The sequence below is a fragment of the Serratia sp. CY29653 genome, from assembly GCF_052169255.1.
GTDB lineage: Bacteria > Pseudomonadota > Gammaproteobacteria > Enterobacterales > Enterobacteriaceae > Serratia > Serratia sarumanii.
Genome location: NZ_JBJNLC010000001.1, coordinates 453571 through 509886, shown reverse-complemented (window position 1 = coordinate 509886; position 56316 = coordinate 453571). Strand labels below are relative to the sequence as shown.

The window sequence follows — 56316 nt, the reverse complement described above, 5'->3', positions numbered from 1 at the left end:
CGGTGAACGGTTATGCCCTGGGCGCCGGCTGTGAGCTGGCGCTGGCCTGCGACATCGTCATCGGCGGCGAAAGCGCCCGCTTCGGCCTGCCGGAGATCACCCTCGGCCTGATGCCGGGCGCCGGGGGCACCCAGCGCCTGATCCGCTGCGTCGGCAAGTCGCGCGCCAGCCAGATGGTGCTGACCGGCGAGCCCATCGACGCCCGCACCGCGCTGCAGGCCGGTCTTATCAGCGAAGTGTGCGTCGATGCCCTGACGCTGGAACGCACGCAGCAGATTGCCGAACGCATCAGCCGTCAGGCGCCGCTGGCGCTGCGCGCCGCCAAACAGGCGCTGAAACAGGCCGAGGAAACCTGCCTCAGCCAGGGGCTGGCGATGGAGCGTCAGCAGTTCGTCACCCTGGCCGCCACCGACGATCGCCGCGAAGGCATCGCCGCCTTTTTCGAAAAACGTACGCCAAACTATCAGGGGCGCTGATTTATGGATAACGCATTGATTCTCAGCCATCTCGACGCCGGCGTGTTGACGCTGACCCTCAACCGGCCGGATCGGCTCAACAGCTTTAACGACGAGATGCATCGCCAGCTGAGCGAAGCGCTGACGCAAGCCGAGCGCGATGACAGCGTGCGCTGCCTGCTGATCGCCGGCGCCGGGCGCGGTTTCTGCGCCGGGCAGGATCTCAACGATCGCAACGTCAGCGCCGATCAACAGACGCCGGATCTCGGCCTGTCGGTCGAACGTTTCTACAATCCCCTGATCCGTCGCCTGACCGCCCTGCCGAAGCCGGTAGTGTGCGCGGTCAACGGCGTGGCGGCCGGCGCCGGCGCCGCGCTGGCCCTGGCGTGCGATATCGTCATCGCCGCCGACAATGCCAGCTTCATTCAGTCGTTCTGCCGTCTGGGGCTGGTGCCTGACTCCGGCGGCAGCTGGTTCCTGCCGCGGCTGGCCGGCCACGCCCGCGCGATGGGCATGGCCATGCTGGGTGACAAAATCAGCGCCCAACAGGCGCTGGCGTGGGGCATGATCTGGCAGGTGGTGCCGGCGGATGAATTGGCCGACCGCACGCAAACGCTGGCGCGCCATCTGGCCACCCAGCCGACCTACGGCCTGGGGCTGATCAAGAAAGCCCTCTACAGCTCGGCCACCAACAGCCTCGATCAGCAGCTCGATCTGGAGCGCGATCTGCAACGCCTGGGCGGCCGCAGCGACGACTATCGCGAAGGCGTCAGCGCGTTCTTTGCCAAACGCACGCCCAACTTCAGCGGGAAATAGCCATGAATGCGCCCCTTCTTAACGGCCAGGTGGCGGTGATCGGCGCCGGCACCATGGGCATCGGCATCGCCCAGGTGGCCGCCGCCGCCGGCCACCCGGTGCGGCTGTTCGATATCGCGCCCGCCGCCGCCCAGCGCGCGATCGACGATCTCGCTCGCCGCCTGCGCCAGCGGGTAGACGGCGGCAAGGCCGACGCCGCGCCCACCGAAGCGCTGCTGGCGCGCCTCGAACGCGCCGACTCGCTCGAGCAGCTGGCCGACTGCACGCTGGTGATTGAAGCGGTGGCGGAAAATTTGGCGATTAAGCAGAGCCTGTTTCGCGATCTGGAGGCGATCTGCTCGCCCACGACGCTGTTCGTAAGCAATACCTCTTCGCTGTCGATCACCGCCATCGCCGGCGCACTGCAATACCCGCAGCGCATGGCCGGGCTGCACTTCTTCAACCCGGCGCCGCTGATGAAACTGGTGGAGATCGTCAGCGGTCTGGAGACCGGTACCGATACCCTCGCCGCGCTGCAGGCTCTGGCGCAGCGCTGGGGTAAGCAAAGCGTCGTGTGCCGCTCGACGCCCGGATTTATCGTCAACCGCGTGGCGCGGCCGTTCTATGCCGAAACCCTGCGCGCGCTGGAAGAACGGGTGGCCGACGCCGCCACGCTGGACGCGGTATTGCGCGACGCCGGCGGTTTCGCCATGGGCCCGCTGCAGTTGACCGATCTGATCGGCCAGGACGTCAATTACGCCGTGACCGAATCGGTGTATCAGGCCTTCTATCAGGATCCGCGCTTCACGCCCTCACTGGTGCAGCAGGAGCTGGTGGCCGCCGGGCACCTCGGCCGTAAATCCGGCCGCGGTTTCTACCGCTACGACACGCAAATCCCCACCGCCGAGATCGCTTTTGCTCCACCGGCGCAGGCCGCATTGCCGCAACGCGTTACGCTGCACGGCGACTGGTCTTCGCTGGCCGATTTGGCGGAACTGTTGATCGAAAATGCGGGGGCGATCAAACAACCCGGCCAGACCAGCCCACACGTCACGATCGACGACGTTACACTGATGTTAACCAATGGTAAAACCGCCGGCCAGCTGGCCGACGAACGTGGAACGCCCGTGGTGCTGTTCGATCTCTGTGCCGACTATGCGCACGCCTCCGCCATCGCCATCAGTTGCGCGGCGCAAAACGATGCGCAACACAATGCCAAAGCGATTCGCCTGTTGCAGTCCCTCGGCAAGCAGGTCATTCAACTGCCGGATTACCCCGGCCTGCTGACGATGCGCACCCTGGCCATGCTGGCCAACGAAGCGCTCGACGTGGTGAACAAAGGCGTCGCCAGCGCCGAAGATACCGATCTGGCGATGCTGCGCGGCGTCAACTATCCGCGCGGCCCGCTGGCCTGGGGCGCCGCGCTCGGCTGGTGCCACATTCTGGCGACGCTGGAAAACCTGCAACGCTATTACGGCGAAGCGCGCTATCGCCCAATGCCGCTGCTGCGCCGCTACGCTTCCCCCGCCTCTTTCCCAGGAGCCGAACGATGAACGCCAATACGCCGCGCGCGCTGGCTCAGCGCTGCGCCGAACAGATGTTCCAGCAAGATACCTGCGCTCAGGCGATGGGAATGCACATCGACGCCGTCGACGCCGGATACGCTCAGGTCAGCATGACCGTCGGCCCGCAGATGCTCAACGGCCACCAGACCTGCCACGGCGGCCAGCTGTTCAGCCTGGCGGACACCGCCTTCGCCTACGCCTGCAACAGCCAGGGGTTGGCGGCGGTGGCCTCCGGCTGCAGCATCGACTTCGTCCGCCCGGCGCTGGCCGGCGACCGCCTCACCGCCAGCGCGGCGGTGCGCCATCAGGGCAAAGCCACCGGGCTGTATGACGTCGAGATCGTTAACCAACGGGGCAAAACCGTCGCCTGGTTCCGCGGCCGCGCGCACCGCCTCGGCCACAGCATTTTAGGAGATCAGGCATGAATCAGGCATTTATCTGCGACGGCGTGCGCACCCCGATTGGTCGCTATGGCGGCGCGCTGGCCCAGGTGCGCGCCGACGACCTGGCCGCCCTGCCGCTGCGCGTGCTGTTGGAACGCCATCCGCAGGTGGATTGGGCGCAGTTGGACGACGTGATCCTCGGCTGCGCCAACCAGGCCGGGGAAGATAACCGCAACCTGGCGCGCATGGCGCTGCTGCTGGCCGGATTGCCGGTCAGCGTTTCCGGCACCACGGTAAACCGCCTGTGCGGATCGGGTCTGGATGCGCTGGCGATGGTGGCGCGCAGCATCAAGGCCGGCGACGCCGGGCTGCTGCTGGCGGGCGGCGCGGAATCGATGACCCGTGCGCCGCTGGTGATGGGCAAGGCCGACAGCGCCTTCAGCCGCCAGGCGCAGCTGTACGACACCACCCTCGGCTGGCGCTTCGTCAATCCGCGGATGCAGGCCGAGTTCGGCACCGATTCAATGCCGGAGACCGCCGAAAACGTCGCGGCGCAGTTCAACATCAGCCGCGCCGATCAGGACGCCTTTGCGCTGCGCAGCCAGCAGCGCACCGCCCGGGCGCAGGCGCTGGGCCACCTGGCGCAGGAGATAGCCCCGGTCAGCCTCAGCGGCAAAAAAGGCGCGGTGACGCTGTTTAGCCAGGATGAACACCCGCGCCCCGACACCACCTTCGAGCAGTTGCAGGCGCTGAAAACCCCGTTCCGTCAGCCCGGCAGCGTCACCGCCGGCAACGCCTCGGGCCTGAACGACGGTGCGGCGGCGCTGATCGTCGCCTCCGAAGCGATGGCGGCGCGCCAGGGGCTGACGCCGCGCGCGCGCATCGTTGCCACCGCCACCTGCGGCGTGGAGCCGCGGCTGATGGGCATCGGCCCGCTGCCCGCCACCCGCAAGGTGCTGGAAATCGCCGGGCTGAGCCTGGCGCAGATGGACGTTATCGAACTGAACGAAGCGTTCGCCGCCCAGGCGCTGGCGGTGATGCGCCAGCTTGGCCTGCCGGACGATGCCCCGCAGGTCAACCCCAACGGCGGCGCGATCGCTCTGGGACATCCGCTGGGCATGAGCGGCGCGCGCTTGGCGCTGTCCGCCCTGTTTGAACTGGAACGGCGAGCCGGCCGCTACGCGCTTTGCACCATGTGCATCGGCGTCGGCCAGGGCATCGCCATGATCATTGAGCGTGTCTGACCCCTGAGGCTAACCATGACAATAAATCCACAGCCCCTCGAAACGATCGAATTCGCCTCGCGCGATGAGATTGAAGCGTTGCAGTTGGCGCGTCTGAAGTGGACGCTGCACCACGCCTACGACAATGTGCCGATGTACAAGCGCAAATTCGACCAGGCCGGCGTACACCCCGACGATCTCAAACAGCTGAGCGATCTGGCGCGCTTCCCCTACACCACCAAGCAGGATCTGCGCGACAACTACCCGTTCGACACCTTCGCGGTGCCGATGGAACAGGTGGTGCGCATCCACGCCTCCTCGGGCACCACCGGCCGGCCGACGGTGGTGGGTTACACCCAGCGCGACATCGATAACTGGGCCGATATCGTCGCTCGCTGTCTGCGCGCCGGCGGCGCCACCGCCAAAGACAAGGTGCACGTCGCCTACGGTTACGGCCTGTTCACCGGCGGCCTTGGCGCGCACTACGGCGCGGAGCGGCTCGGCGCGACGGTGATCCCGATGTCCGGCGGCCAGACGGAACGCCAGGCGCAGCTGATCCTCGATTTCAAACCCGACATCATCATGGTGACGCCGTCCTATTGCCTGACGCTGATCGACGAGCTGGAACGCAAGATGGGCGGCGACGCGCGCGGCTGCTCGCTGCGGCTCGGCGTGTTCGGCGCCGAACCCTGGACCGAAGCCCTGCGCCACGAAATCGAAACCCGCATGGGCATCAAGGCGCTGGACATTTACGGCCTGTCGGAAGTGATGGGGCCGGGCGTGGCGATGGAGTGCCTGGAAAGCGGCGGCGGCCCGACCATTTGGGAAGACCACTTCCTGCCGGAGATCATCTGCCCGGAAACCGGCGTCGCCCTGCCGGACGGCGAGCACGGCGAACTGGTGTTCACCACCCTGACCAAAGAGGCGCTGCCGGTGATCCGCTACCGCACCCGCGATCTCACCCGGCTGCTGCCGGGCGACGCACGCCAGATGCGCCGCATGGGCAAAATCACCGGCCGCTCCGACGACATGCTGATCATCCGCGGCGTCAACGTCTTCCCGTCGCAGGTGGAAGAGCAGATCATGCAGTTCGAGCAACTGTCGCCGCACTATCAGCTGCAGGTCAGCCGCAGCGGGCACCTGGACACGCTGGCGGTGCGCGTCGAGCTGAAAGAATCGGCGCTCAGCCTCAGCCACCAGCAGCGTTGCGACATCTGCCACCAGCTGCGCCACCACATCAAATCGATCGTGGGCGTCAGCACCGACGTCAGCATCGCCAACTGCGGCGATATTCCGCGCTCGGAAGGCAAAGCGCAGCGCGTGGTCGATCTGCGGCCGCGCTGAGGCGCACGGCGTCACGGATGACGCCGCCCCAAATTAGGCGTAATGTTATGGCTCATCGAATGCTAACCCATGGAAAAATATGGAACATAAACTGGATGAGTTCATTCGCCATGCCGTCGACGCGCAGCCGATCAGCGGCACCTCGCTGATCATTTCGCTGTACGGCGACGCGCTCAGCCACCGCGGCGGCGAAGTGTGGCTCGGCAGCCTGAGCGCGCTGCTGGAGGCCTTCGGCTTCGGCGATCGCTTCGTGCGCACCTCGGTGTTCCGCCTGCAAAAAGAAGGGTGGCTGGCGGTGGAGAAAATAGGCCGCCGCAGCTTCTACCGCGTGACCGAGCAGGGAATGCGCCAGTTCCGCCACGCCGAATCGAAAATCTATTTGCGCGAGCAGCCCGCCTGGGACGGCAAATGGGAGCTTTTGCTGCTGGAAAGCGCCGAAAAAAACGCGCGCGCGCGGCTGAAAAAAGAGCTGGGCTGGCTCGGGTTCGGGCAAATCGCCAGCAACCTGATGGCCGCTCCTACCCATGCGCAAACCGACGTAACGGCGCTGCTCGGCGAGCTGAACGCCAGCGAGCAGGTGATTTATTTCCGCGCCGATTATCCCTACAACCGCTCCGAGCAAACCCTGCAGAAATTGGTGGCCGACTGCTGGTCGCTGAGCGAGGTGGCGGCCGGCTATCACGAGTTTATCGTCTCCTTCCGGCCGCTGATGGCGCTGCTGCGCGAAGTCGATCCGGCGGCGCTGACGCCGCTGCGCTGTTTCCAGATTAAGCTATTATTGATTCACTTCTTCCGTCGCGTGGTGTTGAAAGATCCGCTGCTGCCGGACGCGCTGCTGCCCGCGCAGTGGGAGGGCCAGATCGCCCGCAATCTGTGCATCAATCTCTATCAGCAGGTCGATCGCGCCGCGACGGAGTACGTCAGCGCGCTGGCGGAAACCACCATCGGCGCCCTGCCCGCGCCGGCCGCCGGCTACTATCGGCGCTTCGGCGGCCTGCCGCGCGACCCTACATACTAAGGAACTCACGCTATGCCTGTGTATCAGATTGACGGCCTGACGCCGGTCGTTGACCCCAGCAGTTACGTGCACCCGACGGCGGTGCTGATCGGCGACGTGATCGTCGGCAAACACGTGTACATCGGCCCGAACGCCAGCCTGCGCGGCGATTTTGGCCGCCTGGTGATCTGCGACGGCGCCAACATTCAGGACAACTGCGTGATGCACGGCTTCCCGCAGCAGGACACGGTGGTGGAAGAAGACGGCCATATCGGGCATGGCGCCATCCTGCACGGCTGCCGCATTCGCCGCAATGCGATGGTGGGCATGAATGCGGTGGTGATGGACGGTGCGGAGATCGGCGAGAACACCATCGTCGGCGCGATGGCGTTCGTCAAAGCCGCGGCGACTCTCGAAGCCAACAAGCTGGTGGTCGGCAGCCCGGCGCGCGTGTTGCGCGATCTGACCGAGCAAGAACTGGCCTGGAAGATCGCCGGCACCCGCGAATATCAGGATCTGGTTCAGCGCTGCAAATCCTCGCTGCGCGAAGTGGCGCCGCTGACCGAAATCGAACCGGGCCGCCAGCGCCTGAGCTTCGGCGACCACCTGATCCCGAAAAGCCAGCTGTAATCCCCGGGGCTGAGGCGCGCCTCAGCCCCTCTCCCGCATTACTCCACCTCTGGCGCCTTGAACGGCGACGGCGCCGCCGCGCGGCGGCTTTGGAAGCGGTAGGCCGCCACCAGCAGCAAGGTGAACGGAATACCGAACCACAGCGTCATGCGGAAGAATTCGGTAAACGCGGTCGAGATCATCAGCGCCGCCATCAGCCCGGCGCCCAGCAAGGTGGTATAGGGGAACCCCCACATGCGGAATTTCAGGTGGGTCTGCCGATGCCGGCGGCGGAAGAACAGGTGGGTGACGAAAATCATCAGCCAGGTAAAGCAGGCGCCATACACCGAAATAGACATCATGGCGGCGAACGAGGTTTCCGGCGCCACCAGGCTCAGCACGATAGACACCACGATGCCGATGCACGACATCGCCAGCGCATTGACCGGAATGCCGCGCCGGCTAACGCGCCCCAACGCCGCCGGCGCCTGCCCGGCGCGCGACAGCGAGAACATCATGCGGGTGGTGATATACAGCTGGCTGTTCATCGCCGACAGCGCCGCCACCAGCACGATAAAGTTGAAAATACCGGCGGCGGCGGGCAGATGGATGACGTTCATCGCCATCAGGAACGGGCTTTCACCGGTGCCGGACTGGCGCCAGGGCACGATGGCCAGCATCAGGGCGATCGACAGCATGTAGAAGATGAACAGCCGCACGAGGGTGCCCTTGAACGCCGCCTTCACCGCAATCACCGGATTTTTCGCCTCGCCGGCGGCCACCGCGATCATTTCAATGCTCAGGTAGCTGAAGATGGACACGATCGTTGCGAACCACATGCCCTTGACGCCAAACGGCATGAAGCCGCCGGCGGTCAGGTTGCGCAGGCCGTAGGCCGGGTTGCCCGAGAACGCCAGCATGCCGAGGCCGATCAGAATGAACGCCACGATCGCCGTCACTTTGACGGTGGACAGCGCGTATTCCACCTGGCCGAACGACTTCACGCCGATCACATTGACGACGATCACCGCCGCCGAGAACAGCAGCACCCACGGCCAGGTCGGCGTCGCCGGGAACCAGAACTGCATGTACATGCCGATGGCGGTAACTTCGGTGCCCACCGCCAGCACCACGCAAGACCAGTAGGAATAACGCACCAGAAAACCGAACAGCGGGCCGAGGTAGAATTCGGCATAGTCGCCGAACGAGCCGGGCGTCGGATGTTCGGAGGTCATTTCCGCCAGGCTGCCCATCAACAGCAGCGCAATAACGCCGCCGATCAGGTAGCTCAGCAATACCGCCGGCCCCGCCATCTGAATGGCGTAGGCGCTGCCGAGAAACAGCCCGGTGCCGATGGCGCCGCCGATCGCCAGCATCGACATCTGCCCGGCGGTAAGATGCTTGTTCAACCCGCCCTGACGGCGGGCGATATGCTCAAAATCATTCATCTGTGGCATGGCTGGGTTCCCGGGCGAAGTTAGACGGTACGGGTGACGTCGAGAATGGCGGCGGTCACGCAGTCGATATTGCCGGGGTTGATCCCCGGCAGGCACATGCGGCCGGGCGAAAATCATGCTGCCGGTCGTAATAGAGGCCAATGCCTAAATTCACTTTTTGCGGATTGGGATCCTGCAAATAGACTCCCATCAGCGATGGAATAGAATCGGCCGCGGAAGGTGCAATCTGTTTAAACATGACGCATCCTTAACTCGTTATTGAATTAATATGAAGACGGACTTAATGAGAAATTAAATCAGGCGATGGCGCTGACGGTAATTTCTATTTTCATTCCCGGCACCACCAATTTTTCGACAATAACCGTGGAGCGATTGGGATAAGGATAATTAAAGTATTTCCGGTAAATATCATCGAGCAATTTAACGTCATTAACGTCGGTGAGATAAACCATTACCTGCAGCACCTTATCGCTGTGGCTGCCCGCCGCCTTCAGCGTCTGGGCCAGGTTGTCGAAGGTTAACGCAATCTGTTGCTCAGGCGCGCCGGTCTCGATGCTGCCGTCCGCCCGCACCGGGCCGTGGGCGGTAAACAGCATGCCGCCGCCCCGGGTAGCCCAGGAAAAAGGCTGGCCGATCTCCGGCAGCCCGGTCGCTACGATTTCGCGCATGTCAGTGGTTCCCGTGGTGGTCAAGTTGGCGAAGCAGCGCGCCGTCGGCGGCGAACAACGCATCCAGAATGGTGAAATGATTGGCGCCGGGCACCGCGACCAGATCGGCCGGCAGCCCGCCTTGGCGCAGCGCCGCGTGATAGTGCTGCGACTGGCCGATCAGTTCCGGCAGCTCATCAGCGCCGTAATACAACGTGAGCGGCTTACTGCGCGCCGGCAACCGGCGCGCCGGGCTGAGCGTTTCAATCTGCCGCGCGGTCAGCTGCAGCGCCCGGTTGACATAGCTCTCTTGCAGCGGCGCCAGTTCGAACAGGCCGCTGACGGGAAAGACCGCATCCACCAACGCATGCCGCTGCCAAAACGCCGCCAGATGCCCGCCGGCGGAATGGCCGCACAGATGCACCGGATGGGCATAGTGCGGCGGCAGACGACGCTGAATGGCATCAAGCGCCGCCCCCACCTGGCGGCAAATGGCGTCAAGATTAACCGCCGGCGCCAGCGCATATTCCACCAGCACCACGTCAAAACCCAACGCCAACGGCCCGGCGGCGATAAAGGCGAAATCCGCCTTATCGCAGCATTGCCAATAGCCGCCGTGAATAAAAATTAACGTGCCCTGGTGCTGCTTTGCAGAATAAAGCCAATCAAACGTCTCGCGTTCGCTTTCGCCATACGCAATATTCTTTTCATGCTTAGCCTGATGATAAATAGCCGCGCTGCGAGTTTGAAATGAAGTCAAAATAGCGTCTTCATTATCCACCGTGGCGCCGTTGTCATAGCTCCCCGCAAGTTGTTTCATATATTAAACTTCGTTTATTATTTAAGATATGAATTAACTATTAGCACCGGCAACATTATTGTCAAGATGGGCGCATCAGCAATGCGCGCCCGGTAAAATAAAATGAGACAGGCGGCGAAAAAGTTTAACCCATGAAACCTTTCGCGCTTATTTTCCCCGCCCGTCCGGCTGAATTTGCGGCAATGCGCTGAGCCGTTCAAACGCATAATCCCAAAAGGCGCGCACCTTCAGCGGCATGCGCTGCGCCTGCTGCGCCACCAGCTGTACCGGCATCGGCAACGGTTCATGGTCCGCCAGCAGCCGTACCAGCGTGCCGGCGGCCAGATCGTCCGCTACCTGATACGAGAGCAGCCGGGCGATGCCCTTGCCGGCGCGCACCGCCAGCAGCTGCGCCTCCACGTCGTTGAGCAACAGCCGGGGAGCCAAGCGCACGCGCTCGCCGTTTTCCTGCGGGCCGAAGCGCCATTCGCGCAGTGACGGCCGCTGGGTGCCAACGATGGTGGCATGCTCCGCCAGCTGCGCCGGTGAGCGCGGCTCGCCGCAGCGCGCCAGGTAAGCCGGGCTGGCGACCGTCACCCGGCTGACCTGCCCCAGCCGCCGCGCCACGCGGGAAGAGTCCTGCAGATGACCGATGCGCACCGCGATATCCAATCCTTCGTCAATCAGATCGAGATTGCGATCGTTCAACACCATTTCGATCTGCATCTGCGGGTAGTCATCGAGAAACGCCATCACCACCGGCGCCACGTAGCGGCGGCCGAACTGCACCGGCGAGGTGACGCGCAGCAAGCCGCTCAGCTGCGCTTCGGCGGTATCCTGCACCACCGCCTGATAATCCTGCAGCAGCTGTTGCGCGCGCTCCAGCAACCGCACGCCCGCTTCGGTAGGCGCCAGCCGCCGGGTGGTGCGTTCCACCAGTCGGGTGCCGAACCGCTGTTCCAGCGCGGCGATCGCCCGGGTGATCGCCGGCGCCGAGCGCCGCAGTTTGCGCCCGGCGGCCGCCAGGCTGCCCTGCTGCACCACCGCCACGAAGATGGCCAACTCGTCTAACCGATCCATAGACTCTTCCGGTAAGTGAAATTATCAATTTCCACATTGCCGGATCCCGCTCATTCGCCGCAAGAGTATGCTGAAAAAAAGCACTGAGGAGAAACGCCATGTCCACCATCACCCTCTACGGCACCCCGCTTTCCGGCCACGTTCACCGCGTGGCGTTGCTGCTACGCATGCTGGCGCAGCCCTATGAATGGGTAGAAGCCTCGGCGGAAGTACGCCAGAGCGCGGCCTTTCGCCGGCTCAACCCGTTCGGCCAGATCCCGGTCTTGCAGGACGGCGATCTGACGCTGGCCGACAGCAACGCCATTCTGGTCTATCTGGTGAAGCGCTATGCGCCGAACAGCCACTGGCTGCCGGAACAGCCGGCGGCGGCGGCGCGAGTGCAGGCCTGGCTTTCCAAAGCCGCCGGTGAAGTGCGCTACGGCCCGGCCTCCTGCCGGCTGATCGCCCAGTTCGCCGTGCCGGAGGATTATCAGGCGGCGCGGGCAATCAGCGATCGTTTTCTGCCGCAGATGGAGCAGCACCTGAGCGAGCGCGACTATCTGGCCGGCGAACAGGCGACCATCGCCGATCTGGCCTGCTACAGCTATGTGGCGGTCGCGGCCGAAGGCGGCATTTCGCTGGCGCCTTACCCCGCCATACGCCGCTGGGTGGCGAGCATCGCGGCGCTTCCCGGCTTCTTCGCCATGCCGGCTCTGCCGGCACCGGCGGCGAGCTGACGCCATGATCTCGCAGCGGTTCCACCCCGATGAGCTGCGCGCGCAAACGCTGGCCGGTTTCGATCGCGTGGGCGGCGGCATCTACCCCGCGATGCCGGATCAGCACCGCGCGTTTTTCGCCGCGTTGCCCTACCTGTTCGTCGCCACGCTGGACGAACAGGGCTGGCCCATCGCCACCCTGTTCAGCGGCCCGCCCGGGTTTTTACGCACGCCGGACGACACGCACCTGCGCATCAGCGCGCCGCGCCGCAGCGACGATCCCGCCCAGGCGCTGTTGCTGCCCGGCAAACCGGTCGGCGCGCTCGGGCTCGACTTCAGCAACCGGCGGCGCAACCGCGCCAACGGCACCGTCGGCCGCACCGACAAAAACCGGGTGGAGATCGTCGTTCACCAAAGCTTCGGCAACTGCCCGCAGTACATTCAGCGCCGCGAACTCTACCCGGTGGAGAGCCGGCCACAGCCGGTTGAGCATTTAGCTTCGCTCGATGCGGCGGCGCAGGCGCTGATCCGCACCGCGGACACCAGCTTCGTCGCCAGCGGCGCGCACCTGGAACTGGCGCAGGGCGGCGTCGATATTTCCCATCGCGGCGGGCGGCCCGGCTTTATCCATCTGGAAGGCGACACGCTGTGGATGCCGGACTTTCGCGGCAACCGCTATATGAATACGCTGGGCAACCTGCTGGCCGAACCGCGGGCGGCGCTGCTGTTCATCGATTTTGAGCGCGGCGACGTGCTGCATCTGCAGGGAAAAACGCAGATCCTCTGGCAGGCGGAAGGACATCCCGGCGTTGAAGGGGCGGAACGCTATTGGCGGTTTGACGTTCACCGCGCTTGGCGCTTTGCGGCGGCGCTGCCGTGGCGGGGACGCGATCTGGAATATTCGCCGGCGACGCTGGCGACCGGGGTGTGGCGCCGCTGAAATGAAAAGCCCCGCTGCGGCGGGGCTGAATCGGAAGATTACAGGCTGTGTTCGGCCGCCGATGCGGCCTGATAAAGCTGACGAAAATAACTCAACCGCGCAAAGAACAGGCGGCTTTGCTGTTCCGACATATTGCCGGCCACCTGCCCGGCGTCAATCTGCCGCCCTTGCCATTCCATCAGGGCGATGCTCGACGCCAAAAAATCCATTTCGCTGCCGTAGGCCGCGAGATGTCTGTCCACTGATTTCATCATTCGCACACTCCTTTTAATCACATCGAAAAGGGTCATATGCCTGCTCTTTCAGTATCGGCCCGGCGGCGGATATTTTTTGTACAGAAGGTGCGCATGAAGAAAACGCTCATCTTGTCGTCGCGGCGGCAAACGGCGGCGGCAAAGTTTGCTAGGGTAAAGGGTAGCCGTATGGGATAGACCATTCTGTTGAACTCAGCAAAGGAAGAGAACAATGAGCACCAGCATCAGCGCTACCCTCAAGGATCCCACGCTGTTCCGCGAGGCCAATTACATCGACGGGCAATGGTTGCCGGCCCAAGCAGGCCGTTCGATCGCCATTCATAATCCCGCCAACGGCGAGCTGGTCGGCCACGTGCCGGCCTTCGGCGCCGAAGAAACCGCGCGCGCCATCGCCGCCGCCAAGAAGGCGCTGCCCGCCTGGCGTGCGCTGACCGCCAAAGAACGCGCCGGCAAACTGCGGCGGCTGTTTGAACTGATGATGGAAAATCAGGACGATCTGGCACGCATCATGACGGCGGAACAGGGTAAACCGCTGGCCGAAAGCCGCGGTGAAATCGCCTACGCCGCCTCCTTTATCGAATGGTTCGCCGAGGAAGGCAAGCGGGTCTACGGCGACACCATTCCGCAGCCGCAGGCCGGTCGCCGCATTATCGTGCAGAAAGAGCCGATCGGCGTGTTCGCCGCCATCACCCCGTGGAACTTCCCGGCGGCGATGATCACCCGCAAAGCCGGCCCCGGCTGGGCCGCCGGCTGTACCGGGGTGATCCGCCCCGCCAGCCAGACGCCGTTCTCGGCGCTGGCGATCGCCGTGCTGGCGGAGCGCGCCGGGCTGCCCGCCGGGGTGTGCAACGTGATCACCGGCCCCAGCAAGGGCATCGGCGGCGAACTCACCGCCAACCCGGATGTGCGTAAACTCTCCTTCACCGGCAGCACCGAAGTCGGCGCGCAGCTGCTGGCCCAGTGCGCGCCCACCATCAAGAAAACCAGCATGGAGCTGGGCGGCAACGCGCCGTTTATCGTGTTCGACGACGCCGATCTGGACGCCGCCGTGGCCGGCGCGGTCGCCTCGAAATACCGCAACGCCGGCCAGACCTGCGTCTGCACCAATCGTTTTCTGGTGCAGGACGGCGTATACGACGCCTTCGCTGCCAAACTGAAAGCCGCCGTCGCCAAGCTGAAAGTCGGTAACGGGCTGGATGAGGGCGTCACCATCGGCCCGCTGATTAACCCGGATGCGGTGGAGAAAGTGCGCGAGCATATCGCCGACGCCGTCGAGCACGGCGCATCGGTGCTGCTGGGCGGCAAGCCTGACGCGCTGGGCGGCAATTTCTTCACCCCGACCATCCTGACCGACGTGCCGCGCACGGCGAAAATCTTCCGCGAGGAGACGTTCGGCCCGGTGGCGCCCCTGATCCGCTTCAACCACGAGGCCGACGCCGTCGAACTGGCCAACGACACGCCGTTCGGCCTGGCCGCTTACTTCTACAGCCGCGACATCGGCCGGGTGATGCGCGTGGCCGAAGCGCTGGAGTACGGCATCGTCGGCATCAACGAAGGGCTGATCTCCACCGAGGTGGCGCCGTTCGGCGGCATGAAGCACTCAGGTTTGGGCCGCGAAGGCTCAAAATACGGCATCGAAGACTATCTCGAAATCAAATACCTGTGCCTTGGCGGTTTGGGCGCCTGATGCGATGGGCTCCCGCGCCTGCGGGGGCCCTGCCTGGCGGTTTTGGAGAGTCTTTGCTACCTTTAGGCCTCTCGTTCAAACGGTTAAAAGGAATTTCCGCTATGCACCCCCTCTCGATGCAGTTGCCCGGCTTTTACGTCGCCGGCCAGACAATCAGAACCACCAATCAGGACGAAACCCGGCCCGAAACGGCTAAAATTTCTGCGCTGTGGTCAGACTTTTTCGTCACCTCGCCCGCCATGCCGGTCTACGGGGTCTACTCCAACTACGCCTCCGACGCCGGCGGGCCGTTTGACGTCACCGCCGGCAGTGCGGCAGAGAGCGGTTTGTACATCGAACCCGGCCGCTATCTGGTGTTCCAGGCCCGGGGCGCGATGCCGGCGGCGGTCATCGAAGGCTGGCAAGCCATCTGGGCCTACTTCGAGCAACACCCGGAAATCGAACGCCGCTTCCTGACTGACTTCGAAGCCTATACCGGCCCCGACGCGGTCGATATCCATATCGGCTGCCGCTAACGTAACAGTGAGATCGACGATGACCACCTTCTCCCCCGCCATTCCGATCCTGCGCATCTTTTCGGTCGACAAGGCCAAAGAGTTTTATCTGGATTTTCTCGGTTTCACGCTGGCGTGGGAGCATCGTTTCAGCGAGGATCTGCCGCTGTACATGCAGGTGAGCCGCGCCGGATTGACGCTGCACCTGAGCGAACACTACGGGGACGGCACGCCCGGCGCCGCCCTTTTCATCCCGGTGCACGATATCGACGCGCTGCACCGGGAGCTCACGGCCAAAAACTACCGCTATGCCCGGCCGGGAGTGGAGGTTGTCGACTGGGGCAAGGAGCTGAATCTCACCGATCCGTTCGGCAACCGCCTGCGGTTTTGCGAGCAGAGCCACGAGGCCTGAGCGGCCTTATTGGCGGTACTCCGCCTCGCTGACCGGCTCCAGCCAGGTCACCGGGCTGCCGCCCACCGCTTCGGCGATGGCGATATGGCTCATGGCGGTGTCCGGCGTCGCGCCGTGCCAGTGTTTGACGCCTGCCGGGATCCAGACGATATCGCCGGGGTGCATTTCCTGCGTGGTCTCGCCCCACATCTGGATCCAACCGCGCCCCTGAGTGACAATCAGCGTCTGGCCGAGCGGATGCGTATGCCAGGCCGTGCGGGCGCCGGGTTCGAAGGTGACGGTCGCGCCGCCCACCCTGGCCGGCGCGTCACCGGCGAACGGCGCGTCGATGCGTACCTGCCCGGTAAAATAATCCGCTGAACCGCGCTGTGATGGGATCGAACCGCTGCGTTGTATTTTCATCTGTCGTGTCCTCCGCGCCGGCTCTCACCGCCGGCGCTGATCGTCATGAGTGCGTAATGCCAAGATAGCGCCATGCTTTTCCGGCGACTAGCGGGTAAAATGCGCAAGGAGCTATGAGCTAAATTCATAAATCTGCGCGACAGTGCGCTCACCTTCCTCTTCGGTGCCGATATGTTGAAAGAAAACTTTAACGATCTGATCGCTTTCCTGATGGTGGCCAGGGAGCGCAGCTTCACCAAAGCGGCGGCGCAGCTTGGGGTTTCCCAATCGGCGCTCAGCCACGCTATTCGCGGGCTGGAAGAACGCCTGGCGCTGCGCTTGCTCACCCGCACCACCCGCAGCGTCGCCCCCACCGAGGCCGGTGAACGGCTGCTCAACAGCATCGGCCCGCGCTTTGCGGAGATTGAAAGCGAGCTGAACGCGCTGGGTGAAATGCGCGATCGGCCCGCCGGCAACATCCGCATCACCGCCGGCGAACACGCGGTGGATGCGGTGCTGTGGCCGGTGCTGCGCACTTTTCTCGTCGATTACCCGGATATCAACGTGGAAATCACCGTCGACAACAGCCTGACCGACATCGTCGCCGGGCGATTCGACGCCGGCATTCGGCTGGGGGAACAGGTGGCGAAGGATATGGTGGCGGTGCGCGTCGGGCCGGACATGCGCATGGTGCCCGTCGCCTCCCCCGCCTATTTCGCCCGTTACGGCCGCCCCGCCACGCCGCAAGCGCTGCAAAACCATCGCTGCATCAACATGCGCCTTCCCACCCTCGGCGGGCTGTACGCCTGGGAATTTGCCCGCGATGGCCGGGAGATCAAAGTGCGGGTGGAGGGGCAACTGACCTTCAACAGCCTGCGCCAGCGGATCGACGCCGCGCAGCTCGGCCTCGGCATCGCCTTTGTGCCGGAAGATACCGTCGCCGAGCCGCTGGCCGACGGCCGGCTGCAGATGGCGCTGGACGACTGGTGCCCGCCGTTTCCCGGCTATTACCTCTATTATCCGAGCCGCAGGCAGCACACCACCGCCTTTGCGCTGCTGATTGAGGCGCTGCGGCGCGGGGCTTAACGCCCGACGTTTTTCTGCAGATGCGCCGGGTAGCGATCGCCGATCACGTCGATAGCGGAAAGCGCGCGCTCAATCTCGCCCAGCTCGTCCGCCGCCAACGCGACCGCCGCCGCCGCGAGGTTTTCTTGCAGACGATGGCGCTTGGTGGTTCCCGGGATCGGCACGATCCACGGCTGCTGCGCCAGCAGCCAGGCCAGAGCGATCTGCGCCGGCGTCGCGCCCTTGCGCTCCGCTATCTGCCCCAGCACATCCACCAGCGCCTGGTTGGCTCGGCGCGCCTCGGCGCTGAAGCGTGGCACCTGGTTGCGAAAATCGCCGCTGTCAAAGGTGGTGTCCTCGGTGATGGCGCCGGTGAGAAAGCCCTTGCCGAGCGGGCTGAACGGCACCAGACCGATGCCCAGTTCCGCCAGCGTCGGCAAGATTTCACGCTCCGGCTCGCGCCACCACAGCGAATATTCGCTTTGCAGCGCCGTGACCGGCTGCACTGCGTGGGCACGCCGAATGGTTTGCGCTCCGGCTTCCGACAGGCCGAAGTACTTCACTTTCCCTTCGCGAATCAGTTGCTGCACCGCCCCGGCCACCTCCTCGATAGGCACCTCGGGATCGACGCGATGTTGATACAGCAGATCGATGGCCTCTACCCGCAGGCGCTTCAGCGAACCGTCCACCGCCCGGCGAATATGCTCCGGACGGCTGTTCAACACCTGTTGCCCCGCCGGCTGCGACAGATCGAAACCAAACTTGGTGGCGATAACGACCCGATCGCGCACCGGCGCCAGCGCTTCGCCCAACAATTCCTCGTTCGTGAAAGGACCATAAATCTCGGCGGTATCGAAGAACGTCACGCCTTCGTCGACCGCGGCACGGATCAGCTCGATCGCCTGTCGTTTGTCGGTGGCCGGGCCATAGCCAAAACTCAGCCCCATGCAGCCCAACCCCAACGCCGAGACTTCCAGCCCTTCGCGCCCCAATTTGCGTGTTTGCATCTTCACTCTCCCGCTGATTGATACCGGCGCCGCCTGACGCGGCACCGCTCCGGTGTGATGACTGTAAAACACGGTTGGCACCATGACTATGGGGCGAAATACGCTTGGGCTTATGAGCCAGGCTCATGAATCAAACGTCATCGTTGAGCGCTTGGCCGATCGCCTCCTCACACAGCAGGATGTTATGGTGATGACAAGCCAGCGGGATGACCCTCAGCCGCTCACAGACCGCGCCTAGCCCATTATCCGCCACCGCCAGCAGCGGCACCGTAACCGCCTCCGGCAACTGCGGGTTCCTCTCCGTCGCCTTAAACAGCGTCACCTTGGTGGTCTGCAGCCTGCGGCTCAGCCGCCCTTCTGACAGCCGCCGCTCCGCCTGCCCCGCGGCCATGGCGCGTGTCGCCGCCTCGCCTTCGATGCCCAGCACCGGCAGCAGCTGATCCAAGGGCAACTCCGCCGTAGCCTGCCGGTAGAAGCTGTCCAGCAGATACAGTTGCACGTTACGGCAGCCACGCGCTTCCAGGCGGGCGGCAATCTCCAACGCGATAATGCCCCCCAGCGACCAACCGAGAATGCGCACCGGCCCGGCGCCTTGCAGCAGACCGGCGGCGATCATCTCGTTCAGATACCGTTCGGCCAGATCGCCGAGCGAGTCGATGGCGGGTTGATGGTAAAGGTTATGGTTATCGACGCCATAGCAGTTGAATCGCCCCTGCAGCGGCTGGGCGAAAGCGTGGAATGCCTCCGCCCCTACCAGCGCCGGATGGATCATCCATACGACGGGCGCGCCCTCTGCCCAGCGGTTAAGCGGCATGACCAGGCGGCGTTCGTTGGCGGCCAACAGGTTTTTCAGCGTGCGACTTTGCAACAGCTGCACCACCGGCACCGGCGCGGCCATCAATTCGCCCATGCCGACACACAGGGAAATGGCCTTGATCGAGGTGCCGCCCAGCAGGAAGAAATCGTCCGTCATGCCGACCTGCCCGCACTGCAGCGCCGCCTGCCACAGCGCACACAGCTGCTGTTCCAGCTCGTTCGCGGGAGCGACATAAACCTGCGGTTCGCTCGCAGCAGGCGTAGGCAACGCCTTGCGATCCAGCTTGCCGCTGGAGTTGTGCGGCAACGCTTCCAGCCGCATCAGCGCCGCAGGCAGCATGTACAACGGCAATTGCCCGCTCATAAAGGCCAACAGCGCCGATTCATCCAGCGGCGCCTCGCTGACGTAATACAGCGCCAGGCGCTGCCGATGCGCCTCCGACAGCACGACGGCGCAACAGGATTTGATCGCGCCGAACGCCAGCGCACATTGCTCGACCTCGCCCAGTTCAACGCGGTAGCCGTTGATTTTCACCTGAAAATCCATACGGCCGAGGAACTCCAGGTTGCCGTCCGGCAAATAGCGGCCGGCGTCGCCGGTGCGATAAAGCCGCTCCCCCAGCTCCGGATGGTAGATGAATTTCTCTTCGGTCAGCGACGGATTGCGGTAATAACCGCGCGCCACGCCGATCCCACCGATGTATTGCTCCCCCGGCAAGCAGGGCGGCAGCACGCGCAGATGACGATCCAGCACGTAAAAACGCTGATGGGCCATCGCCTGACCGTAAGGCACGCTGGGCGCCAGGATCGGCGTCTCCGGGATATCGTACAGGATCGACCAAATGGAGCTCTCGGTCGCGCCCCCGGCGCTGACGACTCGGCACCCCGGCCGCCATTGACGAATGCGCGCCGGCAGTTGGCGGGAGATCACCTCGCCCACCAGCACCACGTTGCGCAGCTGCGGCCACTGCGCCTGCGACGCGGCGGATTCCAACTGCTCTACCAACAGCGTCATCACCGAAGGCGCGGAGTTCCAGAAGGTCACGCCCTGAGTCATCAACAGCCGATGCCAGGCCTCAGGCTGATAGCGTTCGGTTTCGGACGGCATCACGATAGCGCCGCCCACCGACAGCAGGCCGAAAATATCGAACACCGAAATGTCGAAACTCAGCGCGCTGAGCGCCAACCCGCGATCGTCCGCGCCGATTTCCAGCTGGCGCAAGGTATCGATGATGCTGTTCACCGCGCCGCGATGTTCTATCGCCACCCCTTTCGGCGCGCCGGTAGAGCCGGAGGTGAAAATGACATAGGCCAGCGCGGAAGGCGCCGGCAAGACAAGCTCTCCCGGCGCCGCCGGCGGTAACGCCGTGACGGCCCCCTGCGGATCGATGGTCAACAGCCTGGCCTCGCCGCTGGTCGCCCACTCCCGGCTGCTGAGGATAATTCGGGTCTGCGACTGCGCGACGATATCCAGGCGGCGGCGTTCCGGCCAGGCGCCGTCCAGCGGCAAATAGGCCTTGCCGGCCATCAGAATCGCCAGCACCGCAATGATTTGCGCCCGCCCTTTGTCCACCATCACCGCGATGGTATCGGTGCGCATGTCCGCGTGCTGACGCAGCTGCAGCGACAGCGTCAGCGCGCGCCGATACAGCTCACCGTAGCTCAGTTCGCCCCATTCATCGACGATCGCCAGCCGTTGGGGATGGCGCTCGGCCTGACGGATGAAATCATGATGGATGGCACGCTCAAAATCGTAGACCGGCGGACAGGATTGATGGAAGGCGCGTTGCCGCGCCATTTCGCTCTCCGAGACCAGCGCCAACTGGCTGACGCGCTGCTCCCCGTGATTGACGATCTGCGTGAGGATGGTCAGATAATACTCGCCCAACAGCGCCAGCGTGGCCGGTGCGAACAATGCGGTGGCATAGTTGAAGATCGCCCTGCCGCCCTGCGGCGCCGGCTGTATGCTCAGCGTCAAATCGAATTTGGCCGCCTGGTAGTGCGCCAGCAGATCCTGTGGTGCCAGCCAGGCCGGCGCATCCCCCACTTCCTCCAGCGCGAACAGCGCCTGGAACAGCGGATGGCGCGACAGATCGCGCGGCACCTGCAGCAGCTCGATCAGCTGATCCAACGGCAAATTCTGATGCCGTTGCGCCTGCAGCACGCCGTCAAAGACCCGGTTTACATAGTCGTTCAGCGACGCCGCATCGTCGATCTGCGAACGCAGCGGCAGCGTATTGACGAAGAACCCGATCGCCGAGCGGGTCTCCGCCACCGGCCGGTTGGCGACCGGCGTGCCGACCAGAATGTCTTGCTGGCCGCTGAAGTAACCGAGCAGCAGGTTAAAGGCCGCGAGATACAGCGCAAACGGCGTGACGCCCTGGCGCCGGGCGAACTGCGTCGCCTGCATCGTCAGGGTCTCCGGCAGCGCGATGACGTGGTTGGCACCGCGATGATCGAAACGGGCCGGCCGCACGAAATCGAGCGGCATTTCCAGCGCCTGCCATCCATCCAGCGCTTGCCGCCAATACGCCTTCGCCTCATCCGCCTGAGCGGATTCCAGCCAGCGCCGCTGCCAGACGGCATAGTCGCCATAGTGTAACGGCAACGCCGCCAGCCCGGCCTCTTGCCCTTGCCGCTGCGCCTGATACAGCACGTCCAGCTCCTGCAACAGCACCGGCTGCGACCAGCCGTCAAACGCCAGGTGATGCACCAGAATCAGGCTGTAAGTCACCCACCCGCCATCCGGCTGCGCCACCCGGTAAACGGCTGCCCTGATCGGCAATTCTGCCCCCAGCGCGAACGGCCGGTCGATATCCTGCCGCAGCCTGTCCGGCCAGTGCGCCGCCGCCAGCGTCACGCGCTCCAGCGAAAGCGTCAGTTCACAGGCGCGGGCAACGGCGCTTTGGGATGGCATCTGGACAATCAGGCTGTGCAAGACCTGATGCCGGGCGACCACCGCCTGCAAACTGCGCTCGTAAGCCGCCAGGCACACCTCGTCGCCGAGACGGAACAGCATCGGCACGTGGTAGAGATTGCCGCCTCCGTTCAAATTCTCGATAAACCACAGCTGCAGCTGTGAAGAAGAGAGCGGATACTCGCGCTGCCGCAGCGGCGGGATCGACACCGGCGCGGCGCCCTGCTCCTGTTGCGGCAACGCGCGACACAGCGAGCGGATCGTCGGGAAGCGCCCCAGCTCGCTCAGTGTGACCTCGCGCGCCAGCCGCCGGCCGATCTGATAGCAGGCCTGGATAGCCAGAAGAGAGTTGCCCCCCAGCGAGAAGAAATTGTCCTCCACGCCGATATCCTGCCGCTGCAGCAGATCGCGCCACACCGCCAGACAAGCGTTCTCCCATTCGCTCTGCGCCGCGACGAACTCACGCGCCGCCCTTTCCGGCTGCGGCAACGCCTGTCGCGCTATCTTGCCGTTTTCGGTCAGCGGCAGCTGCGCCAGCTGCATCAGCGCCTGCGGCACCATGTAAGGAGGCAGTTGGCGGCTCAAATGCTGAGCCAGCGCCTGAGGGGCGATCGCCTCATCGGCAACGTAATACGCGGCCAGGCAGGGCTGCGGTTGCGTGACGAGCACGCAGCAACAGGCGGTCACGCCCGGATAGGCGAGCGCGGCATGTTCTATCTCCCCCAGTTCGATGCGATAGCCGTTCAGTTTGATCTGCTGATCGAGGCGCCCCATAAACTCCACGTTGCCATCCTCCAGCCATCGGCCCGCATCGCCGGTGCGATACACCCGCTCCTGCAGCTCGTCATGCCAGAAGAAACTCTCGGCGGTGCGTTGCGGATCGCCGTAATACCCGCGCGCCAGGCCTTCCCCCGCCAGATAGATTTCGCCTCGGACACCCGGCGCGGCGGGCCGCCGCCCGGCATCCAGGATATAGCAACGCTGGTGCGGCAACGGTTTGCCGTAAGGAATGCTGACCGACCGAATTTTCTGACCGCGCGGCACCTCGTACAGCATGGTGAAGATCGCCGCCTCCGTAGCGCCGCCGGCGCTGCAAAAACGGCCGTGCGGCGCCCAGGCCAGGCAGCGTTCCGGCAGTGAGGTGGCGATCCAGTCGCCCCCCACCATCACCGCCCGCAGCGCCGGTGCCGGCCCGGCCGTCAACCCCGCCCCGTTCACATAATCCAGCAACAGCTCCATCAGCGCCGGTGCGCTCAGCCATTGAGTCACCCGATGGGTCATCATCAGCTGATACCAGGCCTGCGGATTGGTCCGATCCCGCTCGGCCGGCATTACGACCGCGCCGCCGGCGCTCAACGGGCTGAAAATGTCGAAGATCGCCAGATCGAAGCTCAACGCGCTGAGGGCCAGGCTGCGATCCCGCTCGTTGAGGCCGAAATACCGCCGCACGCCCTCCAGCATATTCACCGCGCTGCGATGTTCGATCGCCACGCCTTTCGGTGTGCCGGTCGATCCCGAGGTGAAAATGATATAGGCCAGGCTGTCGGGCCCGGCATCCAGCGCCGGCAGGCGCTGTTCCGGCAGCGGCAGCTGCGCCGCCAGCCCTGCGGCATTCAGTTCGATCAGATTGATCTCGTCGCAGGCCCAGGGCGCATCGCTGAGCAGCGTATTGATGCCGGCCTGCGCCATCACGTTCAGCCGGCGCTGCGGCGGCCATGCTGCCTCCATCGGCAAAAACGCCTTGCCGCACATCAGCGCCGCCAGCAGGGCTACCGGTTGCCGGCGCCCCTTGTCGGCGATGACGGCAATGGCGTCACCGGTCATCCGCCCTTGCACGCGCAGCTGAGTGGCAAGCGTCAGCGCCGCCGCGTGCAGCTCGCCGTAAGTCATCTCGCCCTGCTCGTCGACAACCGCCACGGCCTGCGGATTGCGCCGCGCATGCTGCACGAAGTCCTGTTGCAGGCTGCGTTCAAACGCATAGCCGAAGGCGGGCGACGCCGGCAGCGCCTGACTCTGCGGTTGCAGACGGATATTTTCCAGCGGCCAGTCGTCGTGGTGCGCCATCTGCTGCAACACGGCGAGATAGTAGCCGGCCAACCGATCCATCGACGCTTTGCTGAACAGCGCCGAAGCGAAGTTGAAGCGCGCGCGCATCTGCTCCCCCTGCGGCGTCAGCGTGAGCGTAAGATCAAACTTGGCGGTGCGTTCATAAGCGCTCAGATCGACCACCGACAGCCAGTCCGGGCGCGCCAGTGCGCCGCCTTCGCTCTCCAGCGCGAACATGACCTGGAACAGCGGATGGCGCGAAAAATCGCGCGGCAGCGCCAGGTCGTCCACCAGCGCTTCCAGCGACAGCGTCTGATGCTGCTGCGCCTGCAGCGTCGTGGCCGCGACCTGCCGCACAAACTCCACGACGCGATGACGCGGGTCGATCTGCCGGCGCAAAGGCAGCGTATTGACGAAGAACCCGATCAGATTCTCCAGTTCAGGGCGGCTGCGGTTGGCCAACGGCGTGCCGACCATGACATCGTTCTGGCCGCTGTAGCGGGACAGCAGCAACATGAACCCCGCCAGCATCACCGCATGCAGCGTCACCCCCTCTCTGCGCGCCAGCGCATCCAGCGCCTTCACCAGCGCCGCCGGCAACGGCACTTCGCTGTTGTCGCCGCGCTCGTCGAAGACCGCCGGCCGCAAAAAGTCCAACGGCAGCGAGAGTTGCTGGCAACCTGCCAGCGCTTGCCGCCAAAAGGCCAATTCTTCCGCCCGGCGCTGCACATTTTCCGGCGCTTGTTGCCAGCGAGCATAGTCGAGGTATTGCAACGCCGGCTCTGTCGCCTCACGCCACGTGCCGCGATAGCGCGCGTCCAGCTCCTGCAGCAGCACCTCAAGCGACCAGCCGTCAAAGACGATGTGATGGAACACCAACAGGCAAACGGTCGTTTCCCGCTCCGCCGCATCGCGGTAACGGTAGCGCGTGGCGCGCAGCGGCAGCTCGCTCGTCAAATCCATCGGCTGGCTGCAGGCTTGCGTCAGCGCGGCGTCAAATTCATCGGCGCTCAGCGTTAGCACAGGCACCGGCAACGCGGTGTCGCTGACCCACTGGCTGGCTTCGCCCCGATCATTCTGGCGAATCAGGCTGCGCAAGATCTGGTGGCGCTCGACGATCGCCTGCAGGCACTCCGCAAAACGTTCGTCATCGATATCCGGCGACAGCCGCAGCAGCACCGGCGACAGATAATGCGTGGCGTTCACCGACAGTTGCTGAACAAACCACAGCCGCGACTGCTGAAGCGACAGCGGCGCCTCCCGCAGCCCGCCGGGGAGGATCGGCAGCTCGTCCGGCGGCGCCTGACGCTGGGCAGCGATGTGCTCGCTCAGCGCGGCCACCGTCGGGTGCTGATTCAACGTTAGCACCGAGATCTTCGCCCCCGGCAGTTTATTCACTTCGTGGCACAGCCTGATCGCCATCATGGAGTTGCCGCCGAGGCGGAAGAAGTTGTCATCCACGCCGACATCGCCCCCCAGCAGCCGATTGAACAGTGCCGACAGGCGAATCTCCAGCGGCGAACACGGCCGGCGAAACGCCGTTTGCGGCTCGATCGGCAACGGTTCCGGCAATGCCCGGTAATCGACCTTGCGGCTCACCGTCAGCGGCAGCGCCGCCAGCGCCCGCATCGCCGAGGGCAACATGTAGTGCGGCAGCTGCGCCGCCAGCCGTTGCAAGATGTCGCCGGCCTCCGGCTCCGCGCCAGGTTGCGGCACATACCAGGCCGCCAGCTGGTCCGTAGTGCCGGGACGCAGACTCACCACCGCCTCGGCCACCCCAGGCAGCGCGCGCAGCTGCATTTCTATCTCGCCCAATTCGATGCGATAGCCGTTGATCTTGATTTGCTGATCGTGCCGTCCGAGGTACTCCAGACTGCCGTCGGCCAAGCGCCGCACTCTGTCGCCGGTGCGGTACAGGCGCCGGTACGGTTCACGCAGTTCAAAAGGATTGGCGGTGAACGCGGCCTCCGTCAACGTCGGCAGGTTCAGGTATCCGCGCGCCAGGCCGACACCGGCCAGGCACAGCTCGCCTTCCGCCCCCAGCGGCAGCAAGTTATCGTGCTCGTCAACCACATAGCAACGCATGTTGGCGATGGCGTGGCCGATATTGCGCGCGCCGTTGCGGCGATAAATATTCAGGCTGGCGCTGACCGAAGCTTCGGTCGGGCCATACATGTTGGCGACCTGCATGCCGCGGGCCAGGTAATGGTCGAGCGCTTCCTGCGCGCTCGCCTCGCCGCCGGTCGCGAGATAGCGCACCGAAGCCGGCAATTCAGGGAAGGTGCCAAGCAGCGCCGGCGGCAGGAAGCAGGCCTCGATGCACCAGGCCGTCATCTGTTCGCACAACAACGCCGGATCTCGTCGCTGCGCTTCGCTCGCGATGAACAGCCGGTGGCCGTTGCCCAGGGCCATGAACACCTCAAAGACGTGCGCGTCAAAGGCCAGCGAGGCGAACTGCAGGCAGTTGAGCGCATCCGGCTCATTGCGCAACAAACGCTGCGTATGGCCAAGCACCATGTTGGCTGCACCCCGGTGTTCGCACAGCGTGCCCTTCGGCCGCCCGCTGGTGCCGGAGGTGTAAATCACGTAGGCCAACTGCCGGGCGTCCACACGCGGCAAGCTCGCGGCATCCGCATCGGCGAGCGGTTCATCCGCCGACAGGCAAAGATCGCCCGGCGCCAATCGCTGCGCCGCGGCCTGCAACGCGCTTTCGGTCAGGACGATCGGGCTGTTTACCTCTTGCAGGATATAATCCAGCCGCTGCGCCGGCGCGGCGGGATCCAGCGGCACATAGGCACCGCCCGCCTTCATGATGGCCAGCATCGCCACCACCGCCTCCACGCTGCGCTGCAGATACAGCGGGATCAGCGTCTCCGGCGGCATGGCCACGCCGCGCAGCCGTTGATACTCCGCCTGCAGCCGCAGCGCCAAACGATCGCTGCGCTGCGCCAACTGGCGGTAGCTGAGCGATCCTTTGGCGTCGGTCACGGCGATGCGTTCCGGGTGACGGCGCGCCTGGCGGGCCAAGCCGTCGAGCAGCGTCGCTTCCGCATCGGCCGTTGCAGGCCCGCTCTCCCAGGCGTCGCGGCAGCGCAAAACCTGTTGCGCCGTCAGCTGCGGCCAAGCGGCAATCGGCGCATCCGGTTCGGTTAACGCGCGCTGCAATAGCCAAAGATACTGCTCCGCCATCTCCGCCATCTGGGTCGCGTCGAACAGATCGGGGCGGTAGCGCAGGCGAAACTCAAAGGCCTGCTCGGTGGGCTGATACTCCAGCAGCAGTTCCGAACCGGCCAGATCGACATTGAACCGGTGATTGACGCCAATGCGACACCCCTCGAGCGCCAGCGGCGCATCTTTCAGGTAAGCCTGGGTAAAGTTGACGTTCATCTGACGCACCGGACTGAGGCTCAGCATGTCATAAACCGGTAATTGGCTGTGCCGCAGCTTGCCAGCCACCTTGAGCGCTTTGCTGTAGGCCAGCGTCGCGCGGTACAGCTGATTGAACGTGGCTCCCGGGGCGAGGGTCAAGGGAAACACCGCAGTGTTGACCTGTGCGCCGAAGAACAGCGCCTCGCCACCCTCCGGCGCGATGGGATAACCGATATGCACCGTTTCCTGCGCAGATTGTCGGGCGATCAGCAGCGCCCACAGCGTTTTGAAGATCAGGAAAGGATTGGCATACCTGACGCCGGATTTCAGCGCTTGCCACTCAGCGAACGGCAACGCAAAGCGCACTTCGCCGGCGCCGGGCGCTTCGGCCGCTGCGCCGGGGAGATAAGGCAACGCCACGCGCGGGGCGCATTCGGCCAGCATGTCGCCCCAGAATGACGCGGAACCGAACTCGTGTTTCAACGCCGCGATATCCGCCTCATAGCGCCGGTACAATGTGCTGATGTCCGTTTCATCCGCCTGCGGCGGCGTCACCGCCGTGCCGCGATTGTAATAGGCGGAAACGGCGCTGTAGAACTCCTGTCCGGACAGGCCGTCGATCAGGATGTGATGAACGACAATGATCAGGTTATAGCGCTGCGGAGCCAGCTCAATCAGATAGAAGCGGCACAGCGGCCCTTCCCGGAGATCGAACGGCGCATTGATTAACTTACCGACATCGCAATCGGCATCGAGCGTTTCCAGCGCAATTTTTTTCGCCGACCTTACCCAGCGTAATTGCGAGGCGCTGTCATCCAGAACGTGGTGAAACAGAATATAGTCACGGCAAACCCCGTCGATCGCCGCGCGCAGTCGGCCGACGTCCAATTCTCCCTCAATCGTCTGATCCAGCACCAGGTTGTACTCGCAGGAGTGTGGATTGAGCATGTACTCATTCCAAAATGTGTGGGTATAGGGTGAAGCGATGAGCGCGTCCATAAATCAATTCCCTTTTAATATATTCCGTAAATATATAAATAGATACTTATGCATGACATAAATACCGTAAGCGTTATACGATTGAGCTGTTAACTGAAAACCTAAAAAACATAAGAGGGAATATTATTTTATTTTTATAAAAAATAAAGCCACAAAAATACAAATAAATAAATATGATAAAAATCAATCATATATAATATGTTTTTATTTTCCACTAATGAATTAACCACATTGCATTCATTAATAAAATAAATGAGATAAACAAATTAAAAAAACGAATAGGATTATGTTTAATATAAGCCTGGGTAATTTAAAAACGCCCGGCACATCGCTATTGAATAGAGAATTTTCTTAATTGAAAACACGCCTCTTTCGGCTGCGCTATTCCAAAGCATACGATATCGGAATATCCTATACTCTTTGCAGGATGCAGTTTCCTTCCCCTTGAATGCCGGTACAGGGAGTCAAAAATGGCTATTTTCGCCCCCTTGCGGGCAACTCTTTCAGCATTATTGGCAGAATTATCTGATGAATAAAAAACGTCCCGCCTTGACCCCGGCAACCCTGTTATTGCTGCAGCCGATCTGTATCGGCTCGGCCCTGGCGGCGGAGCAAAAAGACAGCGACACCCTGGTGGTGATGGCGCAACCCACCGGATTGACGGAGCTGGGGTCGCCGGTCTCCGTCAGCGTGATCGACGGCGAAGACCTGCGCAACGCCGCGCCGCAGATTAACCTGTCGGAAAACCTCGGCAGCGTGCCGGGCCTGCAGATCCAAAACCGGCAAAACTATGCGCAGGATCTGCAGCTGTCGATACGCGGGTTCGGTAGCCGCTCGATGTTCGGCGTGCGCGGGGTGCGCATGTACGTCGACGGCATTCCCGCCACCATGCCCGACGGCCAGGGGCAAACCTCCAATATCGACATCAATTCCGTCGAACGCATCGAGGTGCTGCGCGGCCCCTATTCCGCGCTGTACGGCAACGCCTCGGGCGGGGTCATCAATGTTGACACTATTACCGGCACCCAGCCGCCGACGCTGGAAGCCGGCGGCTATTTCGGCAGCGACAACACCTGGCGCTACGGGGTGAAAGCGACCGGCGCCACCGGCGACGGCACCCAGGCCGGCGACGTCAACTACACCATCTCCGGCACCCGCTTTACCACCCAGGGCTACCGCGATCACAGCGCCGCGCGGAAAAACCTCGGCAACGGCAAGCTCGGCGTGCGGCTGGACGACGTCAGCACCCTGACGCTGATGTTCAACAGCGTCTCGATTGACGCCGGCGATCCGGGCGGCCTGACCGAAGCGGAATGGAAGGAAAACCCGCGCCAGGCGCCGCGCGCGGATCAATACAACACCCGCAAATCGCTCGACCAGACCCAGGCCGGCCTGCGCTATCAACGCCAGATGAGCGAACGCGACGAACTGACCCTGACCGCCTACCACGGCGAGCGCCACACCACGCAGTACCAATCGATCCCGATGGGGCCGCAGCTCAACCCCACCCACGCCGGCGGGGTGATCGTGCTGGAAAGAAAATATCAGGGCATTGACACTCGCTGGAAGCATGAGGATACTCTCGCATCGTTACCGGTAACACTGATCGGCGGTCTGGATTATGAAACCATGACCGAACGCCGGCAGGGGTTCGAAAACTTTATTCTGCGAGACGGCACAGTGGACTACGGCGAGAAAGGCGACCAGCGGCGCAACGAGAAGAACCGCATCTGGAACCTGGATCCTTACCTGCAAACCTCCTGGCAACTGACGCCGCACTGGACGCTGGATGCCGGCCTGCGCTACAGCACGGTCAGCTTCGACTCGACCGACTATTACATCACGCCGCGCAACGGCGACGACAGCGGCAGCAAGCGCTACCACCAGTGGCTGCCGATGGGCTCGCTCAACTACAAGATCAATCCGGCGTGGAACCTTTATCTCTCCGCCGGCCGCGGCTTTGAAACCCCCACCATCAACGAGCTCTCATACCGCCCCGACGGCCAGGCGGGCCTCAACATTGGCCTGCAGCCGTCTACCAGCGACACCGTCGAGCTGGGCAGCAAGCTGCGCCTCGGCAACGGCCTGGTGAGCGCCGCCCTGTTCCAGACCGAGACCGACAACGAACTGGTGGTGGCGGAAAGCAGCGGCGGGCGCACCAGCTATGCCAACGCCGGTAAAACCCGGCGGCGCGGCCTCGAGCTGGCGCTGGATCAGGAGTTTGCGCTGGACTGGCGCCTGAATATGGCCTGGACGCTGCTGGACGCCACCTACCGCAGCGATATGTGCGGTAAATCCGGCTGTACCCCCGCCGGCAATCGCCTGCCGGGCATCGCACGCAATATGGGCTACGCCTCGCTGGCCTGGGCACCGCCGGAAGGCTGGCACGCCGGCGCGGAGCTGCGCTACATGAGCGACATTCAGGCCAACGACGCCAACAGCGCGCAGGCGCCCTCTTACACCGTGGCCGGCGTAAACGCCGGTTATCGCTTTACCTGGAACCGCTGGGCGCTGGACGTGTTCAGCCGGGTAGACAATGTGTTCGATCGCCGTTACGTCGGTTCGGTGATCGTCAACGAAGGCAACGGCCGCTATTTCGAGCCGGCGCCGGGTCGCAACTGGGGTGGCGGCGCCACCTTGTCTTACCGCTTTGAATAAGGCAAAGCACCTTAAGGTTAAAAGACGGGATGGGTTTTACGTCACCCTAGCGGCTTCCCGCTGAAATATTAGGGAGAAACCGCGTGTTTTTTCCGATTTGGCTTAATCTCTAAATCGGGGACTTTCATTTTTGGTAAGGGTATTGCTATGCAAAATAAAGCGTCACTATCGCCGCTTATCGTCATAACGGCGCTATTTGCCGCGCTGAGCGGGCTTTATCTGCTCGGCGGCGGCATTTGGCTGGCCAAGTTGGGCGGTTCGCTGTATTACATCATCGCCGGGCTGGTGCTGCTGGCGACCTCTTGGCTGCTGTTCCGCCGCCGCGCCACCGCGCTGCTGCTGTACGCGGTGTTCCTGCTGGGCACCACCGTTTGGGCCCTGTGGGAAGTCGGCCCGGACTTCTGGGCGCTGACGCCGCGCCTGGACGTCACCTTCTTCTTCGGCCTGTGGCTGGTGCTGCCGTTTATCTACCGTAAGCTGGTCGCCAACGGCAAGTTCGCCTATGGTGCGCTGAGCGCGGCGCTGGTCATCACCGTCATCGCGCTGGCCTATGCCGTATTCAACGATCCGCAAGAGATCAACGGCACTCTCGACGCCGCGCAGGTGCAGCCGAAAGACGCCACCGGCGCCGACTGGCCGGCCTATGGCCGCACCCAGGAAGGCACCCGTTACTCGCCGCTGAGCCAGATCAACGACAAAAACGTTGGCCAGCTGCAAGAGGTTTGGCGTTTCCAGACCGGCGATCTGAAGACCGCCAACGATCCGGGTGAGATCACCAACGAAGTCACGCCGATCAAGATCCGCGATACCCTTTACATGTGTACGCCGCACCAGAAGCTGTTCGCGCTGGATGCCGCCACCGGTAAAGAAAAGTGGAAATTTGATCCGCAGCTGAAGTACAACCCGACCTTCCAGCACATCACCTGCCGCGGCGTGTCTTACCACGAAACCGCTGCAGCCGCGGGCGCCGCCGGCGATGCCGCACCGGCGATGTGCTCGCGCCGCATCATTCTGCCGGTCAACGACGGCCGCCTGTTCGCGCTGGACGCCGACACCGGCAAACCGTGCCCGGACTTCGCCAACAACGGCGAGTTGAACCTGCAGAGCAACATGCCGTATGCGACGCCGGGCCACTACGAGCCGACTTCGCCGCCGGTGATCACCGATAAAGTGATCGTCATCGCCGGCGCCGTGACCGACAACTACTCCAACCGCGAGCCTTCCGGCGTCATTCGCGGCTTCGACGTCAACAGCGGCAAGCTGCTGTGGGCCTTCGATCCGGGCGCGAAAGATCCGAACGCCATCCCGGCGGACGAGCATCACTTCGTGCCGAACTCGCCGAACTCCTGGGCGCCGGCCGCCTATGACGCCAAGCTGGATATCGTCTATCTGCCGATGGGCGTTTCCACGCCGGACATCTGGGGCGGCGATCGCACCCCGGAAATGGAGCGCTACGCCAGCGGCCTGTTGGCGCTGAACGCCTCCACCGGCAAGCTGGCCTGGTTCTATCAGACGGTACACCACGACCTGTGGGATATGGACGTGCCGGCGCAGCCGACCCTGGCGGACATTACCGACAAGAGCGGTAAAAAAGTGCCGGTCATCTACGTGCCGACCAAAACCGGCAACATCTTCGTGCTGAACCGCACCAACGGCGAGCTGGTGGTGCCGGCGCCGGAGAAACCGGTACCGCAGGGCCCGGCCAAAGGCGACCGCCTGTCGCCGACCCAGCCGTTCTCCGAGCTGACCTTCCGTCCTGAGAAGAAACTGACCGGTGCGGACATGTGGGGCGCGACAATCTATGACCAGCTGGTCTGCCGCGTGATGTTCCACAGCCTGCGTTATGAAGGCACCTTCACCCCGCCATCCGAGCAGGGCACGCTGGTGTTCCCGGGTAACCTCGGCATGTTCGAGTGGGGCGGCCTGGCCGTCGATACCGATCGCGAAATCGCCATCGCCAACCCGATCGCGCTGCCGTTCGTGTCCAAGCTGATCCCACGCGGCCCAGGCAACCCGATTGAGCCGCCGGAAGGCGACAAGGGCGGCAGCGGCACCGAGTCCGGCGTGCAGCCGCAGTATGGCGTGCCGTTCGGCGTGACCCTGAACCCGTTCCTGTCACCGTTCGGTCTGCCGTGCAAACAGCCGGCCTGGGGTTACATTTCCGCCGTGGATCTGAAAACCAACGACATCGTGTGGAAAAAACGCATCGGCACCGTGCGCGACAGCTCACCGCTGCCGCTGCCGTTCAAAATGGGCATGCCGATGCTGGGCGGCCCGGTGACCACCGCCGGTAACGTGTTCTTCATCGGCGCCACCGCAGACAACTACCTGCGCGCCTTCAGCGTGACCAACGGTGAAAAACTGTGGGAAGCGCGCTTGCCGGCCGGCGGCCAGGCGACGCCGATGACCTATGAGGTCAACGGCAAGCAGTACGTGCTGATCTTCGCCGGCGGCCACGGTTCCTTCGGCACCAAGCTGGGTGACTATCTGGTCGCTTACGCCCTGCCCGACCAGAAGTAACCGCTGCAGTTAATACCGCGCAAAGCACGCCGCAAGGCGTGCTTTTTCTTTTCCCGCCCCGCCGACTGCCCCTCGTAATACCCTTAATTTTTTACTCTCAATATTGATAATGGTTATCATTCGCAATATTATGAGTGCGTGGCCCCGGCAGCGGCCCGAAATCCTTCTCCAGCTTAATGGGCAATACAACGATCGGCCGCCTGCGGGCGGCTTTATTCGGAGGCGCATGGTCGACCATACTCGGAAGCATCGGAAGAAAATTCTGCAAGCGGCGGTGAAGACGCGGCGCGCCGCTCTGCCGCTCGCGGCGAACTCCCCCGCCACTGCGCATTTTATTGGTTTGCCCCATCAGACGGAGGCCGTGCTGGTGCACCTGGTCGGCCATGATGACGCACAAGAGGAGCATGAATGAACCTGCAGCCCTTTACCGCCATGCTGATGTTCGCCTACGTGCTGTTGATGGTGCCGCTGCTCTACATCATCGACAGCCGGCTGAGCGCCAGCAAACTGGTGCGCAAAGCCACACAAAACGTCATCATCATCGTGTTGACGCTACTGTTCTTCAGCGCGATGACGCTGCTGTATTGACGCCGCAGCGGTTCCGGCGCCAAGCCGCGCACCTGAACCGCACCCCTCTCCTCGCGACCGCTCTACGGTTTTCAGGCCCCCTTGCCGCAGCCAGTGGTATAAATCGACGTTGCGTTTGAACCCCAGTTTTCTCATCGCTGCCTGTTTGTGGTTACTGACGGTCTTCACGCTCAACGCCAAATAACGCGCTATCGCCGTCGGCGGCATTTCCCAGGCCAGATAGCGCATCACATCCTGTTCGCGGCGGGTAATGCGCTGCCGCTCGCACCAATAACAGCGGCGCGCTTCGCTATCAGACGTCTGCAACGCCAGCGCCTGTTCCACCCGGCTCAGCACGAGGCCGATCGTATCGTTGCGAAAGATCACACCCGATTCGCTGATGCAGCGCGGCTTGTCGCGCCAACGGGTGTCATCCGGCGCACGCAGAGAAAAATTAATCTGTTTACCGCCCTCCGCGGCACGCAGGCAGAATCGCGCCTGCCAATCCCTTTCCACGGACTGGAACACCATATCCGCCTGCGCCGCCGCGGCGGGATCCAGCAATCGAACCGGAATCGCCCTGCGGGCAAAATAAGGCAGCAGCACCCGCTGCAGCCCTTCAATAAAAAAGCGGTCGTTATCGATGAACGCCAGGGACAGACTATTTCCCATCGGTACCTTCTCCATGAAATCTCCCTTTTCGCACCCAGATGCACGTCATCCTTTCCGCTTATCAGCGATAAAAAGACCGATGACGGCCTTGCGGTGATACGCGGCCTTAAGCGCGACCAAGCGGCTACGGCAGCGCCAGAATGGCGACCGACTGTCCAGAGTAATCACCGGCTTTGACCGTTCCGGTCACGCCGAGCGTTGAAGTGACCGGCAACGTGATGCCGCTCGTGTCGGCAGTGAACGGATAGCCCTGATTGCCCAACACGCCATTGATGCGCAGCGTGCTGTAGACGCCCGAGTTGTTGCCCAGATCCAAACGGCCGCTGCTGCCGGTGCGGATATACATGACGATATTCATCTTCTGCGAACACACCACCCGCAGACTGCCGCGCGCGGTATTACCCGCCAGTTCAGTGTCCTGCAGCACGCCATGGTTCAAATCGAGCTGCTGCTCATCAATGCCGCACACCCCGACCGGCGGCGGCGCGATGCCGCAGACGCTGCTGGGCATCAGGCGCGCATTGCTCCCCGTTACCGCGGAACCGGAGCGCGTGTTGTAAAACAACCCGACGCACTCCTGAGTGATCGACTCCCCCACGTGCGAAGTGCTCCCCTGTATCGGCAACGGATAGATGCTTTGATAAAAACGGCTGAGCTCGCCCATCGTCGCCAATTGAGTAATTTGCGGATAACGCGTCGAGCCGACAACGTAGGCAGACGGTGACACCGAAGATGTGCCCCCGGTGTTGGTGCTGGTATGCCGGTGGTTAATGCCGATAGCGCAATTTGCCTGCTGATAGCAGGGATTGGGCGACAGGTCGTCCATATCCCAGCTTTCAAGCACGAACTTATAGCTAGCGTTGGAGGGAGAGCCGGTGCTTTGGGTGACGTACGAATAGATTTGTGCCGAGCACAGCCCCGGCGCCAGGCCAAGCAGTAGAGACATCCATCTGAAGTGAGCACGCTGCATCGCGTCAGGTCCTTATTCTGTTTTGCCGAATACCGGGCCGGCCCGGCGTTTATTGATAGTCCAGGTTGAAAGTCGCAATGGCGTTGAACGCGCCGCGACCGATGGTCTTCTTCGCCAGCGCCTCCGGTTCGCCCCGCACATAAGCCTGCACGGCGATCACCGTACTGCCGTTCTGCAACGGGTATTTGCCGCCGGCGCTGTTGAGCGGCAATGGCCGCCCTTGCGCGGTTTCCATGCCGATGGCGATCCCGCTGGCCTCGCTGCTCGCCGCCAGCGCCAACAACCCCGGCAACTGCGGGTTTTCCTCGCCCTTGAAGGTGATCGACACCGTTTTTCCCAGGCTCAGATCGCATTCGGACAGCCGCAGCTCGAACGGTTGGCTCAACGTGCGCTGATTCAGGTACAGGTATTTGTCGACCACGGTGCCGAAATCCAGTTGGATATCTTCGTCGCCCGGCTGAATGACACAGGGCTCCGCCACCAGCGCGCCGTGCATATAGAGATTGTCCGCCGCTCGCACCATTCCGCTCGCGCCCAGTGAAAACAGCAACAGCCCCGCCGTCGCCCAGCGGCGTCTTGGCGTCATTTTCATACGTGTTCCCTCCTTCACTGGTAGTCAGCCTGCAGAGTCGCCGTGGCGTCGAACGCCCCTTCCGTCAAGGTTTCCCCCGCCTTGCTGACAGGCACTGCTTCCAGCACCGGCGGCTTGAGCGGATCGATGGGCAGCGAACTGCCCACTTTGAATGGCGCGGCATTTTGGTAAATGCGAATGCCCAGATAACGGTGGTTGGTTTGCACCGCCGCCTCATCGAAAGAGGTCGCCGTGCCGTTCAGGCTCAACATCATGTCCCACTTGCCGATCCCCGGCTCGCAGGTAATGCGATAGCCGATGGTTTGCCGGTAATTCACGCCGTCGACCTTATTGATACCGACGCGATCGCCGAAATCCACATCGATCACGCCATCATCGTTGATGGTGCAGGGCGGCGGCTCGATCAGCGTGCCGCGGAACTGCATATCGACCGTTTTTTCCGCCCAGGCGAAGTGGCACACCACGCCGGCGCACAGCAGCACGCTCGCCGTTAAACGCTGTTTCATGCTCTAGCTCCTGCGTTACTGATAGTCCACTTTCATCGTCGCGCCGGCGGTGAATTCGCCCGCTGTCAGTTTGGCAGTGGCCGATTTCACCGGCACCGCCTCAAGCGTCGGCGTGACGGGATAGGTAAAACTCAACCACTGATTGATCGGCCAGCGGCCGCCCCCGTGAAGCAGCGCGATGCCCAGTCCGTCCTGGCTGGTGCGCAACAATTGACCGTCGAAACCGGCCGCCGCCCCCTGAACCTGCAGTTTGAGAGCGTTGCTGCTCTGCCCGTTGCACGTCAGCGTATAGTTCACCGGCCGCCGATAGTTGCTGCCGTCGATCCGGGTGGTCATCACTTCATCGCCGAAATTCACCTCGATAGGCTGCCCACCGTTGATAACGCAGGGAGGGGAAAGCACGGTGACCCGCACGTTCACCAGGGTGTTCGCCTCAGCCGCCAGTTGAACCAGCGCCAACAGCCCCGCCAGCCAGAGCGCCGTTCGGCTTCGTTTCATCATCTGCGCCATCTCGCCGCCTCAGTCATAACTCAGCCTAAAATCCACCGCCGCCCGATAAGCGCCGGCCATCAACGGCGCCGCGGTTCGCTCCGGCGCGACGGTGTAGCTCAAGGTATTCTGCCCCGGCGTCAGCATCAGCGGCTCACCGCGGCTGCCCAGGCGAACGTCGCGGCCGCGGCCGTCCAGCAGGCGCAGCCCCAGACCAGACACGCCCTGCGCTTTCACCAACTGTGGGTTGTCCATATCCGCCGGCGCGCCGAAGCTGACCGTCACCGCCGGTTGGTTCGGCGCCCAGGTCAGCGCGCCGGTGCGCGCATCGCGCTGGCTGGTCGAGGCGCGCAGACAATCTTGCAGACGCAGCTCGAACGCCACCGGCAGCCCGCGATCGCCGGCCTGCCGCAAGCGTGCGGTGCCGGTTTCCCCCAGCCAAATATCCTGCCGCGCGCTGGTCATCTCCAACCGACAGGCACTCTCCGTCAGCGCGCCGCGCACCTGCAACACGCCGTTGGCGCCTTCCACCTGCCAGTTGTCGGCCGCGACGGCTTTCGGCAATAGCAGCGGCAACATCAGCGCCAGGCCGCCCATCGCGGCGTAATAGCGCCATTCGCAGCGCTGCGGCAGGCTGTCCTTTTTCAGTTTTCGTTTCATCCTTTGCACCTGAGTCACTCTCCCGTCGATAACGGCCTGAACAGAGGGTTATGAAGCCGGTTTCTTTTCCGGCACCACTTTGCAACTGCCGCCGCTGCAGCTGAAACTGAGCTGCGGCCGGCCGCCATAGTCGTTGATATAGGTCAGCACCGGGCTGCCGCCCAGGGCCGCCGCGCTCACGGTCAGCCGCGCATTGCTCTTGGGCGCGATCATGAAGGGCTCGAAACCCTGCGCGCCTTCGCCGTGCTTTTTGCTCCCGGCATCGACAATGGTGATGTAATAAGGGGTCGGGTTATTGACCTGATAGCCGTCTCCCTGCCGCGTCAGTGTCAGTTGCTCTTGCCACGGCGTCGCCATGTCGGCGCGGCTCGGCACGATCGCCGTCGGCCGGTAAAACAGCTTGATGCGCGTTTGCAGCGCGATCTGCAGCGTGTTCGGTTTGTCGCTCTTCGGCGGGATCTCGCGCAAATTGAAGTAGTACAGGCTCTCGCGATCCTGCGGCAGCTGTTTGGCCGCCGGCAGCGCCTGAATCTTTATCTGGCTCGGTTTGCCCGGCTCGATGCGCTGCACCGGCGGCAGCACCACCAGCGGGCTCTGAATCTTGTTGCCCTGCTCGTCCTCCAGCCAACCCTGCGCCAGATACGGCAGCTGTTTGTTCTGGTTGCTGAGGTTCAGGCTGACCGAGCTCTGGCCGCCGTCAAAGATCACCCGGGTGCGATCGAGCGCGATCGCCGCCGATGCCTGCTGCGACATCGCTGTGCTCAACAGGGCGATCGCCGCCGCGGTCTTCAGGGAAATGTTCTGCATGTTGTCGATTACTCCAGATTCAGAATGATGAATTTATTCAGCCGGGGCGAGCGGCCGGCAAGGCAGCAACAATGTGCGCATCAGCATGTCGGCCGGCAGCGAAGACGGCAGCTGTATTTGGCACTGTGCGGCGCCATTCCAGTGGACCGTCATGGTTTCACCGGCGTTGATGCCGCTCAGGTAGACGCTGCCGCCGTCGTTGACGATGCCGGTTTCCTGTTTGCGGGCGTTCAACACCGTAGCGCCGAACGGCGGCGTACTGCCGTCCGCCAGTTTGACGATTGCCATTGCCTTCTCACCGGCGATCACATCGAACTTGCGGTAGCCAATCGCCCCTTCCGTCAGGGTGGCCTGCACCACCGATCGGGTGGCCTCGGCGTTGTCTCCCAGCTTGTTCAGATCGATGCTGGCCTTGTTGCGGTAATAGCTGTTGACGTCCGCCACCACAGCCTTGCCGAAGCGGTTGGTGCTCACGGTGCTGCCGTAGCCGCGCACCGGTACCCCGGCTACGCCGTTGGTGTCCAGCAACAGGCGCGTACCGCCCATAACGGTAGAGCGATGCAGCGCGCCGCCTTCCTGCGTGACGGTCATCCCTCCCTGCGCGGACAGGCCAACGGCGCTGTAGCGCCCGGCCTGATAGCTGGCGTTGGCGCTCAGACGCGCCACGTCGCCCTCGTGGTTGTAGTAGCCGTTCAAATTGGCGCCGCTACGCGCGCTGCCGGCGCTCACCTGATAGTTGTTGTGTTCGTCGACGCGGTTGTAGTACCCCACGCGATGAGTGTTGTCGTTGCGATTCACCGTGGTGTTGTAGCTGAGAGTGGCACCATTGCCCCACGGCATTGACAGCGACAGATACATGCCGTCGTCGTTGGTCTCGTTGTAACGGTTGTGATAAGCCGACAACGACAGGCTCAGGTTTTTGAAGTCGCCGATGTCGAAATAGCGCGACGCCGTCAGGCTGTAACGGTCATTGGCCGGGCGATCCCAATAAGTCTGATGGTTGTAGTTGAGGTAGGTGCTCAACCCCCAGTCGCGGAACTGCTTGTTAAAGGTGATGGTGTACATCTCCTTGTTGTTGCCGACCCGATTACCGTAATAACGCGCGTCGAGGTATTCGCTCATGCTCATGTAGTCTTCTTCCGAGAAACGGTAGCCGGCGAAGGTGACCTGGCTGTCCAACTCATCGAAGGTTTTCGAATAGCTCACCCGGTAAGAACCGCCGCTCAGCGTTTTTTCCTGCTGCGGCAGGCGCGCCCGCGATTGGGTGGCGTCGAACGACAGCGCGCCGAACATCATCAGATCGCGCCCCACGCCCAGCGAAAGGGCGTTATAATCGCCGCCCGCCAACGCGCCGCCATACAACGACCAGCCGTTGCTGATGCCCCATGAGAATTCGCCGGTGCCAAACAGCGGCCCGCGAGCGTGGTGTTGCCAGTCGGACGGCTTGCCCGCCGCCAGTTTGAAACGCCACGAGCCCGGGCGGGTCAGATACGGAATGCTGGCGGTGTTCATCTTGAACGCCTGTACGCTGCCGTCCTGTTCTTCCACCCGCACATCCAACTCGCCGGAGATGGCGTCATTGATGTCCTGAATACGGAACGGCCCCGCCGCCACCTGGGTTTCATAAATGACCCGCCCCTGCTGACTGATGGTCACCTTGGCGTTGGTTTTGGCCACGCCGACCACCTCTGGCGCATAGCCGCGCAGGTTGGGCGGCAGCATATTGTCGTCGGAGACCAGACTCGCGCCTGAAAAACGGAAGCTCTCGAAAATGCCCGAATCCAAATAGTCTTCACCCAGCGTCAGGCGCGAACGCAGCGCGGGGACGGCGCGGTAGGCGTAATAGCGGCTCCACTCCAACTTCTTATCGGTAGGCTGCCCGACACCGGTTTGATGGTTAAGCTGCCCCTGCCAGTCGGCGCGCAGACGCCAGGCGCCGAGGTTGGCGCCGGCGGTACCGTTGCCGCTGACGCTATACTCGCGAGTGCCCTCCTTTTGCTGATGCCGGCTTTGAGCATTGAGGTTATAGTCGAACAACAACCCCGGAATGCCCTCATCCCAGCGCGACGGCGGATCCCAGTCTTCCGAGCTGTACTCCATATAAGCCTGCGGCACGCTCAGATAGAGCGCAGCCGTCGCAAGATCGCCGCGCGACGCCATGCCCTTCAGGCTGGATTCGTCCAGACACTCACCCTGATGCCACCAGCTGAGCGATCGCATCATCTCTTGCTTCAGCCCCAATTGTTCGACCAACGCTTTGGTGATGCAGGCCCGGCTACCGTCCGGATCGCTGTCCGGCGGATAAAACGATATTTTTTGCTCCGGCAGTTCGTTTTTATTGATATGAACCACCATGCTGTAACTCCCCGGCATAATGTAGCCGCTGCGGGAAAATTGGCTTAGGTCGATATTTTTCCGATCGTTAACATCCAGAATGTCGGTATTAAATTGAATACCGTCTTCAGCGTAAACACGCGTTGATGAACTTCCCAGTGCCAGCGTGATACATAACCCCAAAACCTGAAATCGAAATAGCTTCCCAGCAGGTGATAACATCATATCCCTAACCTTTATCGTATATTTCCGTCGTTGCGGCCCACCGTAAGCCGTAATAAAAACTTCAGTAATAATCCAGCTTGAAGCGCACCGCAGAAAAATAGCTTCCGGCATGCAGCGGTTGCTTATTGGCAACCAGCTTGATGGAATAGTTGAGCGACATGCTTCCTGGTGAAATATCGCCACGCGGCAAAGGCACGCCGGGTGCCGCGATATTCCCTTGGCCATCGGATATTTGCAGCGCCACACCCTTCGCGTCTCCGCGCACGCCGAATAACTCGCCATCGGCATCGCCGTCAAAAACAACCTGGAATTGCTTCCAGTTCGGCAAATTGGGCTTTGGCCGTTCAAACGTGCAGTTGATTAATTCGATGGTGAATGGGCGCGTATTGCCCTGTCCATCGCGCGCAATATTTCCCAGCGGCAACACATCCATATCGATAGTCTGATCGCGACTGCCGGCGGCAATGGCGCAAGCGGTATCGATAATGGCTCCTTGCATATTCACTCGCCCCCATCCCTGAACCTTGGGAGCAGCCTGAGTGGCCGGAATAACTAGCATGGTCATCAATATGCAAGGAGACACTAAATGGTAAATAAACCGGTTCATTGAATACCCCTGACAAATACCCTTCATCCTGGGAAAATGCATGCGGGATATCCCGCATGCATAAAAGACGTCACGCCAATGGCGATGAGACTTATTGGTAAGCCAGTTTGAAATCGGCTACGGCGGTGAAATCACCTGGAACCACGGTGGCGGAAGCGCCGTCACCCTGCAGGTAAGCCGCGAAGCGCAGCGTGTTGTTGCCGTCGTTCAACGTCTGAGGAGCCGTTGCGGTGCCCAGTTTGATCGGATTGCTCGCCATGTCGGTAATGGCGATGCTGGCGCCGCTGGCGGTACCGATGATGCCCAGCAGATCAGGATTCGCGGCAGAAGCCTTGCCGTCAAAAGTGGTGGTGACGGTTTTCAGCGTGGAGGTGTCGCACTGTTCCAGTTTAATATCGAACTGACGCGGCGCTGATTTGCCGCCATTTTTCAGCGCGACATTGGAAATCTGCCCCATTTCCACAGTTTGATCGGCCGATTCAGGCGCAATGGAGCAAGGAGCATCAATAATAGAACCGGTAAAAGTCACTTTGCCATGACCCTGATCGGCGGCATTCGCCAGAGAAGACACGCCAAACGCCAGAACAGTTGCCAGCATGATTTTGTTCAGTTTCATAATTCACTTATTCCTTTAATATTGTGTAAAAAGCGCAGGATTGCTCCCGTTCCTTTAACAGCCATTTATACATTCCAGAATGAATAACGGTATTACTCTTCGCCAAAAAGAAAGACGTCGCAATTGTGAAATCGCGACTGTCAATTCATTACCACCCAATTAGGGTTATAAACGAATAGCTAAACAGGCAAAAGAAAAACACGCTTAAATAAAGATCGTCTAAAGACTTACCCTTCAGAGATATTTAAAATAAGTTCCTTCTTACCCGCTCATTTTGGCCTGGTTATTCTTACAAAAACACTCACACCTTGGAAAGCCATTTTAATCAAAACCAATAAATACAAAATATAAGCCCAAAAACCACGAGACGAATATATTTTTGCGAGACAACAGATCGTAAAAGCAATAACACCAGTCAATTGTATCGAAAAACATATTTTCCACGACATTAACGATCGCCATTTTGCTATTTGCGTTATAATGCGCCGAGAAAGAGAAGGAAGACTTAACGATCCGAACAGGTGAAAACCAGGCTCGGAAGTACACCATGGAGCAAAACAATGAAATACAGCCAATACACACAGCCTGCCGGGCCCCCGGCAACGGCATTCTCCATCCTGCCCCTTGCGCGCCGCCGGGTTATAGCGGCGAAAATATCAGGTTCAGACGGCCGTCCGGGAATAGCTCAGGAGCGTCTTGTCGGCAACCGGCACTATTCTCTGACCCATCTTTTACCGCTATATCAAAACTCACCTGAAGTTTAAGGGAGGCTTACATGGCAAAACGCATCTCAAAACAACAAGAATTGCAGAACCTGCAGCAACATTTACTCACGACGCTACACAACCTGTGCCCTTCAGCCAGGGAAACGCCGCCGCCGCCCCCCGGCGAATGGCCCACCACGCGCCAATTGGCCGAGTCCAACGACTTGACGATTTATCAGGCGCGCAATTTGCTGCTGAGCCTGGCGGGCAAGGGAAAAGTGCTGGTCACCCAAGGCCCTATCAATAACTCACTGCGCTGGTATCCTTCGACTCACCACTCCTGACGACGCCATTTTCTTGTCGGCGGCCGTTCAATCGGCGCCGGCAGTTTCCCGATAATACACGGTTAACCTTTCCTCTCTCGCCTCATCCGCGGATATTTCCACAGCCAGCGCCCGCTGACCATGCGCCAATAGAACAAGGCGCCGCGCACTGCCCAATCGAGGAACATCCCCAACCAGACGCCCACCACGCCCATGCCCAGTTCAATGCCCAGCGCGTAGCCCGCCACCACGCGGCAGCCCCACATGCCCAGCATCGTCACCCACATGGCAAAGCGGGCATCGCGCGCGCCTTTCAGCCCGGCAGGCAACACCCAGGAAGCGGCCCAGATCGGCATAAAGGCGGCGTTGAGCCAAATCAGGGTTTTCACCACCGATTTCACGTCATCCTGCGAGGTATAAAACGCGGCGAATACCCCGGCCAGCGGCGCCGTGCCCCAGGCGATGGCGGTTAGCCCAAGGGTAGACAGCCAGAAAATATGACGCAGCTGCCGCTCCGCCTGGCCGATCTCGCCTTTGCCGAGCCGCCGGCCGACGATGATGGTCGAGGCCGATCCCAACGCGTTGCCCGGCAAGTTGATCAACGAAGCGATGGAGAAGGCGATGAAGTTACCGGCGATCACGTTGGTGCCCATGCCGGCGACGAACATCTGCGTCAACAGCTTGCCGCCGTTGAACAACACCGATTCGACGCTGGCGGGAATGCCGATCCCCAGCACTTCCCACAGGATGCTCATCTTCAGCGGCGTGAAATAGCTTTTCAGCGTGATGTGCAGCGCCGGGTTAAAACCGATCGCCAGCACATAGAGAATGGCGATGGCGCCGATATAGCGGGAAATCGTCAGCCCCAGCCCGGCGCCGACGAAGCCCAGCCCGTGCCAACCCAGCATGCCGTAAATCAGGATGCTGCTGATGATGATATTGAGGATATTCATGCCGCCATTGATCAGCAGCGGGATCTTGGTGTTGCCCGCGCCGCGCAGGGCGCCGCTGCCGATCAGCGCAATCGCCGCCGCCGGGTAGCTCCACACCGTGGTCTGCAGGTAAGAGAGCGCCAGCGCTTTCACTTCCGGCGAGGCCGCGCCGGCGATCACATCGATGATCGGTTCGCCCGCCAGATGAATGCCCGCCGCCAACAGCAGCGCCACGCCGGTCATCAAGACCAACGACTGACGCGCCGCCGCCCGCGCGCGCCTGCGATCCCGCTTGCCGAGGCTGAAGGCCACCACCACGGTGGTGCCGAGATCCACCGCGGCAAAAAAGGCGATGATCACCATGTTGAAGCTGTCCGCCAGCCCCACCCCGGCCATCGCCTCTTTGCCGAGCCAGCTCACCAGAAAGGTGCTCAGCACCCCCATCAGCAGCACGCAGGCGTTCTCCAGGAAGATCGGCACCGCCAGCGGCGTGATCTCGCGCCAGAACAGCACGCGGTAGCTTTTCCGTTTGGCGTACCAGGGCGTATTTTCCACGCGCTGACGCAGGGCGGCATACAGGTTCAAGGTGGGCTCGGTGGATAAAAGTGAAACATCATTTCAAATGATGATCGATAAATCGTTATCCTGCAAAGAATTTTTGGGCGCCCGTGACGAGCACCCGACAGGCTTGCCGCAACGCTACTCCATGTAGTCTTCCTGATCGGCCTGCGCCGCCGCGATAAAGCGCGCGGTGCTGCGGCTGAGCGTGGCGCATTTATCCGTCAGCAGCTGATTATCCTGTTGCAGAGCCAGATAGCGCGCCTGGGTGAGCGCCGGCAGCTGCCGATACCCTGCCGCATGCGTGTCCCAGCCGCGGTGCTGCGCCGTACGCATCGCGGTGCGCTGCAATTTCACATCGTCCGGCACTTCGCTGCGCCCGCACGCCACGCGCAGGAAATGCCCGCCGGCCAGCATCAGAGCGATGTGATCCAACTGCGCCCGCAGCGGCGGCGCCGGTTTATGCGCCGTCTGCTGACAACCCGCAAGCAGCAACGCCACCGCGCCGCAAAGAGAAGTGCGAAACAGAGTAGACATGGGCGCTCCCGGAAACCTGTGGGTGATGCAATGATCTTAGGTGAGCGAATGCCGGGCGGCAAGGCGGGCTACACGCTTAGCGCCGGCCGCTGCTGACCTTGGTGGCGCGGGCGGGGTTGCCGGCGACGAACTCCAGCGTGGGGGAATAGTAAAACGGCAGCCAGGCGTTATAGCCGCTCTCCCACTCCCATTTGACCGGGCAGGGCCACAGCATGTCTTCATGCAGGATGTAATAGATCCACCGCCCGGGCGGACGGCGCGGTTTGCGCGTTTTCATAGCGGGTTCGACGGCCTGATGGAATGCGATAGGGTGAACTGCTGCATTTTACCGCGATTTGGGTCGCGGGGACAGCCTGCGTTGCCGTGCGCAATGCCCGCCGAACCTCGCCCGCTGATTCGGCGTAAAGCCCGCCGTTTTACTGATCCAGAACATCTTTCGCATTCACCTTGCTGATATATTGATTGAAAATCATTCCTATTCAGGAGGAAGGGTCATGGTTAAGTCACTGAATGCGGCATTCACGCGCCTTTTTGATCGCCCGGACGCCGGTAAGTTGGCGCTCAGACTGACCTTCGGCGGGCTGATGCTGTTTCACGGCGTGGCGAAAATTCAGCATGGCGTCGGCTGGATCGCCGATGCGTTACAACAACAGGGGCTGCCTGCCTTCATCGCCTATGGCGTGTATGTTGGGGAGATCCTGGCGCCGATACTGATCGTTTTGGGGCTGTTCACCCGCCCCGCCGCGCTGGTTTACGCCCTCACGCTGGTGGTGGCGTTTCTGATGGTGGGCACCGGCAAGGTGTTTACCGTCACCGACGTCGGCGCCTGGGGAATTGAAAACGAACTGGTGTTCTTTATGGGTGGGGTCGTCATCCTGCTGCTGGGCAGCGGGAAATACGCGATCGCGCGCAATGAAGCCTATCGGTAAGCGGCACTATTAAAAGGAGGTTCCTGATTCGAACCTCCTTTTTGCTGAAACGACAATTAACTCTCGGCCAGGCGGTACACCGGGACCTTGCGCGTCGTGCCGGTCAGGGTGTCGAAGATCTCGGTTTCCGCCGTCACGATCGCCATGCCGGTTTTTCTTAGCCTGCGCACCTCGGCGGCAATGCGCTGGATGCCGAACCAGAACAATCCATCCAGCGCCGTTACCGGCAGCCCCTGCTCCAGCGCCAGCTTGAGCCGCTCACGCGGCGCTTTGAGCGCCTTGGCGATTTCCCGGTAAGGCAGCGCGTCCACGCCCGACGCCGAGGTTCGATGAATACGGGTCGACAGGCTGTACTGAAAGGCCTCCGGCACGCCGCTCAAATCGCTTTTCAGGCTGTAGACACAGCCGAAACGCTTGCCGTTGAACACCACATTTTTTTGACTTATCGACAGCTCATCGCGCAGGCCGGCGATCAGCTGCGGCGCCCGCACCAGCAATAAGCGAAACGGCAATTCGAAACTGGTCACATAGTCCACGTTGAGCAGCGCAATGCGCAGACGCTCTTCCGCCCCGGCCTGCGTCTCGCGGCACTCGTTCAGCACCTCACGCCACTGGTGCGCAAGCCGCGGGGCCTCATCCAGCGGCGCGAAATGGTATTTCTCGATGTGATAGTCGATTTTCTCGTTCATGTCCGTTGGCCCCCGCGTCAGTCATCTTTGCCAACAGCAAATTACCTTACCCGCAGGCAACAGTACAACACCGCATGACTCACCTGGCGCGGTAAAAAACCGGCGTTAACTCCGGCAGGGGCCCAAAGTTCAAGATTAGTCGTGCAACAGCAGCGATATCTCTTCCGCGGCCGAGCGCAATAAAGGCAAGTGGTGCTGATACAAACGCTCTGCGGAAACCTGGCTGGCATGCACACCGACGTTCAACGCCGCGGCGATACGGCCGTCCGGCGTGGTGAGCGGCACCGCCAGTGAACGCAGGCCAATCTCCAGTTCCTGATCGTTGATGGCATATCCCTGCTGACGCACGCGCGCCAGCTCTTCCCGCAATGCGCTAACGCTCACCAGGGTATGGCTGGTGTAACGCAGTTGCGTCAGCCGCGCCAAGTAGTCATTCAACGGCTCATTGGCGAGCCCGCTCAGCAGAACCCGCCCCATCGACGTCGTGCTGGCAGGTAAGCGACTGCCGACGTGCAAATCGATGGTCATGATCCGCGAAGTCGATGCGCGGGCGATATAAAGAATGTCATCACCGTCCAATATGGCCATGGAACAGGACTCATTGAGCGTCTGGCTGAGTTGCCTCAACACCGGTTGCGCGGCGTTGGCCAACGGCGAAGCCGCCAGCCAGTTATGGCCCAGCGACAGGACGCGCGGGCGCAGCTCATAATTCTTGCCGTCTTCCGCGTACACAAAGCCCAGCTTACTCAGGGTGTAAAGGCAGCGGCGCACCGCCGCGCGCGGAATGCCGGTACGCTGGCTAATCTGCGATACCGACATCAGCCGCCGCTGCGGCGTAAAAGCCTGCAGAACTTCCAATCCTCGCGCCAAAGAGGCCATAAAGTCGGGATCCCCCTTCCAGGGATCGGTGCTGCTGCGCGTAATTTCCTGTCCTTTTTCCATTCTCGTTACCCCGCTGTCTGCCTGAAATTTCGGTGTGCCGACGATCACAGCCTGCGAACCTTTGTTAAACAATAGCCGATAATCGCACACTTTTTCGATAATCGGTATTGTTTGCCTGAAAGGGACGATCTACTTTTCCCATTGACGATAGACACTCCCCCCGGCGGGCATCGAACAAAAGGAACAACAGATGATCGATAAAAGTGTGGCCACCCTGGAAGATGCCGTGTCCATCATTCCGGACGGCGCGAGCATCATGATTGGCGGCTTTGGCCCCGCGGGACAGCCGCTGGAACTGATCGATGCGCTGATTGAACGCGGTGCCCGCGAGCTGACGGTAATCAGCAATAACGCCGGCAACGGCGACAGCGGCCTCGCGGCGCTGCTCAAGACCGGCTGTGTGCGAAAGATGATTTGCTCCTTCCCGCGCCAGGCCGATTCGTGGGTCTTCGACGATCTTTATCGCCGCGGCGCGATCGAACTGGAACTGGTGCCGCAGGGCAACCTGGCGGCCCGCATGCAGGCCGCCGGCAGCGGGTTGGGCGGCATTTTCACCCCAACCGCCTTTGGCACGCCGCTGGCGCAAGGCAAAGAAACGCGTGAAATCGACGGGCGTCATTACGTGTTTGAAACGCCCTTGAAGGCGGATTTCGCCTTGATAAAGGCCCATCGGGGTGACCGCTGGGGCAATCTGGTTTACCGCAAAGCGGCGCGTAATTTTGGCCCGGTGATGGCGATGGCCGCCGCCACGACGATAGCGCAGGTGGCTGAATTGGTGCCGTTGGGCGCACTGGATCCGGAAAACGTGATAACGCCGGGCATCTTCGTCCAGCGCCTGGTGGCGGTGGCGCGCCCCGCGACCTTTTCCCTCTCTGCCTGAGGAGTAGAACATGCAAAAATTAACCCGCGACCAATTAGCCCAACGGGTGGCGCGCGATATTCCGGAAGGCGCCTACGTCAACCTCGGAATAGGGCTGCCGACCCGCATCGCTAACTACCTGCCCGCCGACAAAGAAGTGATTCTGCACAGCGAAAACGGCCTGCTCGGCATGGGGCCGTCACCCGCGCCGGGCGAAGAAGATCCGGAACTCATCAACGCCGGCAAAGAGCTGGTGACCTTGCTGCCCGGCGGCAGTTATTTCCATCACGCCGACTCTTTTACCATGATGCGCGGCGGCCATCTCGATATCTGCGTGATGGGGGCGTATCAGGTCTCGGCTGCCGGCGATCTGGCCAACTGGAGCACCGGCGCCGAAGACGCGATCCCGGCGGTGGGCGGCGCCATGGATCTGGCCATCGGCGCGCGCAAAGTCTATGTGATGATGGACTACCTGACCAAGACCGGCGAATGCAAGCTGGTGGAACAGTGCAGCTACCCGTTGACCGGGTTGGCCTGCGTCAGCCGCATCTATTCGGATATGGCAATCATTGATATCACCCCGGACGGCCCGCAGGTGCTGGAGCTGTGTCCGGGGCTCACCTTTGACGCGCTGCAAGCGTTAACCCCGATACGTTTACTGCAATCTGACCTGATCCCCGCTTGAGGAAATCGCCATGCAACAGGCTTTAATCTGCGATGCCGTTCGTACGCCCTTTGGCCGTTACGGCGGCGCATTATCCGCGCTGCGCGCCGACGATTTGGCCGCTCTGCCCCTGAAGGCGCTGCTTGCCAGACTGCCGCAGTTGGATCCCCAGGCCATTGATGACGTTATTCTGGGGTGCGCCAACCAGGCCGGTGAAGACAACCGCAACGTGGCGCGAATGGCGCTGCTGCTGGCCGGATTGCCGCACTCCGTGCCAGGCACCACCCTCAATCGCCTGTGCGGTTCGGGATTGGACGCGGTAGGGATGGCGGCGCGCGCCATTAAATGCGGCGAAGCGGAGGTCATCATCGCGGGCGGCGTGGAAAGCATGTCGCGCGCACCCTTTGTCACCGGCAAAGCGGACAGCGCCTTCAGCCGATCGCTGAAAATGGAAGATACGACGATGGGATGGCGCTTTATCAATCCGCAAATGCGCGCTCAGTTCGGTGTCGAAACCATGCCTGAAACCGCCGAAAATGTGGCTCGCGAATTCGCCGTCAGCCGCGCCGATCAAGACGCCTTTGCATTGCGCAGCCAACAACGCACCGCCCGCGCTCAGGAACTGGGCCTGTTTGATGAGGAACTGATCGCCGTCAGCATTCCGCAACGCAAAGGCGAACCGCTCAACTTGGTTCGCGACGAACATCCCCGCAGCACCTCTTTGGCCGCGCTGTCCGCACTGAAGGGCGTCGTACACGCCGAGGGGAGCGTCACCGCCGGCAACGCCTCGGGCATCAACGACGGGGCCAGCGCCCTGCTCATTGCCAGCGAACGCGCGGCGGTGCAGTATGGACTCGCCCCGCTGGCGCGGGTGGTCGCCATGTCCGCCTGCGGCGTAGAGCCGCGCATCATGGGTTACGGGCCGGTTCCCGCGGTCCGCAAGGTACTGGCGCAAACCGGTTTGAGCCTGGCGCAAATGGACGTCATCGAGTTGAATGAGGCCTTTGCCGCCCAGGCGCTGGCCGTGATGCGCGCCCTGGGGTTACCGGATGATGCGGAACAGGTCAACCCTAACGGCGGCGCCATCGCGCTGGGCCATCCTCTGGGCGCATCCGGCGGCAGGCTGGCCATGACCGCCGCTTATCAGCTGCGTCGCACCGGCGGGCGCTTTGCCCTGTGCACCATGTGCGTAGGTGTTGGGCAGGGCGTCGCCTTGATTCTGGAACGGATATAACCAATGTCACTCTATAGCGCAATGTTTATGACGTCGCCATTAACGCCCTGCTTCAGCGATACGGCCCTGCTACAGGGCATGCTCGATTTCGAAGCCGGCCTGGCGCAAGCCCTGGCATCTGCAGGGATTATCGATGACGAGTCGGCTCGAATCATACGCAGCCACTGCCGGGCGGAAAAACTCGACGCCGCCGCGCTGGCGCAGTCCGCCGGATTGGCGGGCAACTTAGCGATTCCGCTCGTCAAACAGTTGACGGCGCTGGTGGCTCAACGCTCGCCGGACGCGGCGCGCTTCGTTCACTGGGGGGCAACCAGTCAGGATGCGATTGACAGCGGGCTGGTGCTGCAACTGCGCAGCGCGCTCAACCAAACCGACACGCTGCTCAATCAGCTGATTGCGGCGCTGACGGCGCAATGTCGGCGCCATAGCGCAACGTTAATGGTCGGCCGCACCTGGCTGCAACACGCGTTACCCACGACGCTGGGGCTGAAATTGGCCGGCACGCTGGACGCCCTGCTGCGCTTTCGGGTTCGTCTGGCTGAGATCCGGCCACGCGTGCTGGCGCTGCAATTCGGCGGTGCCGCCGGCACGCTCGCCTCATTCGGCGAGCAGGGAGAACGCGTCGAGCAGGCGCTGGCGGAAGCGCTGGCGCTGCCGCGCAGCGCCACGCCGTGGCATACCCAACGCGACCGGTTGCTGGAACTGGCCGGCTGGTATGCCGGACTCACGGGCACGCTCGGCAAGCTGGCGCGTGACATGTCGCTGTTGATGCAAACCGAGGTCGCTGAAATCAGCGAACCTTCGGCTCCGGGTCGCGGCGGCTCCTCCACCATGCCGCATAAGCGTAATCCGGTACTCTGCGCCGCCATCCTCAGCGCGGCTAACCGCTTGCCTGCGCTGATGGCGGGATTGTATGCCGGCCAGGTGCAGGAGCACGAACGCGCGCTGGGAGGCTGGCAGGCCGAGTGGCAAAGCCTGCCGCAGCTCCTGGTGCTGAGCGGAGCGGCAATGGCGCAAAGCCTTGACCTCGTTAACGGCCTGGAGGTGCATGAAGCGGCGATGCGGCGCAATCTGGCGCTGACGCAGGGGCAGATCATGGCTGAATCGGTTTCCCTGGCCTTAGCCCCTCTTCTCGGCCGCCAGCAGGCGCACCAGCATATCGCGCAATGTTGCCGCCAGGCTCAGGCAACGCAGCAATCCCTGTTAACCCTGCTGTGCGCCGATGCGGAAGTCTCTTCCCGACTCAGCCGGGAAGCTCTGGAGACGTTGCTCGATCCGGCCAATGCCACAGGCAGCGCACAGCGTTTCATTCAACAAGTTCTGGCATCGGCCGAAAAGGAGCAATGATGTTGAATTATGTCCTGGAAGGGCCCGAAAACGCCCCGGTCATTCTGTTCAGCAACTCGCTGGGGACGTCATTGGCAATGTGGCAACCGCAGCGCGACGCGCTCATCTCCCACTATCGCATTCTGCGCTACGACGTTGCCGGCCACGGCGCATCGCCGCCCGGTGAACAACCCGGATCGCTGGCGCTGCTGGGCAGACAGGTGCTGTCATTGCTGGACGCTCTGGCGATTGAGCGCGTCCATTTTTGCGGTATCTCCATGGGGGGGTTAACGGGATTATGGCTGGCGCGTTTTCATCCCGAGCGCTTGCTGACGTTGACCATCGCCAATAGCGCAGCAAAAATTGGAACGGCGGCGAATTGGCGACAACGCGCCGCGCAAGTGCGTCAGTCGGGGATGTCCGCCGTCAGCGATGGCGCAGCATCACGCTGGTTCACGCCGGCATTTTGCCAATCCGCCCCCGCCAGGGTGCAAGCATTATTGAATCAGCTGACGGCCTGCGATCCCAACAGCTATGCCGCTTGCTGCGAAGCATTGGCAAACGCCGATTTACGCGCCGAGCTGGAAGGGATCCTCGTGCCGACGCTGATTATCGCCGGACATGACGACGCGGTAACCACCGTCGATGATGCCAAAGCGTTAGTGGCGGGCATTCCCGGCGCTCAATGCGTCATCTTGCCCGCCTCTCACCTTTCCAGTGTCGAGGCCTGGCGGGCATTCAATCGCACTTTCCGGACCTTTTTGGATGAACAGCTCACGCAGCGGCAACGCTATCAGCAAGGCATGACGGTGCGCAGAGCCGTATTGGGCGATGAACATGTCGATAATACCCTCGCGGCGCTGTCGCCGTTCAACGAGGAATTTCAACATTTCATCACTCGCTACGCCTGGGGGGAAATGTGGACGCGTCCGGGTCTGTCGCGCCATACCCGCAGCCTGATCACCATCGCGATGTTGATCGCCTTGAATCGCGAAGCTGAACTGAAAATGCATATACGAGCCGCCTTCAACAACGGCGTCACGCGCGAAGAGCTCAAAGAAGTCCTGATGCATGCGGCGCTTTACTGCGGCCTGCCCGCCTCGAACGCCGCCTTTCATTTGGCGCAATCCGTCTTTGCCGAACACGATGCCGGGCAGCCGCCGGTCGAATAGAACAGCCGTTTATACCGGCACATCCAGTACTCTCTGACGCAGCGCTGCGACCAGGCGCTGCTGCTCAGGGGGCGTGAACGCCTCTTGCCGGGTAATGATGCCCAACGGCTCTGCCATTCCCTGAGTAGGCAACGGCAGCGCACGCAGGTGATTGCCGAACAGATCGTCGCGCACCGCGCCGTAAGGCACCAGCCAAACATAGCCATACTGCAACGTCAGGCAGCGCGCCAGCGTGACCGACAAGGTCTCGACGCAGCCTTCCGGCACGGCCAGCCCGTGGCTGACAATGAGCGCCTCCGCATTCTGGCGCGGTACGGTCCCACGCGGTGAGAGCACCAATGGCCAACTCAGGGCCTCCGCCAGCGTGACATCCGCATGCAGCAGCGGATGATGGGGGGAAACCACCAGCCGCAGCGTTTCATGATACAGCAGCTCGAAATTGAGCCCCTCCATGCGAGAGGGGTCTGACATACGCCCTATCCCTAAGGTTAATTGCCCGGATCTCACCGCCATCATCAGCGCATCGTTGGCCAGCGTCGAAACCTGCATGCGCCAACCTGGCGATTGCTGCTGCAACCCCACCACGACCGGCGCGACCAAACTCACCAGCGTGGTGGGCAGCGCCCCGATATGCAGCGGCGCCGGCAGCGCCTCGCTGTCCGATGCGACCGTACGCCCCAACACATTCAGCGCATCCAAAACGCGCCCCGCATCCTGCAGGAAACGCGCCCCGGCGGCGGTCAGCTCTGCCCCCTGCCGGCTGCGCGAAAACAGGCGCTCGCCGGCCAGGCTTTCCAGTTCATTGAGCGTTTTGGAGAGGGCGGGCTGCGTGATGCCCAATTGCTGTGCGGCGCGCACCAGCGTCCCCTGCTGCGCGGTAGCGACAAAGGCGTGCAGATGACGCAGGCGGATGCGTTGGCTAAAGCGAGAAGTCATGTTCATGATTTATAGTATTAACTTGCCGCCAACGCGGCAAGCTCATTCACAGGGCGAACGGAGGTCAAATATCAAAAAAAACGGTCTCGTTCTCGCCCTGTAGCCAGATATCGAAATGGTATACCGTCTGATCACCGCGCTGCCGCCTTTGCGCCAATAACGTGCCGCGCCGTTTCTCCCATTCAATGAGGTTCAACACCGGATCTTCAGCGTTCGCCGCCTGCTCGTCGGCGAAGTAAAGACGCGTGTTCAACCCGATGTTGATGCCGCGGGCCACGATCCATAAATTGAGATGAGGCGCCATCAGCCGGCCGTCGCGCCCCATCACTCTGCCCGGTTTAATCGTCTCAAATTGCCACAGGCCGCTGGTGAAATCCGAACAGGTTCGCCCCCAGCCGCGAAAAGCGGGGTCGTCGGGTTTATCTCGTTGGCCGTCGGCGGGATGCTGATATCGTCCGGCGGCGTTGGCCTGCCAGACTTCAACCAGCGCGTCTCGCACCGGCGTGCCGGTACCGTCATAAACATGCCCTTCCACCACGATGCGTTCCCCGCGCGTTTCCGGTTGCGTCAACACATGGGTGAAATTACGCTCAAAAATGTCAAAACCGGCGGCATGCGGCGCCAAACCGATGTGCACATAAGGGCCGGCGGTTTGCGAGGCCGTTTCAGACAAATACTTTTTCATCACGCGGCTCCCTGTGTACGGTTCTCAAACCACGTGGCCCGATGGCCGCGCAGCACCAGATCGAAGCGGTAGGCCAGGCTGTCCAGCGGCACGGCGGCGTGCATATCCAGCTCGGCAATCAGCGTGCGCATCGCATCGTCGCTGCCTACCGACTGCAAGATGGGGCAACGAACGAGCAACGGATCGCCTTCGAAATACATCTGCGTGATCAACCGCTGCGCGAACGCCTCGCCGGAGAGTGAGAAGTGAATATGCGCCGGACGCCAGTCGCTGACCTGATTGCGCCAGGGGTACGGGCCCGGCTTGATGGTGCGAAAACAGTAATACCCGTTGTCGTCGGTCAGCATCCTGCCGCAGCCGCCAAAATTGGGATCGATAGGCGCCAGATACTGATCCTTCTTGTGACGATAGCGCCCTCCCGCATTGGCCTGCCATACCTCGACCAGGGCGTTGCGCACCGGCGCACCGAAGGCATCGCGCACATATCCATGCACGATGATCCGCTCGCCGATCGGTAAGCCGTCTTTGGCGTAGTTCAGAATCAGATCGTGATCAATCGGGCCGATATCCGTTGGCGTGAACACGGGTGCGGTCAGTTCAGACAGCGAGTTTTGCAATGAAATTAATGCATTGCGCGGCGATCGCAGCACGCTGGTTTTATACAGCGGCGCCAGCGCAGGCGGGTGATGGCTGTAATCGCGATGCACCAGTTCTCGCGCCATCCAATCACTTTTCATCCCGGTATCCTTATTATTTGAGGGTACATGTCGACAGAGTGTAGGAAGCGCAATATGTAAAAGTAAAGTGAGAAAACCGATCGCTTTATATAACTAAAATTCATGGAATGTTCTGAATTGACGAAACATTTCATTTGGTCCATAACAGGTTTCAATTCCCGTCGGTGGTCCGCCTCGCTACTGAATGGTCGCTTTCAGGTCATCCATGACCGCTTAACTGGAGGCAATGATGAAACGTTCTATCGCGACGGTCTCGGTATCGGGCTCGCTGCCGGAAAAACTGCGGGCTATCGCCGCCGCAGGCTTTGATGGCGTCGAAATTTTCGATAACGATCTGGTCTATTACCCCGGTTCACCGGCGCAAATCCGTGATCTGTGCGCCGAACTGGGCCTGGAAATTTTACTGTTCCAGCCGTTTCGGGACTTCGAA

At 62.0% G+C, this 56316-nt stretch carries 53 protein-coding genes (2 of these 53 cut by a window edge); 26 read left to right on the top strand and 27 right to left on the bottom strand.

The genetic code is table 11. From position 1 onward, the window contains the following. The 8 genes from paaF to paaY all read left to right on the top strand — a co-directional run. On the top strand, positions 1–476 hold the 3' portion of the coding sequence (paaF, locus tag ACJ8HN_RS02375) for a 2,3-dehydroadipyl-CoA hydratase PaaF (RefSeq protein ID WP_354620280.1). Its footprint begins 298 nt before the window's first position; 476 of the gene's 774 nt are visible here — the last part of the coding sequence; the start codon falls outside the window, past its left edge; it ends in the stop codon at positions 474–476. 3 nt (positions 477–479) lie between these two features. Next, on the top strand, positions 480–1271 hold the full coding sequence (gene paaG / locus ACJ8HN_RS02370) for a 2-(1,2-epoxy-1,2-dihydrophenyl)acetyl-CoA isomerase PaaG (protein WP_103829629.1): 792 nt from the start codon (positions 480–482) through the stop codon (positions 1269–1271). Positions 1272–1273: 2 nt separating this feature from the next. Continuing rightward, a complete protein-coding gene (locus ACJ8HN_RS02365) occupies positions 1274–2803 on the top strand; it encodes a 3-hydroxyacyl-CoA dehydrogenase (protein WP_442522996.1) in 1530 nt (509 codons plus the stop codon). Next, positions 2800–3240, top strand: coding sequence for a hydroxyphenylacetyl-CoA thioesterase PaaI (paaI, locus tag ACJ8HN_RS02360; RefSeq protein ID WP_033635105.1), 441 nt, complete (start codon positions 2800–2802; stop codon positions 3238–3240). Before ACJ8HN_RS02365 ends, paaI begins: the two co-directional genes overlap by 4 nt. Then, positions 3237–4442 (top strand): 3-oxoadipyl-CoA thiolase, encoded by a 1206-nt coding sequence (gene pcaF / locus ACJ8HN_RS02355; RefSeq protein WP_442522995.1) that lies wholly within the window; start codon positions 3237–3239, stop codon positions 4440–4442. Before paaI ends, pcaF (ACJ8HN_RS02355) begins: the two co-directional genes overlap by 4 nt. 15 nt (positions 4443–4457) lie before the next feature. Then, positions 4458–5765 (top strand): phenylacetate--CoA ligase PaaK, encoded by a 1308-nt coding sequence (gene paaK, locus ACJ8HN_RS02350; RefSeq protein ID WP_033635108.1) that lies wholly within the window; start codon positions 4458–4460, stop codon positions 5763–5765. A 79-nt stretch (positions 5766–5844) separates the two neighbouring features. Further along, positions 5845–6783, top strand: coding sequence for a phenylacetic acid degradation operon negative regulatory protein PaaX (paaX, locus tag ACJ8HN_RS02345; protein ID WP_033647864.1), 939 nt, complete (start codon positions 5845–5847; stop codon positions 6781–6783). A 12-nt stretch (positions 6784–6795) separates the two neighbouring features. Then, a complete protein-coding gene (gene paaY / locus ACJ8HN_RS02340; protein ID WP_033635110.1) occupies positions 6796–7392 on the top strand; it encodes a phenylacetic acid degradation protein PaaY in 597 nt (198 codons plus the stop codon). A 38-nt stretch (positions 7393–7430) separates the two neighbouring features. On the opposite strand, the gene ACJ8HN_RS02335 is transcribed toward paaY, so the two are convergent. The 5 genes from ACJ8HN_RS02335 to ACJ8HN_RS02315 all read right to left on the bottom strand — a co-directional run bounded on the left by ACJ8HN_RS02335 (position 7431) and on the right by ACJ8HN_RS02315 (position 11354). Further along, on the bottom strand, positions 7431–8828 hold the full coding sequence (locus ACJ8HN_RS02335; protein WP_060421646.1) for an amino acid permease: 1398 nt from the start codon (positions 8826–8828) through the stop codon (positions 7431–7433). 55 nt (positions 8829–8883) lie between these two features. Further along, on the bottom strand, positions 8884–9066 hold the full coding sequence (locus tag ACJ8HN_RS02330; RefSeq protein ID WP_442522994.1) for a hypothetical protein: 183 nt from the start codon (positions 9064–9066) through the stop codon (positions 8884–8886). 58 nt (positions 9067–9124) lie between these two features. Continuing rightward, positions 9125–9496, bottom strand: a complete 372-nt coding sequence (locus tag ACJ8HN_RS02325) for a RidA family protein (RefSeq protein WP_060421648.1) — start codon at positions 9494–9496, stop codon at positions 9125–9127. A gap of 1 nt (position 9497) precedes the next feature. Further along, positions 9498–10295, bottom strand: coding sequence for an alpha/beta hydrolase (locus tag ACJ8HN_RS02320; RefSeq protein ID WP_033647868.1), 798 nt, complete (start codon positions 10293–10295; stop codon positions 9498–9500). 147 nt (positions 10296–10442) lie between these two features. After that, positions 10443–11354 (bottom strand): LysR family transcriptional regulator, encoded by a 912-nt coding sequence (locus ACJ8HN_RS02315; RefSeq protein WP_033647869.1) that lies wholly within the window; start codon positions 11352–11354, stop codon positions 10443–10445. Positions 11355–11452: 98 nt separating this feature from the next. On the opposite strand from ACJ8HN_RS02315, the gene ACJ8HN_RS02310 reads away from it, so the two are divergent. Both ACJ8HN_RS02310 and ACJ8HN_RS02305 read left to right on the top strand, forming a co-directional pair. Beyond that, entirely contained in the window at positions 11453–12070 is a 618-nt protein-coding gene (locus ACJ8HN_RS02310) for a glutathione S-transferase family protein (RefSeq protein ID WP_308884529.1), read from the top strand. A 4-nt stretch (positions 12071–12074) separates the two neighbouring features. Next, complete coding sequence (locus ACJ8HN_RS02305; RefSeq protein ID WP_049197283.1) at positions 12075–12989, top strand: pyridoxamine 5'-phosphate oxidase family protein; 915 nt, start codon at positions 12075–12077, stop codon at positions 12987–12989. Between the two features lie 38 nt (positions 12990–13027). Here ACJ8HN_RS02305 and ACJ8HN_RS02300 read toward each other — a convergent pair whose 3' ends face one another. After that, positions 13028–13243: a glycogen synthase gene (locus ACJ8HN_RS02300; RefSeq protein ID WP_033635117.1), complete on the bottom strand. Its 216-nt coding sequence runs from the start codon at positions 13241–13243 to the stop codon at positions 13028–13030. Between the two features lie 211 nt (positions 13244–13454). Between ACJ8HN_RS02300 and gabD the strand changes: the two genes are divergently transcribed. From gabD to ACJ8HN_RS02285, 3 genes are all read left to right on the top strand, one after another. Continuing rightward, a complete protein-coding gene (gabD, locus tag ACJ8HN_RS02295) occupies positions 13455–14930 on the top strand; it encodes an NADP-dependent succinate-semialdehyde dehydrogenase (RefSeq protein WP_039565356.1) in 1476 nt (491 codons plus the stop codon). Positions 14931–15031: 101 nt separating this feature from the next. Further along, positions 15032–15445 (top strand): GyrI-like domain-containing protein, encoded by a 414-nt coding sequence (locus ACJ8HN_RS02290; protein ID WP_164104869.1) that lies wholly within the window; start codon positions 15032–15034, stop codon positions 15443–15445. A gap of 19 nt (positions 15446–15464) precedes the next feature. Then, complete coding sequence (locus ACJ8HN_RS02285; protein ID WP_033647874.1) at positions 15465–15836, top strand: glyoxalase superfamily protein; 372 nt, start codon at positions 15465–15467, stop codon at positions 15834–15836. Positions 15837–15842: 6 nt separating this feature from the next. On the opposite strand, the gene ACJ8HN_RS02280 is transcribed toward ACJ8HN_RS02285, so the two are convergent. After that, positions 15843–16238 (bottom strand): (R)-mandelonitrile lyase, encoded by a 396-nt coding sequence (locus ACJ8HN_RS02280; protein ID WP_442522993.1) that lies wholly within the window; start codon positions 16236–16238, stop codon positions 15843–15845. A 171-nt stretch (positions 16239–16409) separates the two neighbouring features. Here ACJ8HN_RS02280 and ACJ8HN_RS02275 point away from each other — a divergent pair, with 171 nt between their 5' ends. Continuing rightward, the gene (locus ACJ8HN_RS02275) at positions 16410–17303 is read left to right on the top strand and encodes a LysR family transcriptional regulator (RefSeq protein WP_033647876.1); all 894 of its coding nucleotides are present in this window, start codon (positions 16410–16412) and stop codon (positions 17301–17303) included. Here the strand turns inward: ACJ8HN_RS02275 and ACJ8HN_RS02270 are convergent. Together ACJ8HN_RS02270 and ACJ8HN_RS02265 are read right to left on the bottom strand one after the other, a co-directional pair. Beyond that, positions 17300–18289, bottom strand: coding sequence for an aldo/keto reductase (locus tag ACJ8HN_RS02270; protein WP_193146392.1), 990 nt, complete (start codon positions 18287–18289; stop codon positions 17300–17302). The two genes, ACJ8HN_RS02275 and ACJ8HN_RS02270, sit on opposite strands and share 4 nt — an antisense overlap. Positions 18290–18419: 130 nt before the next feature. After that, the gene (locus ACJ8HN_RS02265) at positions 18420–28436 is read right to left on the bottom strand and encodes an amino acid adenylation domain-containing protein (RefSeq protein WP_442522992.1); all 10017 of its coding nucleotides are present in this window, start codon (positions 28434–28436) and stop codon (positions 18420–18422) included. A gap of 528 nt (positions 28437–28964) precedes the next feature. Between ACJ8HN_RS02265 and pqqU the strand changes: the two genes are divergently transcribed. The 4 genes from pqqU (at position 28965) to ACJ8HN_RS02245 (ending at position 34202) form a co-directional block, all read left to right on the top strand. Continuing rightward, positions 28965–31094 carry a TonB-dependent receptor PqqU gene (pqqU, locus tag ACJ8HN_RS02260; protein WP_049234665.1) on the top strand — a complete coding sequence of 710 codons (2130 nt, stop codon included), beginning with the start codon at positions 28965–28967 and terminating at the stop codon, positions 31092–31094. Between the two features lie 147 nt (positions 31095–31241). Further along, a complete protein-coding gene (locus tag ACJ8HN_RS02255; protein WP_049211400.1) occupies positions 31242–33614 on the top strand; it encodes a glucose/quinate/shikimate family membrane-bound PQQ-dependent dehydrogenase in 2373 nt (790 codons plus the stop codon). A 226-nt stretch (positions 33615–33840) separates the two neighbouring features. After that, positions 33841–34026, top strand: a complete 186-nt coding sequence (locus ACJ8HN_RS02250; RefSeq protein WP_033638531.1) for a hypothetical protein — start codon at positions 33841–33843, stop codon at positions 34024–34026. Then, the gene (locus tag ACJ8HN_RS02245) at positions 34023–34202 is read left to right on the top strand and encodes a hypothetical protein (RefSeq protein ID WP_033635123.1); all 180 of its coding nucleotides are present in this window, start codon (positions 34023–34025) and stop codon (positions 34200–34202) included. Before ACJ8HN_RS02250 ends, ACJ8HN_RS02245 begins: the two co-directional genes overlap by 4 nt. On the opposite strand, the gene ACJ8HN_RS02240 is transcribed toward ACJ8HN_RS02245, so the two are convergent. The 10 genes from ACJ8HN_RS02240 to ACJ8HN_RS02195 form a co-directional block, all read right to left on the bottom strand. Beyond that, the gene (locus ACJ8HN_RS02240; RefSeq protein ID WP_080434115.1) at positions 34167–34868 is read right to left on the bottom strand and encodes a helix-turn-helix transcriptional regulator; all 702 of its coding nucleotides are present in this window, start codon (positions 34866–34868) and stop codon (positions 34167–34169) included. The two genes, ACJ8HN_RS02245 and ACJ8HN_RS02240, sit on opposite strands and share 36 nt — an antisense overlap. A 109-nt stretch (positions 34869–34977) precedes the next feature. Beyond that, positions 34978–35799 (bottom strand): MrpH family fimbial adhesin, encoded by an 822-nt coding sequence (locus tag ACJ8HN_RS02235; protein WP_223181969.1) that lies wholly within the window; start codon positions 35797–35799, stop codon positions 34978–34980. A 73-nt stretch (positions 35800–35872) separates the two neighbouring features. Then, a complete protein-coding gene (locus ACJ8HN_RS02230) occupies positions 35873–36415 on the bottom strand; it encodes a fimbrial protein (RefSeq protein ID WP_371317395.1) in 543 nt (180 codons plus the stop codon). Positions 36416–36429: 14 nt separating this feature from the next. After that, positions 36430–36921 (bottom strand): fimbrial protein, encoded by a 492-nt coding sequence (locus tag ACJ8HN_RS02225; RefSeq protein WP_051917615.1) that lies wholly within the window; start codon positions 36919–36921, stop codon positions 36430–36432. Between the two features lie 15 nt (positions 36922–36936). Next, complete coding sequence (locus ACJ8HN_RS02220; RefSeq protein ID WP_232049649.1) at positions 36937–37422, bottom strand: fimbrial protein; 486 nt, start codon at positions 37420–37422, stop codon at positions 36937–36939. An 18-nt stretch (positions 37423–37440) separates the two neighbouring features. Beyond that, positions 37441–38070 (bottom strand): fimbrial protein, encoded by a 630-nt coding sequence (locus ACJ8HN_RS02215; RefSeq protein WP_194243208.1) that lies wholly within the window; start codon positions 38068–38070, stop codon positions 37441–37443. A 48-nt stretch (positions 38071–38118) separates the two neighbouring features. After that, positions 38119–38877 carry a fimbria/pilus periplasmic chaperone gene (locus ACJ8HN_RS02210; protein WP_033635126.1) on the bottom strand — a complete coding sequence of 253 codons (759 nt, stop codon included), beginning with the start codon at positions 38875–38877 and terminating at the stop codon, positions 38119–38121. 33 nt (positions 38878–38910) lie between these two features. Beyond that, a complete protein-coding gene (locus ACJ8HN_RS02205) occupies positions 38911–41436 on the bottom strand; it encodes an outer membrane usher protein (RefSeq protein WP_442522991.1) in 2526 nt (841 codons plus the stop codon). A gap of 61 nt (positions 41437–41497) precedes the next feature. Next, complete coding sequence (locus ACJ8HN_RS02200; RefSeq protein WP_033647884.1) at positions 41498–42043, bottom strand: fimbrial protein; 546 nt, start codon at positions 42041–42043, stop codon at positions 41498–41500. A gap of 91 nt (positions 42044–42134) precedes the next feature. Next, positions 42135–42659: a fimbrial protein gene (locus tag ACJ8HN_RS02195; RefSeq protein WP_033653555.1), complete on the bottom strand. Its 525-nt coding sequence runs from the start codon at positions 42657–42659 to the stop codon at positions 42135–42137. 775 nt (positions 42660–43434) lie between these two features. Between ACJ8HN_RS02195 and ACJ8HN_RS02190 the strand changes: the two genes are divergently transcribed. Next, entirely contained in the window at positions 43435–43707 is a 273-nt protein-coding gene (locus tag ACJ8HN_RS02190; protein ID WP_442522990.1) for a hypothetical protein, read from the top strand. A gap of 62 nt (positions 43708–43769) precedes the next feature. Here ACJ8HN_RS02190 and ACJ8HN_RS02185 read toward each other — a convergent pair whose 3' ends face one another. From ACJ8HN_RS02185 to ACJ8HN_RS02175, 3 genes are all read right to left on the bottom strand, one after another. Further along, the gene (locus ACJ8HN_RS02185) at positions 43770–45203 is read right to left on the bottom strand and encodes an EmmdR/YeeO family multidrug/toxin efflux MATE transporter (protein ID WP_033653553.1); all 1434 of its coding nucleotides are present in this window, start codon (positions 45201–45203) and stop codon (positions 43770–43772) included. Between the two features lie 114 nt (positions 45204–45317). Next, entirely contained in the window at positions 45318–45713 is a 396-nt protein-coding gene (gene gspS, locus ACJ8HN_RS02180; protein WP_442522989.1) for a type II secretion system pilot lipoprotein GspS, read from the bottom strand. Positions 45714–45789: 76 nt separating this feature from the next. Then, entirely contained in the window at positions 45790–45990 is a 201-nt protein-coding gene (locus tag ACJ8HN_RS02175) for a hypothetical protein (RefSeq protein WP_015378375.1), read from the bottom strand. A 217-nt stretch (positions 45991–46207) separates the two neighbouring features. Here ACJ8HN_RS02175 and ACJ8HN_RS02170 point away from each other — a divergent pair, with 217 nt between their 5' ends. After that, positions 46208–46642 (top strand): DoxX family protein, encoded by a 435-nt coding sequence (locus tag ACJ8HN_RS02170; protein WP_033635133.1) that lies wholly within the window; start codon positions 46208–46210, stop codon positions 46640–46642. A 56-nt stretch (positions 46643–46698) separates the two neighbouring features. Here ACJ8HN_RS02170 and ACJ8HN_RS02165 read toward each other — a convergent pair whose 3' ends face one another. Continuing rightward, positions 46699–47331 carry a helix-turn-helix domain-containing protein gene (locus tag ACJ8HN_RS02165; protein ID WP_033647887.1) on the bottom strand — a complete coding sequence of 211 codons (633 nt, stop codon included), beginning with the start codon at positions 47329–47331 and terminating at the stop codon, positions 46699–46701. A 135-nt stretch (positions 47332–47466) separates the two neighbouring features. Then, positions 47467–48273, bottom strand: coding sequence for an IclR family transcriptional regulator domain-containing protein (locus tag ACJ8HN_RS02160; protein WP_033635136.1), 807 nt, complete (start codon positions 48271–48273; stop codon positions 47467–47469). Between the two features lie 190 nt (positions 48274–48463). Here ACJ8HN_RS02160 and ACJ8HN_RS02155 point away from each other — a divergent pair, with 190 nt between their 5' ends. The 5 genes from ACJ8HN_RS02155 to pcaDC are packed head-to-tail and all read left to right on the top strand — an operon-like array spanning position 48464 to position 53528. After that, positions 48464–49153 (top strand): 3-oxoacid CoA-transferase subunit A, encoded by a 690-nt coding sequence (locus ACJ8HN_RS02155; RefSeq protein WP_033647888.1) that lies wholly within the window; start codon positions 48464–48466, stop codon positions 49151–49153. A gap of 10 nt (positions 49154–49163) precedes the next feature. Continuing rightward, positions 49164–49817: a 3-oxoacid CoA-transferase subunit B gene (locus tag ACJ8HN_RS02150; RefSeq protein WP_033647889.1), complete on the top strand. Its 654-nt coding sequence runs from the start codon at positions 49164–49166 to the stop codon at positions 49815–49817. Positions 49818–49827: 10 nt separating this feature from the next. Next, complete coding sequence (gene pcaF / locus ACJ8HN_RS02145; RefSeq protein ID WP_101427104.1) at positions 49828–51030, top strand: 3-oxoadipyl-CoA thiolase; 1203 nt, start codon at positions 49828–49830, stop codon at positions 51028–51030. Between the two features lie 3 nt (positions 51031–51033). Then, positions 51034–52377 carry a 3-carboxy-cis,cis-muconate cycloisomerase gene (locus ACJ8HN_RS02140; RefSeq protein ID WP_033647891.1) on the top strand — a complete coding sequence of 448 codons (1344 nt, stop codon included), beginning with the start codon at positions 51034–51036 and terminating at the stop codon, positions 52375–52377. Beyond that, positions 52374–53528, top strand: coding sequence for a bifunctional 3-oxoadipate enol-lactonase/4-carboxymuconolactone decarboxylase PcaDC (pcaDC, locus tag ACJ8HN_RS02135; protein WP_060437760.1), 1155 nt, complete (start codon positions 52374–52376; stop codon positions 53526–53528). Before ACJ8HN_RS02140 ends, pcaDC begins: the two co-directional genes overlap by 4 nt. A gap of 9 nt (positions 53529–53537) precedes the next feature. Here pcaDC and ACJ8HN_RS02130 read toward each other — a convergent pair whose 3' ends face one another. The 3 genes from ACJ8HN_RS02130 to pcaH are packed head-to-tail and all read right to left on the bottom strand — an operon-like array spanning position 53538 to position 55886. Next, positions 53538–54470 carry a LysR substrate-binding domain-containing protein gene (locus tag ACJ8HN_RS02130; protein WP_033635142.1) on the bottom strand — a complete coding sequence of 311 codons (933 nt, stop codon included), beginning with the start codon at positions 54468–54470 and terminating at the stop codon, positions 53538–53540. A 58-nt stretch (positions 54471–54528) separates the two neighbouring features. Further along, positions 54529–55149, bottom strand: a complete 621-nt coding sequence (gene pcaG / locus ACJ8HN_RS02125; RefSeq protein WP_033635143.1) for a protocatechuate 3,4-dioxygenase subunit alpha — start codon at positions 55147–55149, stop codon at positions 54529–54531. Further along, complete coding sequence (pcaH, locus tag ACJ8HN_RS02120) at positions 55149–55886, bottom strand: protocatechuate 3,4-dioxygenase subunit beta (protein ID WP_033647894.1); 738 nt, start codon at positions 55884–55886, stop codon at positions 55149–55151. The genes pcaG and pcaH overlap by 1 nt, the downstream gene beginning before the upstream one ends. 229 nt (positions 55887–56115) lie before the next feature. On the opposite strand from pcaH, the gene ACJ8HN_RS02115 reads away from it, so the two are divergent. Further along, positions 56116–56316: the 5' portion of a bifunctional sugar phosphate isomerase/epimerase/4-hydroxyphenylpyruvate dioxygenase family protein gene (locus ACJ8HN_RS02115; RefSeq protein ID WP_033647895.1), read on the top strand. The gene runs 1695 nt beyond the window's last position; 201 of the gene's 1896 nt are visible here — the first part of the coding sequence; the start codon lies at positions 56116–56118; its stop codon lies beyond the right edge, outside the window.

Coding starts and splice junctions, on each gene's coding strand:
- pcaG (WP_033635143.1), bottom strand. CDS start 55,149: ATGAAAAAGTATTTGTCTGAAACGGCCTCGCAAACCGCCGGCCCTTAT.
- ACJ8HN_RS02330 (WP_442522994.1), bottom strand. CDS start 9,066: ATGTTTAAACAGATTGCACCTTCCGCGGCCGATTCTATTCCATCGCTG.
- ACJ8HN_RS02190 (WP_442522990.1), top strand. CDS start 43,435: ATGGCAAAACGCATCTCAAAACAACAAGAATTGCAGAACCTGCAGCAA.
- ACJ8HN_RS02165 (WP_033647887.1), bottom strand. CDS start 47,331: ATGAACGAGAAAATCGACTATCACATCGAGAAATACCATTTCGCGCCG.
- ACJ8HN_RS02290 (WP_164104869.1), top strand. CDS start 15,032: ATGCACCCCCTCTCGATGCAGTTGCCCGGCTTTTACGTCGCCGGCCAG.
- pqqU (WP_049234665.1), top strand. CDS start 28,965: ATGAATAAAAAACGTCCCGCCTTGACCCCGGCAACCCTGTTATTGCTG.
- ACJ8HN_RS02155 (WP_033647888.1), top strand. CDS start 48,464: ATGATCGATAAAAGTGTGGCCACCCTGGAAGATGCCGTGTCCATCATT.
- pcaF (WP_442522995.1), top strand. CDS start 3,237: ATGAATCAGGCATTTATCTGCGACGGCGTGCGCACCCCGATTGGTCGC.
- ACJ8HN_RS02270 (WP_193146392.1), bottom strand. CDS start 18,289: ATGCAAACACGCAAATTGGGGCGCGAAGGGCTGGAAGTCTCGGCGTTG.
- ACJ8HN_RS02365 (WP_442522996.1), top strand. CDS start 1,274: ATGAATGCGCCCCTTCTTAACGGCCAGGTGGCGGTGATCGGCGCCGGC.
- ACJ8HN_RS02130 (WP_033635142.1), bottom strand. CDS start 54,470: ATGAACATGACTTCTCGCTTTAGCCAACGCATCCGCCTGCGTCATCTG.
- ACJ8HN_RS02315 (WP_033647869.1), bottom strand. CDS start 11,354: ATGGATCGGTTAGACGAGTTGGCCATCTTCGTGGCGGTGGTGCAGCAG.
- ACJ8HN_RS02285 (WP_033647874.1), top strand. CDS start 15,465: ATGACCACCTTCTCCCCCGCCATTCCGATCCTGCGCATCTTTTCGGTC.
- ACJ8HN_RS02170 (WP_033635133.1), top strand. CDS start 46,208: ATGGTTAAGTCACTGAATGCGGCATTCACGCGCCTTTTTGATCGCCCG.
- ACJ8HN_RS02205 (WP_442522991.1), bottom strand. CDS start 41,436: ATGATGTTATCACCTGCTGGGAAGCTATTTCGATTTCAGGTTTTGGGG.
- paaY (WP_033635110.1), top strand. CDS start 6,796: ATGCCTGTGTATCAGATTGACGGCCTGACGCCGGTCGTTGACCCCAGC.
- gspS (WP_442522989.1), bottom strand. CDS start 45,713: ATGTCTACTCTGTTTCGCACTTCTCTTTGCGGCGCGGTGGCGTTGCTG.
- ACJ8HN_RS02225 (WP_051917615.1), bottom strand. CDS start 36,921: ATGAAACAGCGTTTAACGGCGAGCGTGCTGCTGTGCGCCGGCGTGGTG.
- paaX (WP_033647864.1), top strand. CDS start 5,845: ATGGAACATAAACTGGATGAGTTCATTCGCCATGCCGTCGACGCGCAG.
- ACJ8HN_RS02160 (WP_033635136.1), bottom strand. CDS start 48,273: ATGGAAAAAGGACAGGAAATTACGCGCAGCAGCACCGATCCCTGGAAG.
- ACJ8HN_RS02265 (WP_442522992.1), bottom strand. CDS start 28,436: ATGGACGCGCTCATCGCTTCACCCTATACCCACACATTTTGGAATGAG.
- ACJ8HN_RS02320 (WP_033647868.1), bottom strand. CDS start 10,295: ATGAAACAACTTGCGGGGAGCTATGACAACGGCGCCACGGTGGATAAT.
- ACJ8HN_RS02245 (WP_033635123.1), top strand. CDS start 34,023: ATGAACCTGCAGCCCTTTACCGCCATGCTGATGTTCGCCTACGTGCTG.
- paaG (WP_103829629.1), top strand. CDS start 480: ATGGATAACGCATTGATTCTCAGCCATCTCGACGCCGGCGTGTTGACG.
- ACJ8HN_RS02150 (WP_033647889.1), top strand. CDS start 49,164: ATGCAAAAATTAACCCGCGACCAATTAGCCCAACGGGTGGCGCGCGAT.
- ACJ8HN_RS02240 (WP_080434115.1), bottom strand. CDS start 34,868: ATGGAGAAGGTACCGATGGGAAATAGTCTGTCCCTGGCGTTCATCGAT.
- gabD (WP_039565356.1), top strand. CDS start 13,455: ATGAGCACCAGCATCAGCGCTACCCTCAAGGATCCCACGCTGTTCCGC.
- ACJ8HN_RS02215 (WP_194243208.1), bottom strand. CDS start 38,070: ATGAAACGAAAACTGAAAAAGGACAGCCTGCCGCAGCGCTGCGAATGG.
- ACJ8HN_RS02310 (WP_308884529.1), top strand. CDS start 11,453: ATGTCCACCATCACCCTCTACGGCACCCCGCTTTCCGGCCACGTTCAC.
- paaK (WP_033635108.1), top strand. CDS start 4,458: ATGACAATAAATCCACAGCCCCTCGAAACGATCGAATTCGCCTCGCGC.
- ACJ8HN_RS02220 (WP_232049649.1), bottom strand. CDS start 37,422: ATGATGAAACGAAGCCGAACGGCGCTCTGGCTGGCGGGGCTGTTGGCG.
- ACJ8HN_RS02305 (WP_049197283.1), top strand. CDS start 12,075: ATGATCTCGCAGCGGTTCCACCCCGATGAGCTGCGCGCGCAAACGCTG.
- ACJ8HN_RS02210 (WP_033635126.1), bottom strand. CDS start 38,877: ATGCAGAACATTTCCCTGAAGACCGCGGCGGCGATCGCCCTGTTGAGC.
- ACJ8HN_RS02255 (WP_049211400.1), top strand. CDS start 31,242: ATGCAAAATAAAGCGTCACTATCGCCGCTTATCGTCATAACGGCGCTA.
- ACJ8HN_RS02325 (WP_060421648.1), bottom strand. CDS start 9,496: ATGCGCGAAATCGTAGCGACCGGGCTGCCGGAGATCGGCCAGCCTTTT.
- pcaF (WP_101427104.1), top strand. CDS start 49,828: ATGCAACAGGCTTTAATCTGCGATGCCGTTCGTACGCCCTTTGGCCGT.
- ACJ8HN_RS02235 (WP_223181969.1), bottom strand. CDS start 35,799: ATGTCTCTACTGCTTGGCCTGGCGCCGGGGCTGTGCTCGGCACAAATC.
- ACJ8HN_RS02335 (WP_060421646.1), bottom strand. CDS start 8,828: ATGCCACAGATGAATGATTTTGAGCATATCGCCCGCCGTCAGGGCGGG.
- ACJ8HN_RS02175 (WP_015378375.1), bottom strand. CDS start 45,990: ATGAAAACGCGCAAACCGCGCCGTCCGCCCGGGCGGTGGATCTATTAC.
- ACJ8HN_RS02300 (WP_033635117.1), bottom strand. CDS start 13,243: ATGATGAAATCAGTGGACAGACATCTCGCGGCCTACGGCAGCGAAATG.
- ACJ8HN_RS02195 (WP_033653555.1), bottom strand. CDS start 42,659: ATGAAACTGAACAAAATCATGCTGGCAACTGTTCTGGCGTTTGGCGTG.
- ACJ8HN_RS02230 (WP_371317395.1), bottom strand. CDS start 36,415: ATGAAAATGACGCCAAGACGCCGCTGGGCGACGGCGGGGCTGTTGCTG.
- paaI (WP_033635105.1), top strand. CDS start 2,800: ATGAACGCCAATACGCCGCGCGCGCTGGCTCAGCGCTGCGCCGAACAG.
- ACJ8HN_RS02275 (WP_033647876.1), top strand. CDS start 16,410: ATGTTGAAAGAAAACTTTAACGATCTGATCGCTTTCCTGATGGTGGCC.
- ACJ8HN_RS02280 (WP_442522993.1), bottom strand. CDS start 16,238: ATGAAAATACAACGCAGCGGTTCGATCCCATCACAGCGCGGTTCAGCG.
- pcaH (WP_033647894.1), bottom strand. CDS start 55,886: ATGAAAAGTGATTGGATGGCGCGAGAACTGGTGCATCGCGATTACAGC.
- pcaDC (WP_060437760.1), top strand. CDS start 52,374: ATGATGTTGAATTATGTCCTGGAAGGGCCCGAAAACGCCCCGGTCATT.
- ACJ8HN_RS02200 (WP_033647884.1), bottom strand. CDS start 42,043: ATGAACCGGTTTATTTACCATTTAGTGTCTCCTTGCATATTGATGACC.
- ACJ8HN_RS02250 (WP_033638531.1), top strand. CDS start 33,841: ATGGTCGACCATACTCGGAAGCATCGGAAGAAAATTCTGCAAGCGGCG.
- ACJ8HN_RS02140 (WP_033647891.1), top strand. CDS start 51,034: ATGTCACTCTATAGCGCAATGTTTATGACGTCGCCATTAACGCCCTGC.